Below are 56287 nucleotides of genomic sequence, written 5' to 3'. Positions count from 1 at the left end.
CCGCCGGGAAGCGGGGCAGGCGGGGTGGATCGCGCCCCTCTGCCCGCCGGGAAATCGCGGCTCCCTACCCGCCGGGAAGCGGGATGGGCGAGGTGGATCGCGAAGGCCGCACCGAGGATCGGTCAGACGGCGGGGACGGCGACGGAGCGGTCGACGCTGCCGGGGGCGAGCACGTGCTCGATGACCATGACGGCGGCGCCGATCACCCCCGCGCGGTCGCCCAGCTCGCTGGCGGTGATCGTCAGGTGCTGGGTGGCGAGGGGCAGCGATCGGCTGTAGATGACCTCGCGAAGCCCGGCGAGCACCTGCTCACCGGCCTCGGAGATGTCGCCGCCGACCACGATCACCGAGGGGTTGAAGAAGTTGACGATCGAGGCGAGCACGTCGCCGACCTCGCGGCCCGCCTGCCGGATGAGCTGCACGGCGTCGGTGTTGCCCGCGCGTACGAGGCGGACCACGTCGCGGCTGTCGTCGGCCTCCACCCCGTCCGCGGACAGCTTGGCGGCCATGGCGGCGCCGCTGGCGACGGCTTCCAGGCAGCCGATGTTGCCGCAGCGGCAGACGGTGTCCAGGGCCGAGGCCACCCGGATGTGCCCGATGTCGCCGGCCGCGCCCTGGGCGCCCCGGTGCAGACGGCGGTCGCTGATGATGCCGCAGCCGATGCCGGTGCCGATCTTGACGAAGATGAGGTGGTCGGCGCTGGGGCGGGCGGCCCAGTGCTCGCCCAACGCCATGATGTTCACGTCGTTGTCGACGAGGACGGGGGCGCCGAGGCGCGAGCCGAGCCACTCGGGAACGGGGAAACCATCCCAGCCGGGCATTATCGGCGGATTGACCGGGCGTCCCGAGCTGTGCTCGACCGGGCCGGGGAGGCCGACGCCGATGCCGCAGATCTCCTCCGGGCGGTGGCCGATCTCGGCGAGCATCTCCTCGAAGGTGCGCTGGAGCCAGCCGAGTGTCTCCTCGGGCCCGCGGTCTATCGGCACCTCGGCCGCGCGCTCGGCGAGGACCGTGGTGCCGAGGTCGGTGACCGCCACCCGGGCGTGGGTGGCGCCGAGGTCGGCGGAGAGGACGACGCGGGCGGTGCGGTTGAACGTGAAGGCGATGGCGGGGCGGCCCCCCGAGGAGATGGCCTCCTCGGTCGGGATGATCCACTGCTGGCTCAGCAACGCGTCGAGACGCTGGGCCAGGGTGGACCTGGCCAGCCCGGTGAGCTGGACCAGTTCGGCCCTCGTTCTGGCCTGACCGTCGCGCAGGATGTTGAGAAGCGCCCCCGCACCGGCGATCGAACCGTTCGCTTCGCTGAACATGCACACAGTCAACACCCCTTGTTTCCGCTGCGTCAAAGCGACTTAGGCGCTCGGCCTGCCTCATTATGCCAAATGGTGACATCCTTTTGCTTGACCATCGCCATAAGAGCGCTTTAGCATCCGGACACATGAAGGAAATCGGCCGGTTACCGACGAATCGATTACCATCCGGTGACGTCGGGACCGGATTTTCGGATGTGTTAGCCCTATCCCTGATATCCCAGGTGTCCCTGGCACCTAAGACGCGTTTTCCCGCCGCCGTATCTCGCGCGGGGACGGTAGCCTCATGATCCTGAGAATGCGTGGCATCGCCAAGAGTTTTCTCGGAGTCCGCGTACTGAGCGGGGTCGATCTGGAGGTCGCCGCCGGAGAGGTGCACGCGGTCGTCGGAGAGAACGGCGCGGGAAAGTCCACGCTGATGAAGGTTCTCGCCGGGGTGCACGCCCCTGACGAGGGCAGCGTCGAGATCGACGGCACCGAGGTCTCCTTCGCCCACCCCGTCGAGGCGCAGCGCGCCGGGGTGGCGATCATCTACCAGGAGTTCAACCTGCTGCCCGAGCGCAGCGTCGCCGAGAACGTCTTCCTGGGCCGCGAGCCCGTCCGGCGGGGGCTGGTCGACAGGGAGGCGATGGAGACAGCCACCGCCCGGCTGCTCCAGGAACTCGGTGAGACCTCCTTCACCCCCCGTGACCTGGTCCGTCACCTCTCCATCGCCCAGCAGCAGGTCGTGGAGATCGTCAAGGCGCTCTCCCAGGACGCCCGGATCATCGTGATGGACGAGCCCACGGCGGCACTCGCGGATCATGAGGTGGAACTGCTCTACCGGCTGGTGGCCCGCCTGCGGGAGCGGAAGATCGCCGTCCTCTACATCTCCCACCGGCTGCGGGAGGTCTTCGACCTGTCCAACCGGGTGACGGTGCTGAAGGACGGCACGCTGGTCAGGACCGCGGACACCGCCGAGATCACCTCCGACGAGCTGGTCCGGCTGATGGTCGGCCGCGACCTCGGCACCTACTTCCCCGACCGGGGCACGGAACCGGGAGAGGTACGGCTCAGCGTGCGCGGCGGAGGCAACGCCGTGCTCGACGGAATCGACCTCGAACTGCGCGAACGCGAGATCCTCGGCGTGGCCGGCCTGCAGGGGTCGGGCCGCACCGAACTGGCCAAGGCCCTGTTCGGCGCCGAGCCGTTCACGCGCGGCACGATGAGCCCGCTGCGGCCGGCGTCGGTGCGGCAGGCCGTGGCCGCCGGGATCGGCCTGGTGAACGAGGACCGCAAGGCCGAAGGGCTCGCGCTGCGCCAGTCCGTACGGGACAACGCCCTGCTGGTCTCCCGCTCGGTGCGCAGGATCGGCAACGGCGGCAGGATCGGCGGGACCGGCGGGACCGGTGTCCTCGAACTCCTGGAGGCGGTACGGCTCCACCCGCCCCGCCCCGAGCAGGAGGTCCGCTACCTGTCCGGCGGCAACCAGCAGAAGGTCGTGCTGGCCAAGTGGATGACCGTGGCGCCGAAGGTCCTGATCTTCGACGAGCCCACGCGCGGGGTCGACGTGGGTGCCAAGGCCGCCATCCACGACCTGATGCGCGGCCTGGCCGAGGACGGAATGGCGATCATGATGATCTCGTCCGAGCTTCCCGAGCTGATCGGCATGAGCGACCGCGTCGTCGTGATGCGCGACGGCCGCATCGCCGGTTCGCTGCCCGCCGGATCCTCGGAGGAGGCCGTGATGCGCCTGGCCGCCGGTGAGGTGACGTCGTGACCGGCCCTGGCAGGCCCGCGGCGGCGACCGGCACCGCCGCGCCCGCCGCCCCCGTCCCGCAGGAAGGGGAGAGAAGGCGCGCCCTGGCGGGCCGCATCGGCTCGACCCAGGTCATCTACCTCGCCCTGGCCGGGGTCATGCTCGTCGGATGGGTGCTGGTCGCCCTCGACGGGGGCGACTTCCTCACGCTGGAGACCATCGTCGGCATCCAGCAGCGCTCGGCCGCGCTGGGCATCGTCGCGGTGGGTCAGACGCTGGCGATCCTGGTCGGGTCGCTGGACCTGTCGGTGGCGTACCTGATCAGCCTCACCTCCCTCGTCGCGGCCGAGATCATGGCCGGGCAGGACGGCGGGATCGTCCCCGGCGTCGCGGCGGTGCTCGCGGTGAGCGCGCTGATCGGGCTGGTCAACGGCCTGGTCATCACCCGGCTGCACGTCCACGCCTTCATCGCGACCCTCGGCACGGCCCTCATCGTCAAGGGGATCGTGGACCACCTCTACGACGGTCCCGCGGGCAGCGTGCCCGAATCCTTCCAGCGGCTCGGCTACGACAGGATCGGACCGGTCCCCGTCTCCGCGCTGCTGTGGGCCGCCGTCGCGCTCGCCGTCTGGTTCCTGCTGCGCCGCACCAGGCTCGGGTACCGGATCTACGCGGTCGGCGGTGACGAGGAGGTGGCCAGGCTGTCCGGCGTACGGACCGGCAGGATCGTCGTCGCCGCGCACATCCTGTGCTCGGTCTGCGCGGGCGTCGCCGGGCTGCTGCTGGCGAGCAGGCTCGGCGCGGGCGCGCCCACGGTCGGCACCGACGGCGGCTACGACCTGGAGTCGATCGCCGCGGTGGTCCTCGGCGGTACGGCCCTGGCCGGAGGCAGGGGCGGGGTCGCCGGGACGGTCGGCGGGGTGTTGCTGCTCGCCGTGCTCGACAGCGTCTTCAACCAGCTGGAGGTCAACGCGTTCTTCAAGGACGTGGTCCGCGGCCTGGTGATCGTCGTCGCCGTGGCCGTCTACGCCCGCCGCGGCGCGAGGAGGCGATCCCGATGAGAGCCCTCAGGTCCATGGGGCCGATCCTCGCCGTGCTGGCGGTGCTGCTGGTGCTGATCGCGCTGGTGAACCCGTTCTTCCTGGAACCCGCCGGGTTCCTCGCCTTTCTCAAGAGAGCCGCACCGCTGGTCATCCTGGCCGCCGGGCAGTACTTCGTGATCGTCTCGGGGGAGTTCGACCTGTCGGTGGGGTCGCTCGTCACCGTGCAGGTCGTGGTGGCCGCCCGGCTGATCGACGGGCAGGAGCAGGCGACCTGGCCGGTGCTGGCCCTGCTGATCGTGATCGGGCTGCTGGTCGGGCTCGCCAACGGGGCCATCACCACCAAGCTGAGGGTGCCGTCGTTCATCACCACGCTCGGCATGATGCTCGTGCTGTCCGGCGCGGTGTTCCTGTGGACCGGTGGCGCCCCGCGCGGCGCGCTGTCGGAGACGTTCCGGATGTTCGGTCGCAGGGACCTCGGCCCGGTGCCCTGGTCGGTGTTCATTCTTCTCGTCGCGGGCGCCGCGGCGATCCTCCTCATGCGCTCCGACTTCGGCAAGCGGCTCATCGCCACCGGCGACAACGAACGCGCGGCAGGACTGTCCGGGGTGAGGGTCGACCGGACCAGGATCGCCGCCTTCGTCATCTCCGGCCTGGCCGCGGCCGTCGCGGGCATCCTGCTCGGCGGCTTCGCGGGTGTCTCGGCCCAGGTCGGGCAGGGCCTGGAGTTCCAGGCCATCACGGCCGTCGTCCTCGGTGGCGTCGCGCTCGGTGGCGGGCGCGGCTCCGTGGTCGCCGCGATGGCCGGGGCATTCACCCTCGAAGCGCTGTTCACCCTGCTCAACCTGTACGGGATCTCGGGGGCCCTGGAGTTCGCGGTCCAGGGCGTGATCATCATCGCCGCCGTCGCGGCGAGTTCCGTACGGCTTCCGTTCAGGCGCGCCCTACGCGTCTGAACGCCCCCCAGAGAAACAAGGAGAGCCTTCTTTGAACAGATCGATCACGGTGCTCGTCGCGGGTGTCTCCGCGATGTTGCTCGCCGCGGGATGCGCCAGTGACAAGCCGGTGACCTCAAGCGCGGCGCCGGAGAGCTCGGCGGCCGCCCCTTCCACCGCCGCGTCCTCCAACACCGGAGAGCAGTCGAAGTTCTTCGTCCAGGCCGACTACGACGCCCAGCTCGCCATGCGGGCCCAGAGCGCGGAGGGGCCAGCGGACAAGCCGTGGGAGCAGGCCATCGCCCCGGAGATGGTGGACACGGCCAAGTACAAGAAGGACGGTCCCTACAACCTGTGCTTCTCCAACGCGGCGGTGAACAACCCGTGGCGGCAGGTGGGCTGGAAGACCATGCAGGCCGAGGTGGCGCTGCACAAGGAGATCAAGAAGTTCACCGCCCTCGACGCGGAGGGCAAGGACGACAAGCAGATCTCCGACATCGCCGAGCTGGTCGGCAAGGGATGTGACGCTCTGATCGTCTCGCCCAACACCACCGCGACGCTCACCCCCGCGGTGACGGGCGCCTGCCCCAAGGTCCCGGTGATCGTCTTCGACCGAGGCGTGGAGACCGACTGCCCGGTGACGTTCATCAACCCCATCGGCGGTTACGCCTTCGGCGCCGACGGCGCCGAGTTCCTGGTGGAGAAGGTGCCGGCCGGAGGCAAGGTCCTCGCGCTGCGGATCCTGCCGGGCGTCGACGTGCTGGAGACCCGCTGGTCGGCGGCGAAGGTCACCTTCGACCAGAGCCAGCTCGACGTGGTCGGGGTGGAGTTCACCGACGGCGACGCGGCCAAGACCAAGAGCATCGTGAGCGACTACATCCAGCGGCACGGCAAGATCGACGGGGTGTGGATGGACGCGGGCGCGACCGCCGTGGCGGCCGTCGAGGCGTTCGAGGACGCCGGGGTCCCGGTGCCGGCGATCGTCGGCGAGGACCAGCAGGACTTCCTGCAGAAGTGGAAGAGCGGTGGCCTCACGGCCGTCGCACCGACCTACCCCACCTACCAGTGGCGCACCCCGATCATCGCCGCCCTGAAGATCCTCAAGGGTGAGGAGGTGCCCAAGACCTGGAAGCTGCCCCAGCCCAAGATCACTTCCGAGAACCTGGACACCTACCTGCAGCCCAACATGCCGCCGCTGCACTACGCGCTCTGCGGTTGCGAGAAGCTGCCGGACTTCCCCGCCGCCTGGGGCGGTAAGTAAGGCCGATCTCCCCGCGGGCCGGGCGATCCCCCGGCCAGGGCGGTGAGCAAGGCGGATCCACCGGGCTCCGGGCACCGTCTCGCGGTGCCCGGAGCCCGGTGCCACGAGGCTCACGAAGGGCCCGCCAGACGAGTCCGCCGACGGGCTCGGAGACATCGAGTACGCGTTCAGCACGAAAAGGGGTTGCCGATGTTCCCCATCGGGGTCAACACGTGGGTATGGGTCTCGCCGCTGACGGACGAGGATCTCGCCCGGCTGGCGCCGAAGGTGGCCGACTGGGGGTTCGACGTGATCGAGCTACCGGTGGAGCAGGCCGGAGACTGGGATCCCGCGCGGGCGGCCGAACTGCTGGGAAGCCTCGGGCTGAAGGCCTCGGTGGTCCTCGTCATGCCACCGGGCAGGGAACTGGTCGGCGCCGACGCGGCGACGGTCGCCGACACCCAGGACTACCTGCGGCGATGCGTGGACGCCGCCGTGACGGTGGGCAGCCCGGTGATCGGCGGACCCGCCTACGCCTCGGTGGGGCGGACCTGGCGGATGTCGGAGGAGGAGCGCAAGAGCTGCTACGCCGAGCTGCGGGAGAACCTGACCCCGGTCGGCGCGTACGCGGCGGAACGCGGGGTGACGGTCGCCGTCGAACCGCTCAACCGCTACGAGACCAGCCTGGTCAACACCGTCGAGCAGGCCGTCGAGGCGGTCGGCGGGATCCCGGGAGTCGGCCTCGCGCTGGACGTCTATCACATGAACATCGAGGAGCGGGACCCGGCGGCGGCCGTACGGTTGGCCGGGGATCTCGTCGCGCACGTGCAGGTCTGCGCGAACGACCGGGGTGCGCCGGGGGCCGACCACATGGACTGGCCCGCCCTCGCCGACGCGTTGCGCGCCGTGGACTACCGGGGGCCGCTCTGCATCGAGTCGTTCACCGCGCACAACCGGACGATCGCCACGGCCGCCTCGATCTGGCGCCCCCTCGCCGACACGCAGGACGACCTCGCGACCACGGGCCTGGCCTTCCTGCGCACCCTTTGACGGGCTCAGACCCCGCCTATCCCGGAGCCGTTCAGCGGCCGGTATCGTCGTCCGTCACCGTGGAGTCCGCCGCCTCGGCCGCGTCCGTGCCGGGGGCGGCGGCGGGTGCCCGCCTGGGGCGCCTGAAGAAGGCGGCCACCGCGTAGGGGTCGACGGGGTCGGAGAGCAGGGCGAGCATCTCCTCCCCGCGTTCGGGATCGACCTTGAACGGGTGACCGAACACGTGCGGCCCCGTCCCGTCGCCCAGCACCCTGGTCAGCATCAGGTCGCCCGGTATCGCCTGCCCGGAGAGCAACTCGTCGACCAGCCTCACCCGCTCTCCGGTCCCGTCCCCGAGGGCGGCCACGGTGATCTCGTCCCCGGACACGTCGAGGACCTCCCACAGCCGCAGCGGTGTCCGCCGCCAGGACTCCAGCAGCTCCACCTCGTCGTCGCGCAGCCACTCGGCCCGCGCGTCCAGGAACTCGCCGACGACGTCGTTCTCGAACAGCGCCAGGTCCGCGAGGGCGGGCTCCGCCACCCGGACACTCAGCGCGATCAGATCCTCGATCAGCCGCCTGCGGGCCGGGCGGTAGGCGTACGTGAGCAGCTGCCGGAACAGGTGCGCGGCCCGCTCGGGCAGCGGAGCCCCGGGGGTGGTGCGGCACGCGGCGTACTCGGCCGCGTCGCGAACGGCCGGTGCCAGCTCGGGGGAGAGGGAGAGCACCTCGGAGATCAGCCCTGCAGCCTCGAACGAACGGCCCTCGCCCTCGGCAGACCTCGCGATCAGCAGCAGAGCGGCCGGCTCGGTGCGGGGCAGTGCCTCGACCAGTGCCGGGCCGAGCGGCTCGCGCTCCACCTCGTCGGCGACCCTCGCGAGCACCGCGTCCGACCGCGACAGGTAGGTGACGGCTTTGGAGAGGTCGGCGCCCTCCCCGTACGTGCGCAGCGCGCTGCGCACCAGGGCGAGCCTGATGATGTCCAACGGGGCCAGGTCGGCGACCGACGCCGTGTCCCACGGGGCGCCCACGATGCCCACCCGGCCCTCGCGCAGCTCCAGCGAGGCGTTGAGCAGCAGCGGGGACAGCGGCGGCAGCGGGTCGGCGAAGGTCTCGGGGGCCTTCATCAGCAGCTCCAGGACCACGACGTCGACCGGCACGCCGGGACTGGGCTCCAGCCCTTCCGCGAAGGCGCGCAGCGCGTCGAGCGCCTGCTCGCCGAACTCCTGGACGACCCGCATCACCCGTTCGGCGGGGACGTCGTCCAACTCGGTGACCGACAGTTCCAGGGTGCCGCCGCGCAACCGCAGCGCGATCACCTGCTCCGGCTCCACCCCGGCGAGCCAGCCGTCGGGTCCGGTCAGGACGGGCTCGCCGGTGTCGAGCGAGGTCCGCACCCGGCCGCCGCCCGCCAGGGGCACTCCCGCACCGTCGGCCAGCCGTGCCCACAGCCGCAGGTCGTCGGAGGCGGGCAGCACCCCGCTCGCCAGCTCGGCCCGGGTGGCGAGGTGCGTCAGCACCGCGCCCTCGCTCAGCGTCAGAAGGTCGCTCATCCCCCCATTGTTCTCGACGCCCGGACGTGGAGAGGCCGCCCTCCCCGCCAGGAGCTCGCACAAGCTCGTGGCGGGGAAGGGCGGCGGGGACGGCCGGGCCGCGGGGGCGGCGGACCGGCCTGGTCTCTGGAACCCCTCGGGTGGGGGTGTCGTCAACGTAACGGGGTGCGCCTGAGGCGCGCCTCTATCAGATGCCCCCTACCGTCACGTTATGGCGAGGTGCCCAGCCGGGGGTTCTCGGTCAGCCACGCCGCGTATCGTCTGCTCCGTCCGATCGCGTCGGAATGCGCGGCCTTCGCGTGTTCGAGGATCGATGCCGCGACCGTGGCGCTCGCGGCCTCCGGGTGCCAGCCGAGCAGCTGCCGCCAGCGCAGCGGGGCCCCGGCGAGCGGTACCAGCTTCAGCCCTTCGGCGGGCTGGAAGGTCGCCTGACACAGCGCGGCGGCGCGTCCGACCTTGGCCAGGTGCATGCAGGTGGCCACGTCGGTCTCGTAGATGGTCTTGGGGGTGAAGCCGGCACGGGCGCAGGCCGTGGCGAAGCAGTCGCCGAAGCAGCTGTCGCCCGGGGTCACCGTCCACTGTTCGTCGGCCAGCTCCGCGAGCTCCACCTCCTTCCTGTCCACCAGCGGATGATCCTCGTTGAGCAGTACGAAGACCGGGTCGGTCCCCACGGTCGACCACACCACCGGCCCCTCCACCGGCGGAGGGCTCTCTCCGCAGGCGCCGATGAACGCGAAGTCGATCCGGCCCAGCATCACCATGGCGGTGAGCTCCTTCGCGGACCAGGAGGTGTGGGTGCTCACCGGGGTGGACGGCCAGGCGGTGGCGAGGCGGTCCACCAGACCGCCGAGTATCGGGCCGTGGGTGGCGCCCAGCCGGTAGCTGGGAAGGTCGGCGTTCGCGTTGGCGAATCGAAGTGCCTCCTCCTGGAGTTCGCGGGCCGCGGGCAGCAGCACCAGTGCACGTGACAGGACCAGCTGCCCCAGGGGCGTGGGCCTGGCGCCGTTGTGGTCGCGTTCGAAAAGAGCTCCCCCGAGAACCCGCTCTATCCGTTTGAGCTGCGCCGTCAGCGCGGGTTGGGCCAATCCGAGGTGGGTGGCGGCCTTGGTGACGCTGCCGGCCTGTGCCACCGCGCGCACGATCTTGAGGTGTCGGAGCTCGAGATCCATACCGGGAACGTAAGGCCGGGGCGTTATACCTGCAATGCAAACTTGTCATGAAATATGACTCAATTTTGTCGAATCGTTCCAAAAACGTTTTAGGCGCCTTAATTTGGGTATTTATGGATGGCCGTTAGCCTCTTTCCGGGCGTCTCGCTTTGAGGACAGCCGCCCCCGCCGGCCGGAGTCTGACAGCGGTGTCCGACATCCGAGATTCCAGGGACCGGAGTTGCGCCGAAGTTTCGGCTGTCGCAGACACCGATATCCAGCATCCGTATCCCCGCCCGCGGCCGAGGAACGCTGGGCGGCGGACGGCGCCGAGGTTATGATCCGCCGATGGACGTAGCGGCGCTCACCCCGGCGCGGGCCCGGAGTCACTTCAGGGAGGGGTTGCGAGTGCCCACCGCGGGGTGGTGCCGGGGCTGGACCCAGGCCAACCTGCTCGCCGTGCCCCGCGAACTCGCCTACGACCTGCTCCTGTTCGCCCAGCGCAACCCCGTCGCCTGCCCGGTCCTGGACGTCGGCGATCCCGGTGCGGTGAGCACCGTCCTGTTCGGCGGCGACCTTCGCACCGACCTGCCCGCCTACCGCGTCTACCAGGACGGCAGGGCCGTGGCCGACGTCGGCGACGTGCGCGACCTCTGGCGGAACGACCTGGTCGCCTTCCTGCTCGGCTGCAGCTTCACCTTCGAGGACGCGTTGCTCAGGGCCGGGGTTCCGGTACGGCACATCGAGACGGGGACGAACGTGCCCATGTATCTCACCTCGATCGCCTGCCGTCCCGCGGGATCGCTGGGCGGCCCGCTGGTCGTCTCGATGCGCCCCGTCCCGGCCTCCCTGGTTCCGGCCGCCGTACGGGTGACCGCGAGATATCCGGCCGTGCACGGGGCGCCGATCCATGTCGGCGCCCCCGAGGAGATCGGGATCGCCGACCTCGGCGTCCCCGACTTCGGCGATCCCGTCGAGGTGCGGGCGGGGGAGACCCCGGTCTTCTGGGCCTGCGGGGTGACGCCACAGGCGGCCGTCATGGCGAGCGGGGTGTCCTTCGCCATCGGCCATCTCCCGGGCCACATGGCGATCACCGACGCCAGGGACGACCGCTTCCAGGTCCCCTGAACGCCGCGCCCCGCGCCGCCGGGCGTTCAGGCGCGGGCAGTGTCCTCGGTGTTCTCAGTGTTCTCAGTGTTCTCAGTGTTCTCAGTGTCCTCACCGCCCGCAGCGAGGCGGCGGGCGAGTCTTTCCAGCTGCGACGTGAGCGAGGGCGCGCCGGGGCGGTTGTCGATCTCGTCGTGGGGCACGACGGGTGGCTCGTCCACCCTGATCGCCCGCAGGTAGTCCTCGAAGCGGTCGAGCTTGCCCGCGTCCCTCGCGAGCCCTCTCGCCTCCAGCCGGGCCCGCAGCGCGGGGCCGTCCGAACGGATCCAGAGGAGACGCACGGGCGGGCCGCCCAGCCGCTCGACCCAGCGTTCCCACACCGTCGCGTCGTGCACCTGGGTGGTGAAGGGGCCCTCCAGCATCACCGGACAGCCGTGGGAACGGATCTGGCGGGCGACCTCTGTCAACCCCTCGTATTCATAACGCTTGATGTTCTGGTCGTACCAGCGGCCTTCGCGCTCCCCGTCGTCACGTCCGTGGGCGCGGAGGGTGGCCGCGACGAAACCGCCGTAGACGGTGTCCTTGTCGAGCAGCGCGGGAACCGGGTCGAGCAGCGCGAGCAGCGCCGCCGCCACGGTGGACTTCCCCGCCCCCGGTGGCCCGCTCACCACCCACAGCGGCGCCACCCCGCTCACCTTCCCTCCGCGGTGAATCCCACCGGGGGCACCGAGAGGGTCGCCGCACGTTCCGTCGCAGCCCTCGGTGGACCCCCGTGCACCCCGCGAGAGAACCTGTCGTAGGTCCGCCTCCGGCCGGTCACGATCTCAGTCCTTCCAGGCCCTGGCCACGCTCTCCTGGGCGGCGAGCGCCTGGGCGAGGCCGGCCTGGAAGGCGGGGCGCCACAGGGCCGGGTCGAGGACGTTGGCGCCGAACACGGCGACCGACGCCTCGTCGGGGACGACGTGGGCGACGGTGGCCTCACCCAGTTCGGCGAGCTCGGCTTCGAGGCGGGACCTCGGTGAGACGTGCGCCAGCGGTTCCAGGAGGACCACGGCGGAGCTGCCCGCCGCCAGGTCGGCGTTCGTCGCCGAGCGGACCCCGCCGTCCATGTAGCGGCGCCCTCCGATCTCCACCGGAGGGAACACGCACGGGACCGCGCAGCTGGAGGCGACCGCCGCCACCAGTGGAGCCCCCGATTCGCGCTCCCAGACCACGAACTCGCCGGTCCCCGTGTCGACGGCGGTGATCAGCAGGCGGCGCTCCGGCCACTCCTTGACGGGCAGCCGGTTGCCGATCGTCTCGATCCTGGCGCCGGTGTCCCGCATCGCGAGGGCCATCTCGCCGACCCGGCGCCGGGCCTCCAGGGGCTCCAGGGACGGGTCGTAGAGCACGCCGAAGGCGGCCATCACCGCCTCCATGTCGACGGCGGAGGCGGTCGAGACGTTCGAGACCTCCGTGTCCGCCTGGACGCCGACCGCGCTCTCCAGGTCGGCCTCGGTGGCGACGAGCGTCCCGACCACCGATCCGGCGGAGGTGCCGATGATCAGGTCCGCCTCTCCCAGCTCGATGCCGGCCCGGCGCAGACCGGTGACGATCCCCGCCTCCCAGGCGATGCCCGCCACGCCTCCGCCACCCAGCACCAGTGTTCTCGTCATGCGCCATTCATACCTGATGGCTCTTCCCCGCAGAAGAAGCGCCCGAGGACGCGGAGTCAGACGTCACGGCCCCTCATGCCCTCCTGGGTGGGGTCGACGCCCCAGGAGATGATCCGCCGGGGATGGATGCGGATGATCTCCCGGCTCAGGTACGGGGAGGGCGGTTCGTGGTCCTCGACGGCCTCGGCCTCACCCCGGATCTCCACGCCCCGCACCCGCCAGGGGTCGGTGGAGGCGACGTCGTCGACCACGAAGGCCACCCGCGGATTCGTCCGGACGTTATGGAATTTCCTGGTGGTGCCCATCGCGCGGCCGTAGATGTCGACGACGCCGGTCTCGGTGTCGACGCGGAAACCGGTCGGGCTGTTCTGCAGGGAACCGTCGGGGCCCGTGGTGGCCAGGCGGCCCAGGCGCTGCCCTTCGAGATAGGCGAGCTCCGCCTCCGTGAATGTCATGTACTCACTCTGTAACCTCAATGTTGATTGAGGTCAAGTTAGACTGGCGCATGCCCAACAATCCGGAGATGAGTGTCGGCCAGCTCTCCGCGCGCAGCGGGGTCGCGGTCTCCGCCCTGCACTTCTACGAGGCCAAGGGGCTGATCCGCAGCCGTCGCACCGCGGGTAACCAGCGCCGTTTCCCCCGTGACACGCTCCGCAGGATCGCCTTCATCAGGGTCTCCCAGCGCGTCGGGATCCCGCTCAGGACGATCCAGCAGGCGCTGTCGGCGCTTCCCGACGAGCGCACCCCCACCAGGGAGGACTGGGCGAGGCTCTCGACGGTGTGGCAGGACGAGCTCGACGACCGCATCAGGCAGCTCGAACGGCTCCGCCACGGTCTGACCGACTGCATCGCCTGCGGGTGCCTCTCCCTGGACCGCTGCGCGCTCGCCAACCCCGACGACGTGGCCGCCGCGAGAGGACCGGGCTCGCGCCTGATGCTCCCGCCCCGCCAGAGCTGCGCTCCCTGCGAGGTGTGACGAGGTCCGTCCCGTCGGCCGGGGCCGACGCCCCGTGTCGCTCCCGCACGCGGCTCCGGTGTCGCGTTCTCGCACCGATCCCGCACCTCGGGCAAGGGGCGGCGGCGACGGGCGACAGGGCGCGCCCCGGCGGGAGCGCCGATGTCTCCCCGGGGGATTCGCCGTGGGTTTGTTAGTTGTCTAGTCAAACTATTGACGATCCGGGGTCCGGCATGTGAACCTCTGGGCGTTCATGCACGCGCATCATGGCGGTCGACGGTCAGGGTCCCGTCACCTGATCGTGCATGGCGGTTTGTCCGTTGCATTGCGAAGGGAAGCCGTACATGCGAAGAAGGCTGTTCAGCATGCTCGCCGCCGTGGCGGTGGCGTGCGCGTCGGTCGGCGCGGCCGTCGGGGGCGCCCAGGCGTCCGCGTCGGGGGCCGCGGTGAAGGCCGCGACAAAGACGGTGGCGACCGGGACCGGTTCCGCGGCCGCCGCGGAGACGTACCAGTGGAAGAACGTGAGGATCGACGGCGGCGGGTTCGTGCCGGGGATCATCTTCAACCAGACCGAGAAAAACCTGATCTACGCCCGCACCGACATCGGCGGCGCGTACCGCTGGGAACAGGCGAGCAAGAGCTGGACCCCGCTGCTCGACTGGGTGGGCTGGGACAAGTGGGGCTACAACGGTGTGGTCAGCCTCGCCACCGACCCGGTGGAGACCAACCGTGTCTACGTCGCCGCCGGGATGTACACCAACAGCTGGGACCCCAACAACGGGGCCATCCTGCGCTCCGCAGACAAGGGCGAGACCTGGCAGGCCACACCGCTGCCCTTCAAACTCGGCGGCAACATGCCGGGCCGGGGGATGGGGGAGCGGCTCGCCGTCGACCCCAACAGGAACAGCGTCGTCTACCTCGGCGCGCCCGACGGCAACGGCCTGTGGCGCAGCACCGACAAGGGGGTGACCTGGGCCAAGGTCACGAGCTTCCCCAACGCGGGGAACTACGCCCAGGACCCCTCCGATCCCAACGGCTACCTCAGCCACCGTCCCGGCGTGGTCTGGGTGACCTTCGACCCGACCTCGGGAACCGCGGGGAACACGACACAGAAGATCTACGTGGGCGTCGCGGACAAGGCGAACACCGTCTACAGCTCCTCGGACGGCGGGACCACCTGGAGCAGGGTCGCCGGACAGCCCACCGGCTACATGGCGCACAAGGGCGTGTTCGATCACGTCAGCCGCACGCTCTACATCGCCACCAGTGACACCGGCGGCCCGTACGACGGCTCCAAGGGCGACGTGTGGAAGCTCAACACCACCACCGGGGCCTGGACCCAGATCAGCCCGATCCCCTCCAGCTCGTCCGACAACTACTTCGGCTACAGCGGCCTCACGATCGACCGGCAGAACCCCGGCACGATCATGGTCGCGACCCAGATCTCCTGGTGGCCGGACGTGATCTTCTTCAGGTCCACCGACTCCGGCGCGACCTGGACGCGGGTCTGGGACTTCACCTCCTACCCGGACCGCAGCCTCCGCTACACGATGGACATCTCCTCCTCGCCGTGGCTGACCTTCGGGACCAACCCGCAGCCGCCGGAGACGACCCCCAAGCTCGGCTGGATGACGGAGTCGCTGGAGATCGACCCGTTCGACGGCAACCGGATGATGTACGGCACCGGTGCCACGGTGTACGGCACCGAGGACCTCAAGAAGTGGGACACCGGCGGCAAGTTCACCATCAAGCCCATGGTCAAGGGGCTTGAGGAGACCGCAGTCCTCGACCTGATCAGCCCGCCGACCGGCGCCCCGCTGGTCAGTGCCCTGGGTGACCTGGGAGGCTTCCGGCACACCAACCTCGACGCCGTACCGCCCATGCTGTTCACCTCGCCGGTCTTCACCTCGACGACCAGCCTCGACTACGCCGAGACCAACCCGTCGATCATGGTCCGCGCGGGCAACTTCACCGACGCCGACCGGCCGAACGACAGTCACGCCGCGTTCTCCACCGACGGTGGCGCCAACTGGTTCCAGGGCACCGAACCCGGTGGCATCAACGAGGGCGGCACGATCGCCGCGGCGGCGAACGGCTCCCGGTTCGTCTGGGCGCCCAAGGGTGTGGGCGTGCACTACTCGGTCGGCTACGGCAACACCTGGACCCCCTCCACCGGACTCCCGACGGGAGCCGTCGTCGAGTCCGACCGGGTGAACTCCAACAGGTTCTACGGCTTCAGCGGCGGAAAGTTCTACGCCAGCACCAACGGCGGCGTCTCCTTCACGGCCACCGCCGCGACCGGACTGCCCGCCGAGGGCAACGTCAAGTTCAAGGCCGTACCCGGCCGCGAGGGCGACATCTGGCTGACCGGACCCGCGAACAGCGCGGGCGCCGCCTCGGGCATCTGGCGCTCCACCAACGGCGGCGCGTCGTTCACCAAGTTGTCCGGCGTCACCGACGCCGTCAACATCGGCTTCGGTAAATCCGCCACCGCCGGTGGCTACCAGGCGCTGTACACCGTCGCCACGATCGGCGGCGTGACCGGCGTCTTCCGCTCCGACGACACCGGCGCGAGCTGGGTGCGGATCAACGACGACAAGCACCAGTACGGCAACGCGGGCGAGGCGATCACCGGCGACCCGCGCGTCTACGGCCGCGTCTACCTGGGCACCAACGGCCGGGGCATCCTGTACGCCGACAACGACGGGACCGTCCCGCCCCCCGACACCGTCCCGCCGACCAAGCCCGGTACTCCGGTGGCTTCGGCGATCACGTCGTCGGGTGCGACGTTGACCTGGGCGGCTTCGACGGATGCCGTCGGGGTGAGTGGTTACGACGTCTACCGTGAGGCGGGGGCGACGGACGTGAAGGTGGGGTCGCCGACCTCGCCGTCGTTCGCGCTCACCGGGTTGACCGCCGACACGTCGTACACCTTCTACGTGATCGCCCGTGACGCGGCGGGCAACAGCTCGGACGCCTCCACCCCGGTGACCTTCAAGACCCTCGCCGGGCAGGTCGGCGGCGGCTGCACCGCGACCTACACGGTGTCCAACTCCTGGCCCGGTGGTTTCCAGGGCGAGGTGACCGTAAAGAACACCGGCACCTCGGCGACCACCGGCTGGACCGTGAAGTGGTCGTTCCCGAACGGTCAGACGATCACCCAGCTCTGGAGCGGCACCCACACCCAGACCGGTGCGGCCGTCACCGTGAAGAACGTGAGCTGGAACGGCGTCCTGGCCCCCGGGGCCTCCACCTCGTTCGGTTTCGGCGCCTCCTGGACCGGTACCAACGGGGTCCCCTCCACCGTCACCTGTACCGCCCCCTGACCGCCTCCCGCCCGCTCTCTCACCGTTTTTCCCGCAGAGGGCGGGCGGGGCCCACCCGGGAGGCGACCGAATGCCATCAGGTCGCCCCTCTCGCCCTTAAAAGGGCGAGAGGGGCGACCGTGGCGATCTCGGGACTCCCCCCTGAGGCCCCCCGGCCCTCCCCCCTGAGGATGATCTGAGGACGTCGGCGGGGCCGGGTCGCCCAGCAGAGCCTATTGTGGAAGAAACCGACTGTGCTGGGGAGAACATGACGATCTCAGATGGGGTGCGCGAGCCTCACGGCGCGACCGGGCAGCCGTCTGAGACCGGCACCGGCGGCGGCGTACACGGAGAGACCGGACTCGGTGGCGTCCAGGGCGAGACCGCCATCGGCGGCGCCGGGAGTGACCGCCGGGTCGAGCTGGGCGACGCCGACGCGCTGAAAGACGCGGCGGCCGGGCGGTCCGGCATCCACGGCTGGCTCGACGGCGTCAGGTCCACCAGCGCGGGCCGTCTCACCCTGAAGATCGTCATCGGCGTGATCGGCACCGTACTGGTGGTCGGCGGACTGATCATGGTGCCCTTCCCCGGCCCCGGCTGGCTGGTCGTCTTCGCGGGGCTCGCGGTGCTGGCCACCGAGTTCCACTGGGCACACCGGCTGCTGGAGTTCGGCAAGCGGACCCTGTCGGCCTGGACGGCCTGGCTGGGCCGCCAGGGCTGGAGCGTCAAGATCCTGGTCGTCGCCGTCGCGGCGGTGACCGCCACCGCGATCGTCTACTACGGCCTCAAGCTCAGCCTCCACATCGACCTGATCGTCGAGGCCCAGAAGTTCCTCATCCGATAGCCGCCCTCGCTCCCGCCCGGCCCTTGCTCCGTTTCTTCTGGGCCCGCCGCGACGACGGCGTCCTGTCCGGCCCGCAGAGCTTTCCCCGGAATGTCCCGCCTCCGTGCCGTCACCCACGGCAACGGCGCCGGCGGCACTCTGACCGCCTATGACGCACGCTGTCCGGGAAACGGGACCGGCGCTCCCCGGAGTTTTACCCAGGCCCTTCCACCTCGTTATCTTTCGCGGATGTGACTCTTCGTAGTGTCTCCACGTCCGATCCGCAGAGACGAGTAAGGAGAGTGACGTTCGATGCGCGCCCTGTCCTCGATGTTGGTCCTGGCGGCCGCCGGAGCCGTCGCACTGACCGGCACCCCCGCCCACGCCGACGACGTCAACCTGGCCGCGAGGGTCCAGCCGGGCGAGGAGGTGTTCCTCACGCCCGAACTCGTCCCCGGAGCCCGGTACGGCGGAAACGTTCTGGTCAAGCTCGACGAGAACAGCGTGCCCGTCAAGGTGAAGATCGGTAACTGCCGCGGCAAATACGTCGGGTCGGTGCCGATCGCCGCGAACGACCACGCCGCGTACGTCGCCGCCACCACCACCCCGCCCGCCCAGTGCATCCGCTATCGGGTGAAGAACATGGGCAACCAGCCGGCGGCCATCACGGGCACCGGTTACTACTAAACCGGCCCTCCGGGGTGTGCGGGACGGAAACGGCGACCAAGGCCCTTCCCGTCCCGCACACCCCGCTTTTTCTGTTTCCGGCACCGACCCCCGCCCGCGACCGGCGCAGGGCGGCGAACCGATCGTCGGCTCTCGCCTCCACGACCGGCGCGGGGACGCGCTCGCGGTGTGCCGCCACGATCGCCACCCGGGTCCCGAAGGAAAGCGGGGAACGGTCTGAGGGGACGGCGTCCGTTCTCCTGTGACGGATCGTCCACGGGGCACTCCTCGGGATCCGGGTTCATGAGCGATTCCGGCCCGCGATCAGGGCGGCGATTCCGGCCAGGATGCGGTCAAGGCCGAAGGTGAGGGCGTGTGCGGGGTCGGAGATCGCCTGGTGGGCTTCGCCCGCGGCCTGGCCGACCCGGGAGGCGACCGGGAAGCGGGTGCCGTCCATGGTCTTGTCGAGCAGCGGGGCGTTGGACACCCACCACTCGACGTCGGTCATCCCGCTCTCCTCCTGGACCCGTGCCTGGTTGGCGGCCGTTCTGGCGGTGCTCTGCACGTGGCTGAGGACCAGGGCCAGGACGGAGTCCATCTCGACGTCCGTCAGGCCGACGCCGTCCAGCGGGCGTAGCTCGGCCTCGTACTTGAGCGAGGCGTTCGGTCCCAGGGTGGAGCGGGCGTCGATGACCTGCAGCATCCACGGGTTGCGCCGGTAGAGGTCCCAGTTGCGGGCGGCGACGAACTCCAGCGCGCCCCGCCACCCGCCCGGTTGCCGGGACGGGGCGTCCACGTCGTCGTAGAGCTCCCCGTACGCGGTGTCGACCATGAGGTCGACCAGCTCGCCCTTGCCGGGGACGTGGGTGTAGAGGGACATGGTCCCGACCCCCAGCCGCTCGGCGACCTGGCGCATCGAGACCGCTTCGAGCCCTTCGGCGTTGGCCAGCTCGACGGCCGCCAGGACGATCGAACGCACCGTCAGCCCCGAGCGCCCCGGCTTGCTGTGCGAGCCCCACAGCAGCGCCAGGCTGCGTGCCGGGTCGGCGTCGGAAGCTTTCTTCGCACTCACGGGAACAGTCTCCAGATTCTCGGCGTTGGGACCACCGTAGCCGAGCCGTACGGTGTACGGTACGGTCTACGTTCAAGGAGCGCGCAGATGTGGGGCGAACTGCCGGTGAGTGCCGGACGGGAAGACGGGTGCGAAGAGTGAAACCAGCAGACGCGAGGGCGGCCGGACGGGACGCGGCGGCGATCGCCGCCTACGACCTGCGAAAGAACTACGCGGGTGCCGCCGAGGGCACGGGTCTCAACGGATTCGACCTGGAGGTGGCGGCCGGAACGGTCTGCGGCCTGCTCGGTCCCAACGGCGCGGGCAAGACCACGGCGATCAGAATCCTGTCCACGCTGCTGCGCCCGGACTCGGGCCGGGCGAGCGTCGCGGGATTCGACGTCCGTACGCAGGCGCGGCAGGTGCGCGAGCGGATCGGGCTGGTCGGGCAGTACGCGGCGGTCGACGAGATCCTCAGCGGGCGGCAGAACCTCGTGATGTTCGGCAGGCTGAACCATCTGCCCGCGGCCGGGGCGCGGAGGCGGGCCGACGAGTTGCTGGAGCGGTTCTCACTGGCCGACACCGGGGCCAAGCCGGTCGGTGAGTATTCCGGCGGCATGCGCAGGCGGCTCGACCTGGCGGCGAGCCTCATCGTCTCGCCCCGGGTGCTGTTCGTGGACGAGCCCACCACCGGCCTCGACCCGGCCGCCCGCCAGGAGGTGTGGTCGGCCATCCGCGACCTGGTCGGCTCCGGCACGACCGTGCTGCTCACCACCCAGTATCTGGAGGAGGCGGACCGGCTGGCCGACCGGATCACCATGCTCGGCGCGGGCCGGGTCGTGACCGAGGGCACCCCGGAGGAGCTGAAGTCCGCCATCGGCGGCGACTGGCTCGACATCGTCCTCACCGACCCGGCGGACGTGGCCGCGACCGAGGCCCTCGCGGCGCGAGTCGCCTCCGGTGAGATCCACGTGGACGCCGAGTCGCGCCGGGTCAGCATCCCGGTCGCCGAGCGCACCCGGGCGCTCGTCACCATGGCCACCGCGCTCGGTGACGCCGGGATCGAGCCGGTCGACGTCACACTGCGCCGCCCCACGCTCGACGAGGTCTTCCTGCACCTCACGGGTGGCGCCGAGAGCACGACCGCCCACGCCGGGGCGTCCGCGTGAGCACCGTGACCCCGCTCTCCCGCGAAAGGGACCGGACGGACATCGCCGCCGTGCGCCCCGGCGCGGGCGGTCACCGTTCCCGGTGGGCCCCCGCCGAGTACGACGATCCCGATGCGGAGGCATCCGCGTGAGTACCACGATTCCGACCCCCGATGCGGAGGCATCCACGTGAGCACGACGACCCCGACCACGCCCGCCGCCTCCCCGCTCGCCCGGTTCGGCTGGGCGCTGGCCGACTCCTGGACCATCACCCTGCGCGACCTGAGCCACTGGGGCCGTCGCCCGGGAACGGTCGCCGTCGGATGGCTCTTCCCGGTCCTGATGGTGCTGATGTTCGGCGGCCTGTTCGGCGGCGCTATCGGCGTCCCCGGCGGGGGCGGCTACTTCGACTTCCTGATCCCCGGCATGTTCGCGATGACGATGCTCTTCGGCCTGGAGAGCACGATGACGGCGGTCACCACCGACGCGGCCAAGGGCGTGACCGACAGGTTCCGTTCGATGCCGATGAGCGCCTCGGCGGTCGTGATGGGCCGCGGGATCGCCGACATGCTCAACTCGGTCGTCGGGCTGGCCGTCATGATCGGGGCCGGGCTGCTGCTCGGCTGGCGCGCCGGGGGAGGGGTGCCCGACGCGCTGGGCGCCGTGGGACTGCTCCTGCTGCTGCGCTTCGCCCTGATCTGGGTGGGCATCTACATCGGCCTCGTCGCGGGAGGACCGGAGGTGGTGACGTCGGTGCAGATCCTGGTCTGGCCGGTCGGCTTCCTGTCCAGCGTGTTCGTCGACCCCGCCACCATGCCCGGCTGGCTCGGCGCGATCGCGGAGTGGAACCCGCTCTCGGCCACCGCGACGGCCGCGAGACGGCTCTTCGACAACCCCGGCTGGGCGGGGGAGTCGTGGATCGTGCAGAACGCCACGCTCATGGCGGTGGTCTGGCCGCTGCTGCTGATCGCCGTCTTCCTGCCGTTGTCGGCGCGCAGGTTCCGCCGGCTCGGCGGCTGACGGGGCCGGCATCCGAGGCTGTCAGGTCTTTCGGCCGGGGAAAGTCCTGTTTCTTTATGGATCACAACATTTGCCGCCGAGAGAAGATGCTCCGCGTTTTACATCGCCGCTCCGCGTTTTACATCACGGTGACGGAATCCGTCGAGGACTGTAACTGACCGTAGTGAACCTGAGGGCATGAGTGAGACGGAACGGGAACGATCCGCCTCGGGGTGGACGCTCAACAGGGAACTGCTCAACGTCGGCGCGATCATCGTCGCCGCCGGTATAGCCCACCTCGTCATGGGGCTGATAGGGCACGAGAAGTACGGACCGTTCATGCTCGTGCTGCTCGGCGGGGTGCTCGTCGCGGCAGGGCTCGGTCATCGGTTCTACGAGCACCGGCGCCATCACGTTCCCGCGGTCATGGAGGTTCCCATGGTCATGGAGATGGAGTGCGTGAGGTGCGGGGAGGCGCCGGGCGGAGGGGCCTGACGCGGCGAAAGGCGATCCTGGGAAGGCGGAGGGAGACGAAGGCCTCCGCCTGGAGCGCCGACAGGCCGATCCGCGGAAGGTCCCGCGCCGAGGGATAGACGAGGAAGCGGGGTTTCCACAGCGGCTGGAACTTCGCGTTGAACCTGTACAGCGACTCGATCTGGAACCACCTGGACAGGAAGACCAGGACGCCGTACCAGAGACGGAGGATCGGGCCCGCACCCAGTCGCTCGCCCCTGGCGAGCGCGGCGCGGAACATCGCGAAATTGAGCGAGACCACGCTCACACCGAGGGCCGGGGCCGCCTGCAGGGCCTTGACGATGAGCAGGTCGTTGAGGCCCGGGTCGGCGTCGTGGTCACGGCGCATCAGGTCGAGGGAGATGCCGCGCTCGCCCCAGGGAACGAAGTGCAGGACGGCGCGGATGTCCTCACCCGGCTCTCTCCCGTCCTTCGCGGCACCCTTACCGTGCGCGCCGCCCGCGCCGGTCATGCGGCTCGCGCCGCCTTTGCCGCCCGCGCCGGTGGTGCCGCTCGCACCGTTCACGTCGCCCTGGCCGCCCCTGTCGCCGTCTCCGGCCTCCGCGCCGCCTGTGCCGTCCGTTCCGCCCTCGCCGTACTCGCGATCCCCGGAATCCCCGGAATCCCCGGAATCACTGCTCTTCGCGGTGTTTCCTGAGCCCTCGGTGCCATCGGGGGGCCTGTGCGCCGTGACGACGACGCATTCGGCGTCGGCGGGGTCACCGAACCGTCCGAGGGCCATGGAGAAGCCCCGCTCGGTGTCCGTGCCGCGCCAGAAGTCGGCGGCGTGCCGGATCCGGTCCTTCTCCGCCTCGGTGAGGTCCCCGACCCGCCGTACGAGACAGGTGTAGCCCGCGCGCTCCACCCGCTTCACCATCTGCCGGACGTTGCGCATCGCCCTGCCCTCGAGGGTGAAGCCGGCGACGTCGACGATCGCCTCGTCACCGATCTCCAGGGCGGACAGGCGGCCCTCTCTCGTCCAGACCTCGCCGCCCGTCTCGCTGCAACCGATCACGGCGGGCACCCAGGCGTGCCGTTCCGCCTCCTCCATGAACCGCCTGATCGCGCCCGGCCACGCCTCGACGTCCCCGATGGGATCGCCGCTGGCGAGCATGACCCCCGAGACCACCCGGTAGGCGATCACCGCCTTGCCCGTCGGGGAGAACACGACGCTCTTGTCGCGGCGCAGCGCGAAGTAGCCCAGCGAGTCGCGGGCGCCGTGTCCGGCGAGCAGCGCACGGACCGCGGCCTCCTGCTCGGGGCTCAGCTCGGCGACGGGCCTCTCGGGCCGCAGCGCGAGGTAGAGGGTCGTCACCGCGGTGAGCGCGCCGAGACCGAGGAGTGAGAAGTAGACCAGGTCGGCGGTCCGCTCCGAGGAGTATCCGACCGGGCCCTCCACCCCGACGAGGCCGAGCAGCACGTGCTGGAGTCGCTCTCCGGCGCTGGGATCACCGATGATCGTCCGGGGGTGGGCGTTGACCACGACCCAGCCGATGACGATGTCCAGGGCGCCCAGGGCGAGGAGGTTCCACAGCGCCCGCCGGCGGGTCCGGGGGTCGGAGAGGGCGTAGAACTCGCGCTGTCTGACCACGAGCAGGGCGACGACCAGCGTGCTGAGGAGGGCGGTGAAGGGGCGGTGCGAGTGCAGGAACTCGGTGAGGACGCTCAGTGGCAGGAGCACCATCACCGCCTGCCAGGCCCTTCTCTTCCTGCGCCGGAGGCCGTGGGCGAGCATGACGATGAGGATGCCCAGGACGAGCGAGGCGGCCTGGGCGAGCGAGGTGAACGTCCCCGGCAGGAGTCCGGTGAGCTCGCCGACCCGGCTTCTCCTGAACGAGGGCAGCACGGCCCTGAGGATGTCCAGGACGCCGATCGCCATCGCCGCGTAACCGGCCGCGGTGGGCACCCAGGAGCGGGGCGCACATGACCGATCCCTCATGGGAGGACATTAATCGGCGATACGGCTGCTAACTCCATGACAGGGCTCATCGTGGCCGAATCCAGCCCACTTCGTCCGGGCGACTTTGCGTTGCCCGCTCGCGTTCCCGGTTCGTCGCTCGCGCGTGTCCTCGATTTTCCGTCTCACGCGCTTCCAGTGTCTCCTCACCCCGCTCACCCTCTCCCACACCTCTTCTAACCGATTCGTTCTAGATCACGATCTTGAGGGCTTTCCGGCTTAGGATGCCGCCGTGTCCGTGACTCCTGGGATTTACAGAGTGGTTGGAAGCCTGGCGCTTCTGGTCTCGGTGCTCGTGCCGGTTCCGGCGGCCGCACACGCCGCCGAGCCGGCCGCCGCCGCACCCGCCGCCGTGCCTCTCGCTGGGCCTCTCGCCGCGCCCGTCGACATCGTGCTGCCCGGCACCCGGGTCACCGTCAGGGAGGATTCCAAGGACGCGCTCAGAGTGACCTCCTACTCCTTCGGCAAGATGACCTACCTGCGAAGGGGCGCCGGATTCACCCGGCAGGCCGCCTACCAGGAGATCACGGTCGCGCCGAAGGCGACCAAGGCCCTCGCGGTGCCCGCCTCCTACCAGGAGGGCTACGACTCGGTCGTCCTGCTCGACCTCGCGGCCTCCAAGAGCACCAGGATCCGCACGGTGAAGAAGCCGCTCGTCGCGCACTACGTCCACTGGAACCGCAGGGGCGACAAGGCGGTGCTGACCGTCGAGAGAAAGAGCGGATCCGCGTGGGTGACCTCCGGCTTCGTGGTCGTCGACACGGTGGCGAAGACCGCCAAGAGCGTGACCGTGGCCAATGTCGACAAGGCCGCGAGGTTCCGCTGGAGCTCCGACGGTCTCGATGTCGTGGCCGAGTACGCGGGGGGCACCCGCTTCTACGGGCAGGACGGCGCGATCCGCCGCACCTTGGCCAAGACCGGCAGGCCCGCCGGTGGGGAGGACGCTTTCACCCCTTCGGGGCGGAGCCTGATGACCTGGTGCCCCTCCAGTTACACCGAGCACGTCTGCGTCTGGGACCGCACCTCGGGCAAGCTCGTGAACAAGGTGCCGGGCATCAAGCCGAAGGCCCTGTGGGGCTGGTGGGACGAGACGCACTTCATCGCGGTCGTCCCCTCCTCGGGCCACTACCAGGTGGTCCTGTCCACGCTGAAGGGCAAGGTGACGCGGGTCCTGGCGGCCTTCTCCGCCGACGACTGGTCCAACAAGCTCTATCTCGGCTACACCCGGCGGTGACCGGCGGCGTGTGAGACGCCCGCGCACGGGTGCGGTGCGGGCGGTACCGCCGGAGGCGCGGGCCGTGTCATCGGGGTCACCGGAGCCCCCGGAGGGCCGGGGAGGCGGGTGCCGTCGACGGCGCGGGCCGGTGTCGCCGGAGACGGCCGTCAGAGATACAGGCCGGTGCCGTTGTCGGTCTGCGGGGTGGCGATGGCGTGCAGGTCGCGCTCGCGCATCACCAGGTAGACCTGGCCGTGGACCTCGACCTCGTACTGCTCCTCGGGGTTGAACAGGACCTTGTCGCCGACCTTCACCGCGCGGACGTTCTGGCCCGCGCCGCAGACCTCACCCCAGACGAGGCGGTTGGCCATCTTCACCGTCGCGGGGATGACGATTCCGGCCGTGCTGCGGCGTTCCTCGGACTCCTGCTCGATCTTGACCATGACACGGTCGTGGAGCATCTGGATCTCGAATTTCGGGTCACCCACGAGACGAGTTTATGGGAATCGCGGGGGCGTGCTCGCTCGTCCGCGAACTCCGGTCCACCCGAGGCCCACATGTCCGGGTGATTCCGGCCGTGGGAGAAGCGGGAGAACCGGCGGGCGGCAAGACCGGTGACGAGATCATCGGGCCCAGTAGGATCCGGCGTTATGACGTCTCCTGAGCTCGTGAGCGGCTTTCTCGACTGGTATCTGGCGGCGAATCCCTCCTACGCCGCCCTCGCGGGCGCGCAGGGGTACGACAGGACTCTCGGTGACTTCACCGAGTCCGGCATCCTCGCCAGGGAGCGTGAGACGCGTCGATGGCTGGAGCGCCTCCAGCGGGTCCAGGCTCCCGAGAGCCCCGGAGGTCCCGCGGGCCCGGAGAGGCCGGAAAGGTCCGAGAGCTTCGAGGACGAGATCGACCGGGAGCTGGTCATGTCCATGCTGCGCGGCGAGATCGCGTACGAGACGTGGCCCCTCTGGCGGCGCGATCCTTCCGCCTACGTGGGGCCGATCTTCTCCTCGATGTTCGGGCCGTTCCTGCAGCGGCTGTCCCCCGAGGCCGAACTGGTGGACGCGGCCGTCGCGCGGCTGGCCGAGGTGCCGGACGTCATCGCCGCCTGCCGGGCGAATCTCGATCCCGCCCTGGCGGCTCCGCTGCTGGTCCAGCGAGGGCTGGGCCAGTCGCGGACCGCCCGGCGCTTCCTCACCGAGACGGTCCCCGGCCAGGTCGCCGACGAGGCCCTGCGCGCCCGGCTGGCCGCCGCGGCCGAACCCGCGGCGGCGGCCTTCGACGAGCTGGTGGGGTTCCTCGAAGGTTTCCGGGCGACCGGCACCTGGCGGATGGGGGAGGAGCTCTACTCCACCCTGCTGCGGGAGCGGGAGATGCTCGGCTACGGCGCCGGCGAGCTGCGCGACTGGGGACAGGCCGCCTACGACGAGCTGGACGCGCGGATGCGCGAGGTCGCGGCGAGGCTGGACGGCGGTTCCGGTGACTGGCACGCGGTCATCGCCGAACTCCAGGACGACCACGCGCCGACGCTGGAGGACATGCGGGCCGAGTACGAGGCCGAGACGGAGCGGGCCAGGAGGTTCGTCCGCGAGCGCGGCCTGGTGACCTTCGCGCGGGGCGAGGAGTGCAGGGTCGTCCCGTCGCCGGAGTTCCAGCGGCCCATCGTCGCCGTCGCCTCCTACATGTCGCCCCCGCCCCTGTCGACCTCCAGGATCGGGCACTTCTTCGTCCCGTACACCCCCGCGTCCTTCACCGAGGACCAGATCCGCCAGCGGCTCCGTACCAACGCCAGGGCGCAGATGCCCTCCATCGCCGTCCACGAGGCATATCCCGGCCACCATTGGCACCTGTCGTGGGTGGCGGACAACCCCCGGCGAGCCCGCAGGCTGTTTCGCACCCCGTACTTCGCCGAGGGCTGGGGCCTGTACGTCGAGAAGCTCATGCACGAGCAGGGGTACTTCACCACCCCGGCCCAGGAGCTCGCCCACCTCGACTTCAGGCTCTTCCGCGCGGCCCGCATCGTCGTCGACACCTCGCTGCACTGCGGCGACATGACGATCGAGCAGGCGGAGGAGTACATGACCACGAGATCGTCGCTCACCCCCGGCACGGCGAAGGGGGAGGTCGACCGCTACTGCGCGTGGCCCACCCAGGCGCCCTCCTACCTCACCGGCGCCCTGGAGATCGACCGCATCCGCGACGACTACCTGGCCGCGGGCCGCGGCGACCTGCGCGCCTTCCACGACACGCTGGCCGGTTCGGGCGGGCTCCCCCTCGGACTGGCCCGCCGGGTCGCGCTGGAGGGCTGAGCGGCGGGATCGTTCCCAGTGGACGTCTCCTGACCCTGACCGGGTTTTCCTGGGCCGAGACGGTTGTTCCCCGCCGAGGGTTTCCCGGTCAACGTTCGGTGCGGGGCCATTAGGTACGGGCGGGGGCGCGGCGGCGGGTCTCGGGGACGATCAGCGGGGTGCCGCTCTGCGGATCCTCGATGATCTCGCAGCGCAGTTCGAAGACCTGCTCCACCAGCGCGGCCGTGATGATCGAGGAGGGGTCGCCCTCGGCGACGATCCGGCCGTCGCGCATCACGATCAGGTGGGTGGCGTAGCGGCAGGCCTGGTTCAGGTCGTGCAGTACGGCGACGAGGGTCCTGCCCCGCTCGTGCAGGTCGGCGCAGAGGTCGAGCACCTCGATCTGGTGGGCGATGTCCAGGAAGGTCGTCGGCTCGTCGAGCAGCAGGATCGGCGTCTCCTGGGCGAGCGCCATCGCGAGCCAGACCCGCTGGCGCTGGCCGCCGGAGAGCTCGTCCACGCAGCGCTCCGCCAGTTCGGTCACGTCGGTGGACTCCATCGCCGCCGCCACCGCGACCTCGTCCTCGCGGGACCACTGCCGCATCAGCCGCTGGTGCGGGTAGCGGCCCCTGCCCACCAGGTCGGCGACCGTGATGCCGTCGGGCACGATCGAGCTCTGCGGCAGCAGGCCCAGCCTGCGCGCCACCTCCTTGGACGGCAGCGAGGTGATCGCGGCCCCGTCCAGGTGGACCGTCCCCGCGCGGGGTTTGAGCATGCGGGCCAGGGCGCGCAGCATGGTGGACTTGCCGCACGCGTTGGGGCCGATGATCACGGTGAACGACCCGTCGGGGATCGTGACGTTCAGGTCGCTGGCCACCACGCGCTTGTCGTAGGAGAGCGTCAGGTCGGTGCCGTACAGTCTCAACGTCGTTCCCTCCGGAGTAGAAACACCAGGTATATCCCGCCGATCGCGGCGGTCATGATCCCGACCGGTAGCTGCACCGGTGCGAAGACGCGCTGTGCGGCCAGGTCGGCGCCGACCAGCAGGGTGGCGCCGGTCAGCGCCGAGGTGAGCAGGGTGACGCCGGGGGAGCGGGTGATCCGGCGGGCCAGTTGCGGCGCGGCCATCGCCACGAAGATCACGGGTCCGGCGGCGGCGACGGCGACCCCGCACAGCAGCACCGCGACGGCGATCGCCGTCGCGCGTACCGGCTCGACGCGGATGCCCGCGGCCTTGGCCGCGTCGTCGCCCATCTCCATCATCCGCAGCGGGCGAGACAGCCAGGCGCAGACGGGCAGGAGCACCGCCAGCGCGTACGCGACCGGGATCGCGTGCTCCCAGCCGCGTCCGCTGAGGCTGCCGGTGATCCACGCTCCCGCGGTGGCGGCGTCGTTGATGTCGGCGCGGGTGAGCATGTACCAGTCGGCGGAGACCAGCAGCGCGCCGATCCCGATGCCGACCAGGATCAGCCGGTAGCCCTGCACCCCGCGCCGGTAGGCGAGGGCGTAGACCACCAGTGCGGACAGGACGCACCCGGCGAGGGAGGCTCCGGCGATCTGCCAGGCGGTGCCGCCCAGGATGACGGCGGCGATGCCCCCGGTGGAGGCTCCGGCGGTGAAGCCGATGAAGTCGGGGCTGCCGAGCGGGTTGCGGGTGAGGCTCTGCAGGATGGCGCCGCTCAGCCCGAACGCGGCGCCGACCAGCAGGCCGGTCACCACGCGCGGCGCCCGCAGGCGGCTCACGATGAGTTCGGCGACCGGAGGCCCCTCACCGAACAGCGCGGCCACGATGTCGGGGATGGGAACGGTGAACTCGCCGGTGGACAGCGCGACGAGGCTGACGGCCAGTCCCAGGAGGGTGACGGCGGCCCCGGCGGCGAGGCCGCGCGGTGGGAGCCGCAGCGACCAGGAACCCAGGCGCAGGGCGGCGGGTGTCCGCGGTGAGCCGTTCGCGAGGTGGGAGGTCTCCGTGGCGGGTGCCGTCCGTGAGGTGACTCTCAGGAGAGGGTTCGTGCGGCGGGCCTTCGGGGTGTCCGTCCGCCGTGAGGTGATCTTCATAGCGCGGCGAGCCTCCGGCGGCGGGCGAGCAGGATGAACACCGGGGCGCCGACGACCGCGCACATGATGCCCACCTGCACCTCGCCGGGGGCGGCGACGACCCGGCCGAGGATGTCGGAGCCGAGCAGCACCACGGGGGCGAGCACGAGGGTGTAGGGCAGGACCCAGCGTTGGTCGGGGCCGGTGAGGGCGCGCACCGCGTGCGGCACGGCCAGGCCCACGAACCAGAGCGGTCCGGCGGCGGCGGTGGCGGCTCCGCACAGCAGGGTGACGGCGATCGCGGTGAGCCCGCGCGTGCGGGTCATGTTCACGCCGAGCGCGCGTCCCGCCTCGTCGCCGAGCGCGAGGGCGTTGAGCGGTTTGGCGAGCAGCAGTCCGAGCACCAGCCCGGCCGCGAGGAACGGGGCGAGCCGTATCGCGACGTCGCCGCTCACCCCGGCCAGCGAGCCGGTGAGCCAGAACCGCATCCGGTCGAAGGTCGCGTTGTCGCTCCGCAGGATCGCCGACGCGGCCGCGTTGAAGACCATGCCCAGTGCGACACCGGCGAGTGTGAGCCGTACCGGCCCGCCCCCCGAGCGCCCGGCGGAGCCGAGCGCGTAGGCGAGTGCGGCGGCGGCGGCCGCACCGGCGAACGCGAACCAGACGTAGAGGGAGGGGTCGCCCACCCCGAGCAGTCCGATCGCGACCGTCACCCCGAACATGGCGCCCTGGTTGACGCCGAGCAGTCCGGGGTCGGCGAGCGGGTTGCGGGTGAGGCTCTGCATCAGCGCCCCGGCCAGGCCGAGTGCCGCGCCCACGCCGATGCCGATCAGGGTCCTCGGTACGCGAAGTTCCCTGATGACCGTGTGGTCCGGGGACCCGTCGGGCGCGAGCAGCGCGTCCAGGACCGTGGACAGCGGGACCGAGCGCGATCCCACCGCGATACCGACCATCGCGAGCAGCACCAGCACGGCCAGTCCTGCGAGCAGCCCGGCCACGAGCGTCACCGGGCGCCTGCTCGGCCCTCCCGCTCGCCCGGGACGCGGCCCGTCCGGTTTCCCGGGCGTCTCGGACGCGGCCGTGGTCACACCGGCCCTGCTCACCAGGTACCCCTCTTCTTCGGTAATGCTTAGGCAAGGCTAATCTAACGTAGGAGTCAATTTAGGTAAGCCTATCCATTGGAGTGAGAAATGTCCCGACCTGTCCTGCCTCGGCGGGGGTTCATGGCCGCGGGCCTCGGTCTCGTGTTCGTCCTGGCCGCCTGCGGGAGCGGAACGGAGACGACCGCGGCGACGGGCGGCCCGTCGGCCGCGACCTCCCCCTCGGCGGGTCCCTGGACCTTCACCGACGACCGAGGCAAGAAGATCGATGTGCCCAGCCGCCCGGCCCGGGTCGTCGCCCAGGTCGGCGCCGCCGCGGCGCTGTGGGACTTCGGCGTCCGGCCGATCGCCGTCTTCGGGCCGCACCGGCTCAAGGACGGCACGAAGGATCCCCAGGTCGGTGCCGTCGACATCACCAAGGTCGAGTCCCTCGGCAACGTGTGGGACGAGTTCAACGTCGAGAAGTACATCTCCCTGCAGCCGGACCTGCTGGTCAGCGGCATGTACGCCAAGGACGCCCTCTGGTACGTGCCGGAGAAGTCCGCCGCCACCATCGAGCAGGTCGCCCCCACCCTCGGCGTCAGCCAGATGGACATGTCGGTACCCAAGATCATTGAGAGGTACGGGCAGGTCGCCGCCGCCCTCGGCGCGGATCTCGACGCCCCCGAGGTGGCCGAGGCCAAGGCCAGGTTCGACGCCGCCTCCGCCGCGATCGTCACCCCGGAGAACAAGGGCCTGAAGATCATGGTCATGGCGGGCGGGCCGGAGGCGATGTGGGTGGCCAACCCCGAGGCGCACGCGGACGTGCGCTACTTCAAGGAGCTCGGCCTGGACGTCGTGGTGCCGGAGAAGGTAGACGAAGGCGGCTACTGGCAGACCCTGAGCTGGGAGAACGCCGACACCTACCGGGCGGACGTGATCCTGGTGGACGCCCGCTCCCAGTCGATGCGGCCCGAGGAGATGAAGAAGAAGCCGACCTTCGCCGGGCTGCCCGCGGTCAAGGCGGGACAGGTCTACCAGTGGCACGCCGAGGAGCGCTACAGCTACCAGGGCTACGCCGACGTGCTGGAGCGGCTCAACGCCGACCTCGCCAAGGCGAAGAAGCTGTAGTCGGCACGCCCTCGCGAACCGACTCGTTCGGATCAGGCGTAGGTGCCGCGAACCTCCACGATGTCGGCCAGCGGGAACTCCAGGTAGTCGCCCGCCTCCTCGCACCACGCGTCGAGCACGCCGCTGCGCAGCTCGCCGTGGCTGATGGTGGCGGTCAGGCCGTCGGTCAGCGTGATCGCCGCCCGTACGCCACGGTCGACGACGAAGCCGAGCAGCGACTGCTGGGCGGTCGGCAGCCGGGAGGCCATGCGGCCGATGACCGCCCACGTCCTGCCGGCGGACTGGGACGCCTCGCCCTCGGCGACGAGCAGGCGCTGGGCGTGCTCGCGCGGATCGGGAGGCGGTTCCACCAGCGGGTACGAAGGCTGCTCCAACTCGGCCACCCTGCCCCCGGGAAGCAGGATGAGCCGCCCGTTCCGCGGCTCCTCGACGCGGGCCCTGCGGATGGTGATCTCACCGGTGTCCTCGATCGGCACCGGCGCGTAACCGTTCTCCCTCAGCGCCGCGAGGGTCTTGTCGGCGGGCTGCGAGCTGGCCAGCACGGTCGGGGCGAGCAGTCGCAGGCCCAACCGGCCCAGCCGCCGGTGCCCGGCGATCTCGGCGAGCAGCACCGGATCGGAGGCCTGCACGATGCAGGCGACCGTGGTCACGGTGACCTCGCCGTGCCGCCTGGCCACGTCGTGGACGAGGTAGTCGAGGGGCTGCGGCACCGCGCCCACCTCCGCCAGGTCCGCCAGCAGGCCCTCGGCGGTGTAACCGGAGTCCATGGCCCGGCGCACGCTGGCCGGGGTGAACCGCCACACCGAGGCCGCGCCTCGCGACTCGCGTTCGGCGGCCCGGTCGAGCAGTTCGGCGAGCTCACCGGCGGGCGGGCCGGTCACCACGGCGGTGAGATCAGCACCGAAGAGGGCGCTGCGCCGCACACTGGCGAGCGCCCTGGTGGAGCACTCGACCAGTACGGGGTCGTTCTCCACGATGGGCGCCGAGTCGTCGATCTCGTCGCCGGGAAAGGCGTCGAGGCCGGCCATCGCCCGGCCGAGATCGGTGATCGTGTCGAGGGCGACCAGCCCGAGCACGCGGGCCTCCTCCAGCACGGCGGGGGCGCACTCGGCGAGCAGTGCCCGGTCCAGCAGCGGCGCGTGCCAGTGCGCGGACCTGACCAGCCCCGACAGGTCGGTGCAGGCGGTGTTGGCGGGCAGCCGGGCCAGCACGCCGAGCAGCGCCCGCCGGGCGCGGGCGACCATGGCCCCCGCCGGGTCGTCGCCGAGCACCGTGCCGTACTTGCCGTCGATCTTCCGCAGCGACGAACGCTCCATCCGCCACCACGCCGACAGCAGCACCCTGAGCCTGGCGGCGGCGTCGTCCAGCCGCCAGCGGTCGAACTTCTCCGTGGGCACCAGCCCTCCGGCGGGCTCGTCCCAGGCGAGCAGCCGGGCCACCGCGCACACCTCGAGCAGCAACCGGGTCTCGTCCTCGTCGCAGCCGGTGTCCTTGGCCACCCGCCGGACCTCGCGCACCCCGACCCCGCCCGCCTTGAGCAGCGGCAGCGGGAACTTCGCGGTGTTCTCCAACATGGCGGCACAGCGCTCCACCACGTGCGGTGCGGCGAGCGTCATCAGGTGGTCGACGGCCTCGGGGTCGACGGGGATGGTGGCGAGGTCGGGCGGGAGGGGGGTGAAGGGAGGGTGATAGTCGGGGCCGCGCAGCGCGAGCGCCACCTCACGAGGCATCTCGGCCATGTTCCAGCTGGGCCGGAAGAGCAGGCCGTGGTCGGCCGCCCACTTCTCGGGAGATCCGGGCACCACGAACCTGCCGCCGTCCACGTCGCGGACCGGACCGTCCCAGGCGAACTCCTCCAGCAGCCCTCTCGTGCCGTCCGGGGCCTTCTCCAGCAGTGCGATCACCCGCTCCGGATCGGAGAGGATCTCGGTCACCCTGGTGACCGTGCGCCGCTTGGGACCCTGCGGAAGGCCGAGGGCCCTGGCCAGTCCGCGCAACGCGTCGGCGCTGACCGTCCAGGAGTTCAGGTAGTGGGGAATCGGGTCGCCGAGCCCGCAGGGCGCCGTCCACCACCGGGCGACCCCCTCGGCCACGCGGATGCGGCCCTCGGCGTCCGGCCACGCCAACGCGTGGTCGAACAGCAGGTCGAGCCAGGGGGCCACCTCGGCCTCGGGCACGCCCATGAACCGGGCCACCGTGTCAGGCCCGGCCTGCTCGCCGAGGGCGAGCGAGGCCTGCGCCACCTCCAGCGAGGGCAGCGGCAGGCCGCGCATGACCTCCATCACCGCGAAACCGTTGCCCAGCCGCTGCGCCAGGGTGTCCAGGCGGCGTGGCCACGGTGGGGCGATGGCGTCCAGCCGGTTGGCCAGAACTCGGGCGAGCCGTTCTTCGTCGAGGGTTTTCAACCAGCCGAGCAGGTGATCGTCCATCTCGCAGCTCTCTCAGGAATCTCGCGCGGGGACTCTCCGTGAGCCATAAACATCCACGGTAATGCAGAGGGCATCTCTGACGGCATCTACCGCGCAGAATGCGATGCGTTATAAAACTCTCCGCCCGGATCTGACCGGTCCCGGGGCCGCGAGACGGGAGAGGTGGCGGCCCCGGGACCGGTCGGCGCCTGTGAGAAGGGAAGAGGCGGCGCCGTCCGGGAGGGTCGGTAGAGGCTCGGGGGAGCGGAGAAGGTCGTCGGAGCCCCGGGAGAACCTCGGGCCCGGGGTGATCGGACCCGAGGGCGTTCGAGGGGCCCTCCGGGGAGAAGGGAGGAAAAAGGGGACTACGGGCGGTCGAAGGGATCCGGCTCTTCGCACGGGCCCGTCCGGAGGACGGCCCACACGATCTTGCCGTACGGAGCGAGCGGTGCCCAGCCCCATCGGAGACTCAGCGACTCGACGATGTGCAGTCCGAGGCCGCCGACGTCGAGGGGGCAGGGGTCACGGAGGGCGGGAAAGCCGGCCCCCGGGTCGTTGAGCGTGCAGGCGACCAGCCCGCCTCGCCGGAGCAGGGAGAGCCGGATCGGCTCCCTGGCGCGTGACTCGGCCAGCCTCAGGCCGTGCCTGAAGGCGTTGGTCGCCAGCTCCGAGACCACCAGCTCCATGTTCTCGCCCAGTTCGGCGAGGTTCCAGCCGGTGAGGGTGCCTGTCGCGAAGCTGCGGGCGGAGTGGACGGACTCGGCCTGTGGCGGGAGGACGAATGTGGCGCTGGCCATGGCTACCGGGGACCTGGGAAGAAGATCACGCGCGGAATCGGGCCACCAGCCGGCGGGGGGCCACCAGTCGAGAGCCGTCCATGACGTTGACGCTCGGGGGGGCGCGGTTTGGGCGGACTGCACAGCCGTCATCATGGTGCAAACTCCCGTGCAGGTGCAAGAGCGAATGCACGTGCATAAGACCTGTGCAACCGCTACCGTTACCCCTGATTGGGTGATTACGGACGAAAGGGGATCTTGGTCATGGCCGAGGATTCTTTGGCCATGAAGTGACAGACTGTCGATCAGGAAAGCGAGCGAGGAGCACCACGTGTCCATGGATCCGCCCGGTACCGGTTCCACCGTTCGGCGAATCATGCTCGGCGCGAGCCTGCGCCGGTTGCGTGAGGAGAAGGGACTTGCCCGAGAGGTCGCGGGATTTCACATCCGTGCCTCGGAGTCCAAGATCAGCCGCATGGAGCTCGGCCGCGTCGGTTTCAAGACACGTGACGTGGAAGACCTGCTCACCCTGTACGGCGTGCTCGACGACGCAGAACGGCGCGGCCTGCTGGAGATGGTCCGCGAGGCGAACACCCCGGGCTGGTGGCACAAGTACGGCGACCTGTTGCCGAACTGGTTCACCACCTACGTGGGGCTGGAGGAGGCGACGAACATGATCCGCACCTACGAGGTGCAGTTCGTTCCCGGCCTGCTGCAGACGTCCGCCTACGCGCGCACCGTGATCCGGTTGGGCTACCCGGACGTGCCGGAGGCGGAGATCGAGCGTCGTGTGCATATGCGCATGCAGCGGCAGGATCGCCTGACGAGAAAAGACGGCCCCCGGTTGTGGGCGGTCATCGACGAGGCGGCCCTGAAGCGGCCCATCGGAGGTAAGGAGATCATGCGTGAACAACTCCAGCACCTGCTGGAAGTGTCCGCGCTTCCCAACATCACCCTTCAGGTGATGCCCTTCCGATTCGGCATGCACGCGGCCGAGGGTGGTGCGTTCAGCATCTTGCGGTTTCCCGAGTCCGACCTGTCGGACGTCGTCTATGTCGAGCAGCTCTGGGGTGCCCTCTACCTGGACAAACGTGAGGACATCGATCCATACCTCACGGCCATGGAGCAGTTGTGCGTGGAAAGCACCACGCCCGGGGGCACCGCCGAGATCCTCGGCGACCTTCTCAGAGAGATGTAAATGAAGCAGACCTACAACGGCATGCCCGCCACTGACCTTGCCGGGGCCAGCTGGCGCAAGAGCCGCTACAGCAACTCGACGGGTAACTGCGTCGAGCTGGCCGAACTGACGGATGGCAGCATCGCGGTCCGCAACTCGCGTTTTCCCGAGGGGCCTGCCCTGATCTACACACGGGACGAGATTCGCGCCCTGGTGCTCGGGGTGAAGGATGGGGAGTTCGACGGCTTAACGGTGTAACACCGTTTTTACATCGGGGCAGCCGGGTTAACCGCGACGCGCCGATGATGTAACCGGGGGAGTGGATCGGCACGGAAGAGTTTGAGATCACAGTGATTGGGGGCTCAAACCGTGCTCGACCAGATGACCTTGTATCCGGTGGCCGACGACGTGCTGTTCGCGCCAGGCGGGCGCGTCGTGATCCGCACTTACGGCGTCGCCTCGGCGGCCACAGGGGAAGGTGCGTCCACTCCGGTGTCCTACCGCACATGGGTCACCGGAGTGCGCGACCAGCCACGTTACTGGCGCTGGGGTCATTTCGAGGACGCCTGCCACGGTCATCGCAAGGTCCTCGAATGGCTGACCGGCCGCGGTCCCCAGCCCGTCGCCGCCGCCGCCTGACCGAGCCCTCCGTCTCCCGTACGACGTGACGGCGCCCGGCCCGGCGGTTTTTCGAGGTCAGACGGGGGCGTTCCAGGCGAGGATCACCGGCTCGCCGTGCTCGAAGCCGAGCCGGGAGTAGGTCCCGGTGTCCAGCCGGAAGAGCCGCCCGTCCTGCGGGGACAGCCTGAGCCAGCGGGCGCACAGCACCCGCAGGAAGTGCCCGTGGGCGACGAGGACCACGTCGCCCTCCACGGTCCCGGCGCGGGCGATCACCCGGTCGGCGCGGGCGCCCACCTGCTCCGCGCTCTCGCCGGGATGGCCGGCGTCGCCGGGAACGACGCCGTCACGCCACAGATACCAGCCGGGGCGGCCCTCACGGATCTTCGGGGTGGTGATGCCCTCGTAGCCGCCGTAGTCCCATTCCCACAGATCGGGCTCGATCTCGTACTCCTTGATCCCGGCCAGTTCGGCGGTGTTCCTCGCACGACCGGCCGGGCTCACCAGGGCCAGGTCGAATGTCAGGCCCGCGATCAGCGGGGCGAGCGCCCGCGCCTGGTCCTCGCCCTTGGGGGTCAACGGCATGTCGGTGAGTCCGGTGTGCCGGCCGTCCCGGCTCCATTCGGTCTCGCCGTGTCGCAACAGAGTCATCTGATTCATGGTGCCCACCATCATGCCGGTACGGCCGATGCCGGTCGTCGGCGGCTCATGAACGGCTCACGGACGGCTCATGGACGGCTCATGGACTGAGTACGGACTGAGCACGGCATACCCCCGGAGCACGCGATGAGGGGGGAGAGAGCATGCGAAACTGGATTAGTGACGTTATCTGTAGGTCTGGTCGGCGCCGGACCATGGGCCGAGATGGTGCACGCACCGATGCTGGCGGCTGGTCCGAACACGCGTCTGGCGGGTGTGTGGGCCCGTCGCCCCGAGGCCGCGGCGAGGTTCGGCGCCCCGGTCTTCGAACGCATCGAGGAACTCTTCGACAACTGCGAGGCGGTCGCGTTCTCGGTGCCGCCCGCCGTACAGGCGGAGCTGGGAGTACGCGCCGCCAAGGCGGGCAAGGCGCTGCTGCTGGAGAAACCGCTCGCCGCCGACCTGGACGGGGCCCGGCGGCTGGCCGAGGCGGTCGCCGAGGCGGGAGTGGCCTCGCAGATGGTTCTCACCTGGCGTTACTCACCCGCCACCCGCGCCTTCCTTGCCAGGGTGTCGGCGATCGAGCCGTTCGGCGGGCGGGCGGCCAACGTCTCGGGGGCGATGCTCGGCGGGGCCTTCGCCACCTCCTGGCGTCTGGAGCGCGGCGCGATCCTCGACGTCGGGCCGCACATGATCGACATGCTGGACGCGGCGCTCGGCAGGGTCGTCGGGGTCCGGGCGCACGGCAACCCGCTGGGCTGGGTCGGCCTGCTGCTCGAGCACGAGACCGGCGCGGTGAGCGAGGCGTCGCTGTGCATGAGCGTGCCGGGTGAGAACCCGCCCTCCGAGGTGGAGATCTACGGGCGCCTCGGCAGGGAGTCCCTCGACGGCACCCGGCTGGGCTCCGACATCTTCTCCCTGATGCTCACCGAGTTCACGCGTACCGTACGGCGCGGCGGTGGTCACCCCCTGGACGCCGCGCACGGCCTGCGCCTGCAGGAGATCATCGCCGCCGCCGAGGAGCAGTTCGGCTGAGGGACGGCGGCGGTGAGTGGTTCGGCCGAGGTGGGACTCGGCTGAGGGTGGTTCGCCGAAGAGGCGAGGAACGGTTTGTCGCAGGGCGCGCGACGGAGAGGTTCGCCGGAGAACGGCTCGCCCGGAGGACGCGTGTCGGAGAGGTTCGCCGGAGAGCGGTGCGCCGGAGGACGGGTGTCGAGGGCCTCGACACCCGGGGACCTTCGAAGGACGTTCTGGGGAATTGATACCGTTCGTCTGACGCGCAGCGTGAGCGAAGTCCGGTGTGAGTCCGGCGCTGTCCCGCAACTGTCATGACCCCGAGGGGTCGAGCCAGGTCGCCTCCGCCGCGTCGACGCAGACCCTCGTGGAAAAGGGTGACCCGTCTCTCCTGGGTCTCTCGGTTCCGGCAACTGAAAGGACCTCGTGTGAGGCCCGTACGCAGCGCCCTCGCCGGTGCCCTGTTCGCAGCACTGACCCTGGCCGGATGCGGCCAGAGCTCCCCGGCCCCGTCCCCGACCCTGTCCCCGACCGCCCCCGCGGCGGCCACTCCCTCGGCGGGCTTCCCCGTCACCGTCGAGGCGGGCAACGGCCCCGTCGTCGTCGCCAAGAGGCCCGAGCGGATCGTCTCGCTGTCGCCGAGCGCGACCGAGAGCCTGTTCGCGATCGGCGCCGGACCGCAGGTCGTGGCGGTGGACGACCAGTCCACCTATCCCGCCGAGGCGCCGAAGAGCGACCTGTCCGGTTTCAAGCCGAACGTGGAGGCGATCATCGCCAGGAAACCCGACCTCGTCGTGGTCGCCAACGACATCGGCGGCGTGGTGGCCGCGCTGGGCAAGGTCGGTGTCCCCGTCCTGCTGGAGCCCGCCGCGACCAAGTTCGACGAGGCATACGACCAGATCACCGACCTGGGGGACGCCACCGGCAACGGCGACAGGGCCGCCGAACTCGTCGCCGGGATGAGAAAGCGGCTCGACGAGATCACCGCCGCCGCACCGAAGGACGCGAAGCTCACCTACTACCACGAGCTGGACACCACCCCCTATTCAGTTACCTCCGACACCTTCCTCGGCCAGATCTACGGGCTGTTCGGCATGACGAACATCGCCGACAAGGCTCCCGACCCGGCCGGCGGCTACCCCAAGCTCTCCGCCGAGTTCGTCGCCCAGGCCGACCCCGATCTCGTCTTCCTGGCCGACACCAAGTGCTGTGCCCAGTCCAAGGAAACCCTCGCCAAGCGTCCCGGCTGGTCCAGGCTCTCCGCCATCAAGAACGACCGGGTCATCCCCCTCGACGACGACATCGCCTCCCGCTGGGGGCCGCGCGTCGTCGACCTCGCCGAGCAGATCGGCGACGCCGTTCAGAAGGTGTCGGCGGGCTGATCGGTGTCAGGAAGAAACGGCAGATGTCTCCTCCCCGCCTCGAAGGACGAGGGCCGCACCCCGGACCGTCGGTGAGTCCCGGCGACGCGACCTCCGGATCGTCGCCTTCAGCCGACACGGACCCCGGCGTCGAGGCGAACGCGGGCGCGGACGCCGGCATCGGTACAGCCACCGAGGCGAACGCCGACACCGACACCGGCATCGGTACAGCCACCGAGACGAACACGAACGCCGGCACCGGCACGGACGCCGGCGCCGACGCGGTTCGGAAGGCCGATGCCCGGGGGAGGCAGGCGGCCAGGCTGCGCCCGCCGGTGGCGCTCGCGGCCGTGGCGGTGCTTCTGGTGAGCATGCTCGCCGGGCTGCTGGTCGGCGCGGCGGACATCGCGCCGACCAGCGTGATGCTCCAGCTGCTCGACTGGCTGCCGTTCGTCTCGGCGGACTCGGGACTCGCCCCGGTCGAGCTGGGCCTGCTGACCGAACTGCGGCTGCCCCGGGTCCTGCTCGCCGCGATCGTCGGCGGCCTGCTGGCCGTCGCGGGAGCCGGATACCAGGGCGTCTTCCGTAACCCGCTCGCCGATCCCTACCTGCTGGGGGCCGCGGCGGGCGCCGGTCTCACCACCACGGCGGCGATCGTCTTCACCGGTGGCGACGTCGAGGCGATCGGCATCCCCGCCGCGGCCTTCACCGGGGCCGTCGGCGGCGTGCTGCTCGCCTACGCGCTGGGCAGCGCGGCGGGCCGGGGCGGCGGCACCGCGACGCTGGTACTCGCGGGCGTCGCGGTCACCTCCTTCCTCACCGCCGTCCAGACGTTCCTGCAGCAGCTCAAGGTGGAGGAGCTCCAGCGCATCTACGCCTGGATCCTCGGCGACGTCGGCGGCGGCTGGGGCCAGGTCACCCTCGTCGTCCCGTACGCCGCCGTCTCCGTGGTGGTCATGCTGCTTCACGGCAGGCTTCTCGACGTTCTCTCGGTCGGCGACGACGAGGCGGTCACCCTCGGCCTGAACGCGACCCGCGTCCGCCTCGTCGTGCTGCTCGCCGCCTCCCTCGCCACCGCGGCGGCCGTCGCGGTGAGCGGGCTGATCGGCTTCGTCGGCATCGTCGTGCCGCACGTGGTCCGTCGCCTCGCCGGGTCGTCGTACCGGATCGTGCTGCCGATCTCGCTCATCGGCGGGGCCGCCTTCCTCGTCCTCGCCGACCTGATCGCCAGGACCGTACTCGCCCCCGCCGAGCTGCCCATCGGGGTGGTGACCGCGTTCGTCGGCGCACCGTTCTTCGTGGCCGTGCTGCGCGTGACCCGCAGGGTCGAGACATGAGGCGGCGCGTGCCCTGCGGGGGCGAGACCATGAGGCGCGTGCCCGGAACCGGGCCCATGGAGCCGTACGTGGTCCGGAAGAAGAAGGCGCGGCTCCGCCCGGACGGTGGGTGCGCGGCCGTGACCCGCGCGCCGCGCGAAGGGGAGACGCGGTGAGTCACCTGGTGGTGCGGGACCTGTCGGTGGTGCTGGATCGGCACCCGGTGCTGTCCGGCGTCGGGCTCGACGTACGGACCGGCGGATGGCTGGCCGTCATCGGGGCCAACGGCGCGGGCAAGTCCACTTTGCTGCGGGCCCTGGCGGGGGTGCTGCCCTTCGAGGGGGATGCGCTCGTCGACGACGTGCCGCTGCGGCGGCTCAAGGCCAGGGAGCGGGCCGGGCTGCTCGCCTACGCCCCGCAGTCCCCGGCGCTGCCGGCCGACATGACCGTGTTCGACTACGCCCTGCTCGGCCGCACCCCGTACATCCCCTACCTGGGCCGCGAGAGCCGGCACGACCGCGAGGTGACCGTCTCGGTGCTGGAGCGGCTGGACCTGTCGCCCCTCGCCGCCCGCCCGCTCGCCCGCCTGTCCGGTGGCGAGCGTCAGCGCGTCGTGCTCGCCAGGGCGCTGGTCCAGCAGGCCCGGGTGCTCCTGCTCGACGAGCCCACCACGGCCCTCGATCTGGGACACCAGCAGCAGGTGCTGGAACTCGTGGACCGGCTCAGGCTGGCCGACGGGCTCACCGTCGTCACGACGCTCCACGACCTGAGCCTGGCGGGTCAGTACGCCGACTCGATGATGCTGCTCTCCGGCGGACGGGTGGCCGCCTCGGGTGCCCCGGCCGAGGTGCTGACGGGCGAGCTGATCGGTGAGCACTTCGACGCCCGTGTGCGTGTCGCGGCGGGTCCCGGCGGCAGGCCCGAGGTCCATCTGGAGCGTCCTTGAGCGAGATGGGAAATCGTCCGGAGGCGTTCGTGAGCGGCTACGAGGTCCGGCCGGAGGTCCCGGAGCGGATCCGAGGTTCACGCGAAGCATCACCGGGACCCTCGCCGACACACGGAGCGTCTTCGGGACCCTTCCCGACACATGGAGCATCTCCGAGACAGTCGCCGACACATGGAGCGTCCCCGAGACTGAGCCATCGCGACGAGGACGGCGCGCGGCTCGCCTCGTTGCTGTGGGAGTTCGGGCCAGGATGGCGGGCGATCTCCTCGGCGATGGTCGGCGGCGGCATCGGCCCGGTCGCCTGGGTGCTCAACGCGCAGGTGGTCGCCGGATACTCGCGGATGGACCCGGTGGACCACCTCCTGGAGCTCGCTCCGCCCGGCCCCGGGGTCGGCATGCTCACCGCGGCCTCGGTCGAGCACTTCACCCGGGCCCACGACGGGGGAGCGGAGGTGGTGGCGACCGTCGGCCTGCGCGTCCCCACCTGGGCCGCCGCCCCCGAGGGCGCCGCCGACCCCGAACTGGCCCCCATGCTGCTGCCGGGAACGATCAACATCGTCGTCGCCGTCCCGGTCGCGATGAGCGACGCCGCCCTGGTCAACACGGTCATGACGGTGACCGAGGCGAAGACCCAGGCACTACTGGAGGCCGGTTTCCCCTGCACCGGCACCGCCTCCGACGCCGTCTGCGTGGTCGCCCCCGAGCGCGTTCCCGGTGGTCCTGAGGAGCTCTTCGGTGGTCCCCGCTCCACCTGGGGCGCCCGCGTAGCCCGCGCCGTCCACACCGCCGTCCGACAGGGCGCCCGCCGATGGGCGAACCGTGATGCGCCGGCTACTTAAAGTAGGAGAATCGCGGGAAGTGGCATGTGGGCGAGGGCGAGACTCCCGATACTGAGCGGGTGACCGCGATGGCGCCGAAAGGGCCGGGCCGCTTTGGGTGATCTTCGATCGGTATACGTTGTCGCGCCGGAGGGGCCGCCGGGATTAGACTTTGCGTAACTGTCCGCGACGGGGCGTGGGCGTGACGATAGGCCGTAAGACGGGATGGGCGAAGCGGGGTGGCGATGCCCTGCTCATGGCCTTTTACTGGTGATGGCGGAAAGAAAGTCAAGTCCTACGGGCCTGGACGGTTCACTTATTCACCCCCGTTTGCGACCCTGGTCCTATCCCCTGTAGGGAGTGGCGATGCGGCGGTTCGGTTCGGCGCTGGCGGTGCTCGGAGGGCTCTGTCTGGCGATCGCCGGGGTGGCTCCCGCCCTGGCTCATGAGCATCCCAGCGGGATCACCGACCTGGTGACCCCCGCGGTGGTCAGGATCGAGGCGACGGCGCGGGTCGACATCACGCTGCTCGACCACATCGGTGAGCTGGTCCACGTGGAGCGTTCCTACGAGGTGCCGATCGGCAGCGGCACCGGCACCGTGATCAACCCCGACGGGGGCATGGTCACCCTCACCCGGGTGGTCAAGACCGACCGCGACGTCCGGATCTACGCGGCCAACAAGATCTTCGCCGCGCACCACAAGGTCAAGATCCCCGAGGACTTCGAGCGGCACAGGCTCAAGGACGACCAGCTCGACCACCACCTGCAGGAGTGTTACCCGCCCAAGCAGCCCACCGCCACCTGCATCATCGACGTCACCACCGAGATCACGGTCTTCCCCAACATCTCTCCCCCCGACAAGGAGGGGTTCAAGGCGGAGATCGTCCGTGTCGGTGACAAGCCGGACAGTCCCGCGGTGCTGAGCCCCGTCGGCCGCGCGGACGGGAGCGCGGGCCTGCCCACCGCCCCGCTCGCCGCCGTGGTGCCCGCCAAGGAGGGCTCGCCGGTGGCGGTCGCGGGGTTCACCGGGCGGCCCGCAGTGAACCTGCCGGAGACCGTCGACATCGCCCACCTGCGGGCGGGCGGCGCGGGGGAGAGCGGCCGGCAGTTCAAGGACCCGGAGAACAAGGTCAACGAGCCGGAGAAGCTGGGAGCCCTGATCGACAAGGGCCTGCTCGGTGGTCCGGTGATCGAGGACAAGAAGGGCGAGGTCGTCGGACTGCTGATCGGCGGCGGCAAGGACGCCCGGATGATCGGCATCCGTGAGATCACCAAGGCCCTCGCCGAGGCGGACGTCACGCCCGCCCGGGGCTCGATCGACGCCGCCTTCGAGCAGGCGCTGACCCGCTTCCACACCCATTACTACGGCGACGCCGTCCCCGCCTTCCAGCGCGTGCTCGAGCTCTACCCCGGCCACATCGTGGCGGCGGCGCACCTGAAGACGTCGCAGGCCAAGCGGGGCACGGCGGAGGACGAGGCGACCAAGAGGGCGGCCGCCTCCACCGATCTGCCCAAGAGCACGCCCCTGTGGCCGTTCCTGGTCGGCGGTGGCCTGCTGGTGCTCGTCGTGCTGGTCATCGCGATCCTGCTCTGGCGCCGTGGGTCGCAGGATCCCGACCCCGAGCCCGAGCCGAGCCCGGCCGCCAAGACCGGGCCCACGGTCCCGGCCTCGCCACCGATACCGATACCGCCGCGACCGGCCTTCGACGAGCAGGCCGACTCCACGGTCGTCGTCGGCCGGTCCTTCCCGGCGCTGCCCAAGATCTCCTCCACCCCCGGTCAGCCGGTGCTGGTGGCACGCGATCCCGGCCACAACACGGCCCCGGGCTCCGGCACGGCACCGGGCACGAAACCCGGAGAGACGATGGTGCAGAAATACTGCACGGGTTGCGGAATGCGACTGGGCCCCGCCCACAGCTTCTGCGGCTACTGCGGCCAGCCGACCAAGACGTGATGTCCATGAACGACAGGGCGCTGATCGGCCGGGAAGTGGCCGGCTACCAGGTCGAGGACATCATCGGCAAGGGCGGCATGGCCGTGGTCTATCTCGCGATCGACCCCAGGCTCAACCGCAGGGTGGCACTGAAGATCCTCAATCCGCTTCTCGGTGAGGACGACAGGTTCCGCCAGCGCTTCGTGCTGGAGTCGCGCACGGTCGCGAGCATCGACCACCCCAACATCATCCCGATCTACGAGGCCGACAGCGCCGAGGACGGCACCCTCTACATCGCGATGCGTTACGTCGACGGCCCCGACCTGCGCAAGCTCTTCTACGACCGGGGGCCGATGCCGGTCAGCCAGGTCAGCCGGATCTTCGCCCAGGTGGCCGCCGCGCTCGACACCGCGCACGCCCACGACCTGGTCCACCGCGACGTCAAGCCCGCCAACATCCTGATCGCCGGTCACGCCGACGGCGACCACGCCTACCTCACCGACTTCGGCATCACCAAGCACCGCACCTCGATCTCCGGGCTGACCCAGACCAACCAGTTCATCGGCACCCCCCGCTACATGTCGCCCGAGCAGATCAACAAGGAGCACATCGACGGCCGCTGCGACCAGTACGGCCTGGCCTGCGTGGTCTACGAGGCCCTGTCGGGGCGGCTGCCCTTCCAACGCGACAACGAGATCGCCCTGCTGTGGGCGCATCTCGCCGAGACGCCCACGCCGCTCACCACGCTCCGCCCCGAGCTGCCGCTCGAAGTCGACGGTGTGATGATGCGGGCCCTGGCCAAGGCGCCCGAGCAGCGCTACGACACCTGCGGCCAGTTCGTCGCCGAGCTGCGTGACGCGATCAGCGGCGCCGGGCAGCCGTACCAGCTCGCGCAGGCTCCCTCGGCGTCGTCGGCGGTGTCGCCGACAGTATCTCCGGCGGTGTCGTCGGCGGTGTCCGAGACGACCGAGGTGTCCGGGAAACGAAAAGGGCCCAAGGGACGCCCGTCCGGGGGGAAGGGCATCCTCATCGGCGCGGCCGTGGCGATCACGGCGATCGTCGCGCTGGTGGCGGTGCTCGCCACGTTCCTGCGCGGCGGCGACACCTGGGTGGCGTACCCGGGCTCCTCCGCGGTGCCGGTCGCCTTCCAGCACCCCGGGACCTGGACCCTTGAGCCGCACGCCGACGTGTTCGTGGTGGCCTCCCCGAAGGTGGAGCAGTTCCGCGCGCTGTTCGCCACACCCGTCACCGCCGACTGGGCCGCGGCGAACGAGATCATCAAGGACGCCCCGCAGGACGCCACCGGCCTGTACGCGCAGACCCTCGACACCCTCGACCCGCTCGGCGGCGCCAAGCAGCTGCAGGAGACCCTGCAGTCCTCGCTTCCCGGAACGGTCAGCGTCTTCTCCCAGGTCGTGCAGGTGAGCGTGGGTGGGCAGAACGCCGCGCGCCTGCAGGGGACGATCGCCGACCCGCAGCGCGGCGGTCAGCTCGAATTCACCGGCTGGGTCGTCGAACGGCATGACGAGCCCGCCATCCTGATCTACTTCTGCGCGTCCGGCAGGTGCGATGACGCGGTCGCCAACAGGTTCGTGCGGAGTGTCTCGTTCCCGGCGTTCTGACCCGTTGACTTGTGTCCGACTTGTGAGCGGCTTGACCGGGCGTTTTGTCCTATGGGCAAGACGGTCGCCAGGCTTTAGTCTCCCCGCAGGGCGGCTCTCCTTCCCCTTCGGTACCGGTGCGTACGGGCCGTTCGATCGCTCGGCCCCGGAACGAGGTGTCCAGCCGCCCGCAAGGAGGAGAAGTGAACATCCGCGTCGTGATCGCCGACGACCAGGCGATGGTTCGCGCCGGGCTGAAGCTCGTCGTGGAGAGCGAGGTCGGGCTCGAGGTGGTCGGTGAGGCCGCCGACGGGATCGAGGCCCTCGCCGTGGCCCGCCGTACCAGGCCCGACATCGTGCTGATGGACATCTCGATGCCGCGCATGGACGGCATCACCGCCGCGAGGCAGTTGCTGGGCCAGCAGGACCCGCCGAAGGTCGTCATACTGACGACCTTCGACACCGACGAGAACCTCTACGCCGCGCTTCGGGCCGGGACGAGCGGGTTTCTGCTCAAGGTCTCGCCGCCCGAGCAGCTCGTGGAGGCGATCCGCGTCGTCGTCGCCGGGGACGCCCTGCTCGACCCGGCCGTCACCACCCGCGTCATCGCCTCCTTCGCCGGGCGCCACGACCCCGCGCCTCCGCCGCAGCTGGCCGACCTCACCCCGCGCGAGCTGGAGGTGCTGCGCTTCCTGGCGCGCGGCCTGACCAACGCCGAGATCGCGGGGGAGCTCTTCGTCGGCGAGGCCACGGTCAAGACGCACGTGGCGCGGGTGCTGATGAAGCTTCACCTGCGCGACCGGGCTCAGGCGGTGGTGTTCGCGTACGAGTCGGGTGTGGTCCGGCCGGGGGCGGCGGTCGGGTAGTAGGAGATCCACTCCTCGCGGCTCATCCGGAGCATCTTGACGCCGAGATGCCCCAGCGCGACCGCGGGGGCGATCCACATCGGGATGGTCGCCGGACCGTACGGGACGACCAGCGAGGCGCCGTAGCCGATCAGGACGACGAGCGGCACCCACCAGTGCGCGAATCCGGCTCGCCAGACGCCGATCAGCAGGACGGGCAGGCCGAAGAGGGCGAAGAACAGCCAGGGCATCTGGAATCCGAAGACGACGCCGGGCAGGTTCAACATCTCGTCGAGGATCCGCTGCGTCTGCTCGGGGGTGTTGCGCTGCCCGAGCCACCACTCCACCGGGTCGGTCAGGAGCAGGCCCGACAGGCTGATGTAGCCGATGACGGTGAGCGGGCCGACGATGTGGCCGAAGACCACCGCGCGGCGGCGCATCACGTGCAGCAGGCCGAGGGCCGCGACGGCCATCAGCAGGTAGGACCAGTGGTACATCACCGACTGGACCTGGGCGAGGGCGGGGTTGTCCCCGAAGCTGACGGACTCGCGATCGTCCCCCCAGGTGCCGGGGTCGACGATGACGGCGATCGCCTGGAGCAGCGGGGCGACGATCAGCAGCACGCCTGAGGAGATGCGCCGGAAGTCGGCTGAGTCACGAAACATGGGCTTTTCCTGCCTGTGCGGGGCTTCTCTCACTCAGGAAGGTAGGAGGCCGATACGTGCCGGGGCGTCCCTCACCAGGCTGATCCGGGGTCCCTCTCGTGGGGTATTCAGCGGGTAATAAGGTCTCACAGTGGGGCGGTGGGAGTTGTGAGAACCGCCTCTCCCAAGGTCTGGCCCACAGTGCACGGACTTGCGACCAGAAAGATGAAGCGATGTTGCACGAGAAGCTTGAATCGATTTACGACAGCGTCCTGCGTCGCAACCCGGGGGAGATCGAGTTCCACCAGGCCGTTCGTGAGGTGCTGGAGAGCATCGGCCCGGTTCTCGGCAAGCACCCCGAATACGCCGAATCCAAGATCATTGAGCGGATCTGCGAGCCGGAACGGCAGATCATCTTCCGGGTGCCCTGGGAGGACGACCAGGGCGAGGTGCACATCAACCGCGGTTTCCGGGTCGAGTTCAACAGCGCGCTCGGCCCCTACAAGGGCGGCCTGCGCTTCCACCCCTCGGTCTACCTCGGCATCGTCAAGTTCCTCGGCTTCGAGCAGATCTTCAAGAACGGACTGACCGGCCTGCCGATCGGCGGCGGCAAGGGCGGCTCGGACTTCGACCCCAAGGGCCGCTCCCAGCGCGAGATCATGCGCTTCTGCCAGAGCTTCATGACCGAGCTCTACCGGCACATCGGCGAGTACACCGATGTCCCGGCAGGGGACATCGGCGTCGGTCAGCGCGAGGTCGGTTACCTGTTCGGTCAGTACAAGCGCATCACCAACCGGTACGAGTCCGCGGTGATCACCGGCAAGGGGCTCAGCTACGGCGGCGCGCAGGTCCGCACCGAGGCGACCGGGTACGGTTGCGCCTTCTTCGTCGAGGAGATGCTCAAGGCCCGCGGCACGTCCTTCGACGGCAAGCGCGTCGTCGTCTCCGGCTCCGGCAACGTCGCCGTCTACGCGATCGAGAAGGTACGGCAGCTCGGCGGCACGGTGGTCGCCTGTTCCGACTCCTCGGGGTACGTCATCGACGAGAAGGGCATCGACCTCGACCTGCTCAAGCAGGTCAAGCAGATCGAGCACCTGCGGATGGACGCCTACGCCCGGCGGCGCGGCGGCGGAGTGTCCTTCGTGGCGGGACGGAGTGTCTGGGAGGTGCCGTGCGAGGTGGCGATGCCGTCGGCCACCCAGAACGAGATCACCGGCAAGGACGCCGAGGTGCTGGTGCGCGGCGGCTGTATCGCGATCGGCGAGGGCGCCAACATGCCCACCACGCCGGAGGGCATCCGGATCTTCCAGGAGGCCGGTGTCTCCTTCGGCCCCGGCAAGGCCGCCAACGCCGGCGGTGTGGCCACCAGCGCACTGGAGATGCAGCAGAACGCCAGCCGCGACTCGTGGACCTTCGAGTTCTCCGAGCGCCGCCTTCAGGAGATCATGCAGGACATCCACGGCCGCTGCCTGAAGACCGCCGAGGAGTACGGCATGCCGGGCAACTACGTGGCCGGTGCCAACATCGACGGCTTCAAGCGCGTCGCCGACGCGATGCTCGCCCTCGGCCTGATCTGAGGTCCGAGCCGGGACGTCTGCCGGCGACCGCCAAAGGCGTCGGTCACCGGCACACCGCTGCCGCCTCCCCTCGCGCTCCCGGGCGCCGAGCCCGCCTCCCCTGTCCGGGGACGCTCATCCGGCGAAGCCGTGAAGGGGGCGTCTAGGAGGCGAAGAGCCACTCCAGAGCGGTGAGGGACTTACCGGCGTACGCGTCCCGACCGGTTTCGAGGCCGTACGCCAGGTCCTCGAAGACGCTGCATCTGCCGTAGAAGACGGCGCGCTCACGCAGGGCGGCGGTGTCACCGGACCGGTAGCGGCCGAGGGCGGCGTCCAGGGCGGCGGGGCCGAGGTCGCGGTACAACAGGCCGAAGTCGTAGGCCGGGTCGACGATCGCGGCGTCGCTCCAGTCGATGACGCCGGTCACCGCGCCCGTGGCGGGGTCGACGAGAACGTGCTCGATCCCCAGGTCGTTGTGCGAGAAGACCGGGTCGCGGCCTGGGGCCGGAGGAGGGGTCTTCAGGAAGTCCCGCACCGCCCGGTGGTGGGCCTCGGGGATCTCCTCGGCGATCGCGGGATGGATCTCCGTCGCCTCGTCCAGCCATTCGGACGGCGGTGGGGCGTCCACCTCCACCAGCCCGGCCAGCCGATCCGCCGGAACGGCGTGCGCGGCGGCGAGCAGGCCGCCGAGCGTGGCGGCGACCGACGGGCCGTGGGCCAGCCGCTCCGGCAGGGGCAGGTCGAGCAGCGGCCGGCCGGGGAGCCTGCGGTAGGCGAGGCAGCCCCGTTCCGCGACCGTGAACTCCGGCTCGGGGACGGGCACCGGTGAGAGGCCGGCGACGGCGGCGAGCAGGCGGGCCTCACGCGCCACGAGTACAGCCCGCCGCGCCGGATCCGGCTCCTTGCTGAAACGTACGATCAACTCGCCGTTGACCTGGTACGCGACGTTGTCCTCGCCCTCGCCGAACGGTGTGACGGTCTCGACGCGGTAGCCGGGCAGGTGCTCGGCCACCGTGTCACGGACGTCGTCGGCGCGGTCGTGGTTCTGGCTCCCCATACCGCGACCCTACCGATCACACCGGAGGGCCGAGACGCCCGCTGATCACGTCCTCGACTCGCGCCGGAACACCTCAGGTGAACACGGCGGTCGTCAAGCCGGCTGATCCGGCGCTCGCAGGGAGCGTGGATCAGCCGGTCGACATGACGAGCGGGACACCTGTCAGGGGGTGGGCAGGCCGCTCTCCAGTCGGCACCCGTCGGTGGTCCGCGTGTTGTCACAGCGGTTGAGTTGGAGGCTGTCCACCACGTAGGCGAAGGACTGGCCGTTCGGGCTCACCACCGAGAGTTGCACGGTGGCCGCGCCGGCCGGTGCGATCGCCGAGACGTTGTGCTCCGCCCAGTCGGGTGTCAGGGCGTGGAGCGAGCTGTCACTGTTCGAGATCAGCGTGTTCGACGCGTTGTACCAGGAGAGCCGTAGCTTGACGCCGCCGGAGGTGGCGGTCGTCAGCCGGACGAAGAACTTGTACCGTTGCCCCGGCGTCACCTGGGGCCTGCGGGTGACCGACAGGATCCCCTCGGCCCACGACTGGACGTTCACGGTCAAGGACCGCCGGCCGTCGTAGTAGCGGGCCGACACCTGCTGGTCCGCTCCAGGTGGAGTGACCTGCATCCATCCGCCGCCGGAGACGGTGAAGCCCGTCGGGTACCCATGGGGCGCGTCCGCCTCGATCGTGCGTTCCTGCGCGGTCAGCAGGTCGTTGCTGTACCCGATGTCGCAGCAGAGCGGCGGGGTGAGCATCGACCAGGTGGCGAGGTTGGCCTTGCGAGGGTGCGGATAGGCGCTCGTGTAGAACGTGGCCGTGGTCTCGCTCGGGTCGTAGTAGTTGTTGAACTCCTGGTCCACCTGCCAGGTGTGCCACTGGGTGGACATGACGTCGGTGTCCTCGTGGAGGACCGTCTCGGTGACCTTGGCGTGGTCGACGTCGAACAGGTGGATGAACTCGTGCAGCATGGTCGCGCTGTCCCACTCGTCGGTCGCCGCGACGCACAGGAGTTCGCAGAAGGCCTGCGCCGTCCCGTCGAAGTCCTCGAACACCATGTAGGTACGGTTGGCGTGGTCGTAGCCCGCCGCCGCCAGGTCGTCCTCGACGACGTCCGCGGCGGTCTCGCCGCCGATCACGCCGTTCTCGATCTTCTCCGGCACCACGAGGGCGCGCGCGTAGTCCGCGTAGCTGCCGGTGCCGTAGCCGGTCCGGCAGCTCAGATTGACATGCTGGTCGTAGTTCGTGGACTCGTCCAGTGACCAGTCCACCCGGTCGACGATCTTGGCGATCCTCTCGACGAAGTCGTCGTAGCGGTTCCCGGACTCCTCGTGCCAGGCGTAGATCACCTGGACCGCGGGGATGCTCCCCGCGGCGTTCCTGGGGTCGGACAGCGTGGTGGCGCAGCCTCGCCGGGGAATGTCCGCGTCCGCCGGTTGGACGTAGGGAACATAAGGTTCGGAGCCGATGGGACTGAAATCGGCGTGTGCCGTATCCGCCATCAGGACGACAAGCGCGACTACGACCAGCGCGGACGTGAATCGCTTGAACCGTGCCAACAAAGGATTTCCCTCCAGGGGTTTACCGTGCCGTGAACCCGTAAACGCGAATGGCGGGTTCCCGAGAATTCCGGATGTGTTCTCGGTGGTATATCGGTAAGCGTTTTTCGGTCGGCGGCGCCGACCTCGAACGTGACCCTTCCGACTGGGCCGTGAAACGCGGCCGGGAACGGATCTCGCCGAGTTCGGGTTCCGCTCGATGTGATAGCAGCTCTGTGAGCAGCGGTGATGACAGGGGAAGGGGTGGGGTCACCGGTCCGGCCGTCGAGCCCTCGGCTCGGCGACGAGGGTCGAGTGGGTCGGGTTCAGAGTTCGCTCATGTGACCGGTGGCCGGGTGCCGTCGGCCTTCACGAGCCTGGAATCCCATTCCGAAGAAATGTTTCCTGAATGTATGCGGTCGATGACCGCCTCACCTCTTCACCTTGGAATCATCGGACCAGGCAAAGGTAAACAGCACCTGTTTCGGCTCGATTTCACAATGACTCCCTGTTCTGTTACTGCTGGGCGTCATGGCGTCGGTTTCCGAAGTTGAAAAGGCGAAGGGTCGCGAAGGGGTGCGGTTACCGGCGGCGCGTTCGCCGTTGCTCACCCCGTCGCACGCGCGATCTCGCCGAGCCGGGGGCGGTGAGGATACGGGGCGCCGGGGCGGGGAGTTGTGCCGCCGATCGCCGCGCTCGCCGACCGGCCCTCGGCCGGGCGCTCACCGGCTGCCGCAGGGGGGATCCGTCGCGTTCACTGTCGGCGGCGACCGGATGCCGGGTTCGGGAAAGCCGTCCGCGCGAGGGTGGTGCCGTCCGCGGGAGGTGGTGCCGTTCGCCGGAGGGTCGGCGGTGCGCCGGCCGGGGCAGGCCCTGTGTCCCAGGACCTGCCCCGGCCGGATGTGCGCTCAGCCCGCGCCGGGGACGACGGCGGTCCTCTCCTTGAAGTCGTAGCCGTGCTGGGTGGCGTTCTGTCGCAGGTTGTTGAAGGAGTCCTTGCCGGCCTGGAGGTCGGCCTCGGTGGCGGTGCCGTTCTTCAGCTTGGTGGTCAGGGCGCTGAAGCTGTCGGTGACCGCCTTGACCCCCTTGCACAGGGTCGGGTTGGCCAGGGCGAAGCGCCGGGCCACCTTCAGTTCGTGAAGAGTGAAGAGACCGGCGACGGCGGCCTTGGCGAAGGTCCGCTTCCGCTTCTCCGCTCCGGCCTTGAAGCCGCCGCTCTGCAGTGGTCGGTAGATGTAGCGGTAGAAGGCGCCCAGCGCGAGGCCCGCGTGCAGCGCGAAGCGGGTCTTGGCGAACCTCTTGGCGTTGACGCCGGTCGGGCACTCCTCCGCGGTGTACTCCTGGGCGCTGTCCTCCCCGGAGAGGTCGGCGGCGGGCGGGGCGCCCGCGGCGGGTGGAACGGCCGCGGATGTCGTGGCCACGGCGGTTTCCGGTTTCACGGCGGTGGACTGACCGCCGCCGCAGCCGCCGACGAGCAGTGTCACGGCCAGCAGTGCCGCTGCCGGAACGGCAACGGATCGGGCACTCCGTACAGGCATCTTCCCCCCCGGATGACGGTTACGGCGTCGCCTTTCACCCCCTTTGTACCCTTTGTAGCTGCTTAAACGCTTTCCGTAAGGCGATCGGCTCCTGTCGCGCCTCGGTGGCTCGGCTCCGGGCGGCCCTCCGGCGGCCTCCTTGGGGTCGGGGGTGACGTGGAGTCGCGCCTCGCTTTCGGGCGGGTGTCCCGATCGCAAGTAATCACCTGTTTACTTGTGGTCGTTTTGGACGCGAAAAAACAGGGTGCAAATTCGCTTTCTTCGGCTAAGGTCGCCAATGCCTTTATGTCGCCTTTAATGCGGACATCGTCCCCTGGTGCTCCGTAGGCGGCACCTCGGTATCCCCTCGTACGAAAGGTGACCGGTGCGTTACCGTCTTGCGCCCATCGCGGTGGCTGCTGCTTTTTCCCTCCCGTTCATTTCCTTTTCTCCTTCCGTACAGGCCCAGGTCAAGCCGTGCCACGGCAATGGCACGGACGGCGCGGTCCAGAGTCCCATTGAGATCGACCGTTCGGTGGCGTGCCCGGGTGTCGGTCCCGCGATCGCCGTTCACTACCCGCACAGCGTCGACGGGACGCTCCTGTTCCAGGACAAGCCCCCGCTGGAGGAGGCGAGCGAGCACGACGACGTCAGGTTCGTCATCGGCGCCGGCGGTACCCAGCCGTACATCACCTACGGCGGCCAGCGCTACAACCTGAACAACGTGCACTTCCACGGCCACGCCGAGCACAAGTTCGCCGGTCAGCCCTTCGCCCCGCTTGAGGCCCACTTCGTCCACGAGCGGGCGACCGGGCCGAAGGGGTACGTGGTCTTCTCGGTCCTCGTCGACGCCGGGACCTTCCACGGCCTGTCCCAGCACGATCGCCTGATCGCGTCGCCTCCCGCCCTCGGCGAGTCCAGGAGCCTGCACGGTGTCGACCTGAAGGCCATGCTGCCCGAGAGCCACGCCACCTACCGCTACACCGGCTCCCTCACGACGCCGGACGAGACCGGCACCTACTTCCAGCCGGTCAACTGGGTCGTCTTCAACCAGCACGCGAAGGCGCACCAGAACAACATCCAGTCGTACAGGTCCCTGTGGGGTCCGGAAGGCAATCACCGGGAAGTCCAGGAGAACACTCCGAAGCCCAACATCTACTCGTACCACTGACACCACGCCATTCCGGTGACCGTGACGACCACGTCGGCCGAGGCACTCCTCGGCCGGCGTGGTCGTTTCACATGCTTGGCGGGGGGCGTACGCGAGGGTGATGGTTTGCAGTTCCCACCTGAAAGTTATTCGTCGAACTGATCGAGTCGGCTGATGATGGCGTCGATGACTTCGGGGATCAGGTGTTCGGCGAGGAGGCGCTGGAACTCGGCCTCGCCGAGGGCCTCGCGCTGCTGTGCGAGCCAGTGCAGGTCGGTACGGATCTCGGGGGTCTGGAGTTCGGCGCGGATGAGCAGGCTGCGCACGGTGAGGGCCACCGCCTCGGCGGCCCGGCCCGTCTGGGTGTACAGCACGCCGATCTGGCTGTAGCTGCTGGCCATGCCTGCACGGTTGCCGGTGTCTTCGTTGATGGTCAGGGAGCGGTGGTAGTGCTCCAGCGCCTGCTCATACTCTCCCCGCAGCTCGGCGATCCTGCCGAGCTGGTGGTAGCTGCTGGCCATGCCTGCACGGTTGCCGGTGTCTTCGTTGATGGTCAGGGAGCGGTGGTAGTGCTCCAGCGCCTGCTCATACTCTCCCCGCTGCTGGGCGATCCTGCCGAGCTGGTGGTAGCTGCTGGCCATGCCCGCACGGTTGCCGAGGTCTTCGTTGATGGTCAGGGAGCGGTGGTAGTGCTCCAGCGCCTGCTCATACTCCCCCCGCAGCTCGGCGATCCTGCCGAGCTGGTGGTAGCCGATGGCCATGCCCGCACGGTTGCCGAGGTCTTCGTTGATGGTCAGGGAGCGGTGGTAGTGCTCCAGCGCCTGCTCATACTCCCCCCGCAGCTCGGCGATCCTGCCGAGCTGGTGGTAGCTGCCGGCCATGCCCGCACGGTTGCCGAGCTCCTCTTCGATGGCCAAGGAGCGGTGATAGTGCTCCAGCGCCTGCTCATACTCCCCCCGCTGCTGGGCGATCATGCCGAGCTGGTGGTAGGAGCTGGCCATGCCCGCACGGTTGCCGAGCTCCTCTTTGATGGCCAGGGAGCGGTGGTAGTGCTCCAGCGCCCGCTCATACTCCCCCCGCAGCTCGGCGATCCTGCCGAGCTGGTGGTAGCCGATGGCCATGCCCGCACGGTCGCCGAGGTCTTCGTTGATGGTCAGGGAGCGGTGGTAGTGCTCCAGCGCCCGCTCATACTCCCCCCGCTGCTGGGCGATGATGCCGAGCTGGTGCAGGTAGACAGCCTGGGCCCGGCTGCCGTCGGCGGCCCATGACAACGTCTCGTGGCACAACTGCTCCTCCCACCCCCACGCCCCCCAGGTATGCAGCCGCTCACACACCCCATCCGTCACGGCCAGAGCGGCGTCGACATCACCCGCGGCACGGTGATGGAAGCGCGCCTCCAGCAGCTCCGCCAGATCCTGCTGCGCGCTCTGCGGCCGGGTCTGGACCCGCCAGCGCCAAAACCGCGCCGCCGC

General features: G+C 70.0%; 50 protein-coding genes. 30 read left to right on the top strand and 20 right to left on the bottom strand.

The window, feature by feature from the left end:
- Nucleotides 1-122: 122 nt before the first annotated feature.
- Nucleotides 123-1310 (bottom strand): ROK family protein, encoded by a 1188-nt coding sequence (locus AB0B96_RS25845; protein WP_362902546.1) that lies wholly within the window; start codon nucleotides 1308-1310, stop codon nucleotides 123-125.
- Between the two features lie 286 nt (nucleotides 1311-1596).
- Here AB0B96_RS25845 and AB0B96_RS25840 point away from each other — a divergent pair, with 286 nt between their 5' ends.
- The 5 genes from AB0B96_RS25840 to AB0B96_RS25820 all read left to right on the top strand — a co-directional run bounded on the left by AB0B96_RS25840 (nucleotide 1597) and on the right by AB0B96_RS25820 (nucleotide 7313).
- On the top strand, nucleotides 1597-3069 hold the full coding sequence (locus AB0B96_RS25840; RefSeq protein WP_362902544.1) for a sugar ABC transporter ATP-binding protein: 1473 nt from the start codon (nucleotides 1597-1599) through the stop codon (nucleotides 3067-3069).
- The gene (locus AB0B96_RS25835) at nucleotides 3066-4109 is read left to right on the top strand and encodes an ABC transporter permease (protein WP_362902542.1); all 1044 of its coding nucleotides are present in this window, start codon (nucleotides 3066-3068) and stop codon (nucleotides 4107-4109) included. Before AB0B96_RS25840 ends, AB0B96_RS25835 begins: the two co-directional genes overlap by 4 nt.
- On the top strand, nucleotides 4106-5044 hold the full coding sequence (locus AB0B96_RS25830; protein ID WP_362902540.1) for an ABC transporter permease: 939 nt from the start codon (nucleotides 4106-4108) through the stop codon (nucleotides 5042-5044). The genes AB0B96_RS25835 and AB0B96_RS25830 overlap by 4 nt, the downstream gene beginning before the upstream one ends.
- 31 nt (nucleotides 5045-5075) lie before the next feature.
- A complete protein-coding gene (locus AB0B96_RS25825; RefSeq protein ID WP_362902538.1) occupies nucleotides 5076-6284 on the top strand; it encodes a substrate-binding domain-containing protein in 1209 nt (402 codons plus the stop codon).
- Between the two features lie 189 nt (nucleotides 6285-6473).
- A complete protein-coding gene (locus tag AB0B96_RS25820) occupies nucleotides 6474-7313 on the top strand; it encodes a sugar phosphate isomerase/epimerase family protein (RefSeq protein ID WP_350947348.1) in 840 nt (279 codons plus the stop codon).
- Nucleotides 7314-7344: 31 nt separating this feature from the next.
- Here the strand turns inward: AB0B96_RS25820 and AB0B96_RS25815 are convergent, their stop codons facing one another.
- Together AB0B96_RS25815 and AB0B96_RS25810 are read right to left on the bottom strand one after the other, a co-directional pair.
- A complete protein-coding gene (locus tag AB0B96_RS25815) occupies nucleotides 7345-8844 on the bottom strand; it encodes a hypothetical protein (RefSeq protein WP_362902536.1) in 1500 nt (499 codons plus the stop codon).
- 209 nt (nucleotides 8845-9053) lie between these two features.
- The gene (locus AB0B96_RS25810; protein WP_362902534.1) at nucleotides 9054-10013 is read right to left on the bottom strand and encodes a LysR family transcriptional regulator; all 960 of its coding nucleotides are present in this window, start codon (nucleotides 10011-10013) and stop codon (nucleotides 9054-9056) included.
- A 327-nt stretch (nucleotides 10014-10340) separates the two neighbouring features.
- Here AB0B96_RS25810 and AB0B96_RS25805 point away from each other — a divergent pair, with 327 nt between their 5' ends.
- Complete coding sequence (locus AB0B96_RS25805) at nucleotides 10341-11120, top strand: putative hydro-lyase (protein WP_350947351.1); 780 nt, start codon at nucleotides 10341-10343, stop codon at nucleotides 11118-11120.
- Between the two features lie 26 nt (nucleotides 11121-11146).
- Here the strand turns inward: AB0B96_RS25805 and AB0B96_RS25800 are convergent, their stop codons facing one another.
- The 3 genes from AB0B96_RS25800 to AB0B96_RS25790 form a co-directional block, all read right to left on the bottom strand.
- Nucleotides 11147-11794 (bottom strand): AAA family ATPase, encoded by a 648-nt coding sequence (locus AB0B96_RS25800; RefSeq protein ID WP_362902532.1) that lies wholly within the window; start codon nucleotides 11792-11794, stop codon nucleotides 11147-11149.
- A gap of 129 nt (nucleotides 11795-11923) precedes the next feature.
- Nucleotides 11924-12754 carry a patatin-like phospholipase family protein gene (locus AB0B96_RS25795; RefSeq protein WP_362902530.1) on the bottom strand — a complete coding sequence of 277 codons (831 nt, stop codon included), beginning with the start codon at nucleotides 12752-12754 and terminating at the stop codon, nucleotides 11924-11926.
- Nucleotides 12755-12810: 56 nt separating this feature from the next.
- Complete coding sequence (locus AB0B96_RS25790; RefSeq protein ID WP_350947355.1) at nucleotides 12811-13209, bottom strand: PPOX class F420-dependent oxidoreductase; 399 nt, start codon at nucleotides 13207-13209, stop codon at nucleotides 12811-12813.
- A gap of 50 nt (nucleotides 13210-13259) precedes the next feature.
- Between AB0B96_RS25790 and soxR the strand changes: the two genes are divergently transcribed.
- The 4 genes from soxR (at nucleotide 13260) to AB0B96_RS25770 (ending at nucleotide 18524) form a co-directional block, all read left to right on the top strand.
- Entirely contained in the window at nucleotides 13260-13730 is a 471-nt protein-coding gene (soxR, locus tag AB0B96_RS25785; RefSeq protein ID WP_362902528.1) for a redox-sensitive transcriptional activator SoxR, read from the top strand.
- A 323-nt stretch (nucleotides 13731-14053) separates the two neighbouring features.
- Entirely contained in the window at nucleotides 14054-17035 is a 2982-nt protein-coding gene (locus AB0B96_RS25780) for a cellulose binding domain-containing protein (protein ID WP_362902526.1), read from the top strand.
- 247 nt (nucleotides 17036-17282) lie between these two features.
- Nucleotides 17283-17858 carry a TIGR02611 family protein gene (locus tag AB0B96_RS25775; protein WP_362902524.1) on the top strand — a complete coding sequence of 192 codons (576 nt, stop codon included), beginning with the start codon at nucleotides 17283-17285 and terminating at the stop codon, nucleotides 17856-17858.
- A gap of 291 nt (nucleotides 17859-18149) precedes the next feature.
- Nucleotides 18150-18524: a hypothetical protein gene (locus AB0B96_RS25770; protein ID WP_362902522.1), complete on the top strand. Its 375-nt coding sequence runs from the start codon at nucleotides 18150-18152 to the stop codon at nucleotides 18522-18524.
- Between the two features lie 280 nt (nucleotides 18525-18804).
- Here the strand turns inward: AB0B96_RS25770 and AB0B96_RS25765 are convergent, their stop codons facing one another.
- Nucleotides 18805-19575, bottom strand: coding sequence for a TetR/AcrR family transcriptional regulator (locus AB0B96_RS25765; RefSeq protein WP_362902520.1), 771 nt, complete (start codon nucleotides 19573-19575; stop codon nucleotides 18805-18807).
- A gap of 197 nt (nucleotides 19576-19772) precedes the next feature.
- Between AB0B96_RS25765 and AB0B96_RS25760 the strand changes: the two genes are divergently transcribed.
- The 4 genes from AB0B96_RS25760 to AB0B96_RS25745 all read left to right on the top strand — a co-directional run bounded on the left by AB0B96_RS25760 (nucleotide 19773) and on the right by AB0B96_RS25745 (nucleotide 22196).
- The gene (locus AB0B96_RS25760) at nucleotides 19773-20723 is read left to right on the top strand and encodes an ATP-binding cassette domain-containing protein (RefSeq protein WP_362902783.1); all 951 of its coding nucleotides are present in this window, start codon (nucleotides 19773-19775) and stop codon (nucleotides 20721-20723) included.
- A complete protein-coding gene (locus tag AB0B96_RS25755) occupies nucleotides 20720-20854 on the top strand; it encodes a hypothetical protein (protein WP_362902518.1) in 135 nt (44 codons plus the stop codon). Before AB0B96_RS25760 ends, AB0B96_RS25755 begins: the two co-directional genes overlap by 4 nt.
- 37 nt (nucleotides 20855-20891) lie before the next feature.
- Nucleotides 20892-21722, top strand: coding sequence for an ABC transporter permease (locus AB0B96_RS25750; protein WP_362902516.1), 831 nt, complete (start codon nucleotides 20892-20894; stop codon nucleotides 21720-21722).
- Between the two features lie 177 nt (nucleotides 21723-21899).
- Nucleotides 21900-22196 carry a hypothetical protein gene (locus AB0B96_RS25745; RefSeq protein ID WP_350947364.1) on the top strand — a complete coding sequence of 99 codons (297 nt, stop codon included), beginning with the start codon at nucleotides 21900-21902 and terminating at the stop codon, nucleotides 22194-22196.
- Here the strand turns inward: AB0B96_RS25745 and AB0B96_RS25740 are convergent.
- Nucleotides 22144-24153: a phosphatidylglycerol lysyltransferase domain-containing protein gene (locus AB0B96_RS25740; protein WP_362902514.1), complete on the bottom strand. Its 2010-nt coding sequence runs from the start codon at nucleotides 24151-24153 to the stop codon at nucleotides 22144-22146. The two genes, AB0B96_RS25745 and AB0B96_RS25740, sit on opposite strands and share 53 nt — an antisense overlap.
- Nucleotides 24154-24430: 277 nt before the next feature.
- Here AB0B96_RS25740 and AB0B96_RS25735 point away from each other — a divergent pair, with 277 nt between their 5' ends.
- Nucleotides 24431-25405: a hypothetical protein gene (locus tag AB0B96_RS25735; RefSeq protein WP_362902512.1), complete on the top strand. Its 975-nt coding sequence runs from the start codon at nucleotides 24431-24433 to the stop codon at nucleotides 25403-25405.
- A 149-nt stretch (nucleotides 25406-25554) separates the two neighbouring features.
- Here the strand turns inward: AB0B96_RS25735 and AB0B96_RS25730 are convergent, their stop codons facing one another.
- The gene (locus AB0B96_RS25730; protein ID WP_350947367.1) at nucleotides 25555-25875 is read right to left on the bottom strand and encodes a co-chaperone GroES; all 321 of its coding nucleotides are present in this window, start codon (nucleotides 25873-25875) and stop codon (nucleotides 25555-25557) included.
- A gap of 162 nt (nucleotides 25876-26037) precedes the next feature.
- Here AB0B96_RS25730 and AB0B96_RS25725 point away from each other — a divergent pair, with 162 nt between their 5' ends.
- The gene (locus tag AB0B96_RS25725; RefSeq protein ID WP_362902510.1) at nucleotides 26038-27690 is read left to right on the top strand and encodes a DUF885 domain-containing protein; all 1653 of its coding nucleotides are present in this window, start codon (nucleotides 26038-26040) and stop codon (nucleotides 27688-27690) included.
- A gap of 109 nt (nucleotides 27691-27799) precedes the next feature.
- On the opposite strand, the gene AB0B96_RS25720 is transcribed toward AB0B96_RS25725, so the two are convergent.
- Genes AB0B96_RS25720 through AB0B96_RS25710 form a run of 3 tightly spaced genes read right to left on the bottom strand, consistent with a single transcriptional unit; the run spans nucleotide 27800 to nucleotide 30809 of the window.
- The gene (locus AB0B96_RS25720; protein WP_362902508.1) at nucleotides 27800-28594 is read right to left on the bottom strand and encodes an ABC transporter ATP-binding protein; all 795 of its coding nucleotides are present in this window, start codon (nucleotides 28592-28594) and stop codon (nucleotides 27800-27802) included.
- Nucleotides 28591-29727 carry an iron chelate uptake ABC transporter family permease subunit gene (locus tag AB0B96_RS25715; RefSeq protein WP_362902506.1) on the bottom strand — a complete coding sequence of 379 codons (1137 nt, stop codon included), beginning with the start codon at nucleotides 29725-29727 and terminating at the stop codon, nucleotides 28591-28593. The genes AB0B96_RS25720 and AB0B96_RS25715 overlap by 4 nt, the downstream gene beginning before the upstream one ends.
- Complete coding sequence (locus AB0B96_RS25710) at nucleotides 29724-30809, bottom strand: iron chelate uptake ABC transporter family permease subunit (protein ID WP_362902504.1); 1086 nt, start codon at nucleotides 30807-30809, stop codon at nucleotides 29724-29726. Before AB0B96_RS25710 ends, AB0B96_RS25715 begins: the two co-directional genes overlap by 4 nt.
- Before the next feature lie 87 nt (nucleotides 30810-30896).
- Between AB0B96_RS25710 and AB0B96_RS25705 the strand changes: the two genes are divergently transcribed.
- Nucleotides 30897-31916 (top strand): ABC transporter substrate-binding protein, encoded by a 1020-nt coding sequence (locus AB0B96_RS25705; RefSeq protein ID WP_362902502.1) that lies wholly within the window; start codon nucleotides 30897-30899, stop codon nucleotides 31914-31916.
- A gap of 32 nt (nucleotides 31917-31948) precedes the next feature.
- Here AB0B96_RS25705 and AB0B96_RS25700 read toward each other — a convergent pair whose 3' ends face one another.
- On the bottom strand, nucleotides 31949-34345 hold the full coding sequence (locus AB0B96_RS25700; RefSeq protein ID WP_362902500.1) for a helicase-associated domain-containing protein: 2397 nt from the start codon (nucleotides 34343-34345) through the stop codon (nucleotides 31949-31951).
- Between the two features lie 344 nt (nucleotides 34346-34689).
- Nucleotides 34690-35121, bottom strand: a complete 432-nt coding sequence (locus tag AB0B96_RS25695; RefSeq protein ID WP_362902499.1) for an ATP-binding protein — start codon at nucleotides 35119-35121, stop codon at nucleotides 34690-34692.
- Between the two features lie 355 nt (nucleotides 35122-35476).
- Between AB0B96_RS25695 and AB0B96_RS25690 the strand changes: the two genes are divergently transcribed.
- From AB0B96_RS25690 to AB0B96_RS25680, 3 genes are all read left to right on the top strand, one after another.
- Entirely contained in the window at nucleotides 35477-36298 is an 822-nt protein-coding gene (locus AB0B96_RS25690) for a helix-turn-helix transcriptional regulator (RefSeq protein WP_350947502.1), read from the top strand.
- Nucleotides 36299-36535 (top strand): DUF397 domain-containing protein, encoded by a 237-nt coding sequence (locus tag AB0B96_RS25685; protein WP_350947375.1) that lies wholly within the window; start codon nucleotides 36299-36301, stop codon nucleotides 36533-36535.
- A gap of 123 nt (nucleotides 36536-36658) precedes the next feature.
- Nucleotides 36659-36916 (top strand): hypothetical protein, encoded by a 258-nt coding sequence (locus AB0B96_RS25680; protein WP_362902497.1) that lies wholly within the window; start codon nucleotides 36659-36661, stop codon nucleotides 36914-36916.
- A gap of 57 nt (nucleotides 36917-36973) precedes the next feature.
- On the opposite strand, the gene AB0B96_RS25675 is transcribed toward AB0B96_RS25680, so the two are convergent.
- On the bottom strand, nucleotides 36974-37555 hold the full coding sequence (locus AB0B96_RS25675) for a histidine phosphatase family protein (protein WP_362902495.1): 582 nt from the start codon (nucleotides 37553-37555) through the stop codon (nucleotides 36974-36976).
- 126 nt (nucleotides 37556-37681) lie between these two features.
- Between AB0B96_RS25675 and AB0B96_RS25670 the strand changes: the two genes are divergently transcribed.
- From AB0B96_RS25670 to AB0B96_RS25635, 8 genes are all read left to right on the top strand, one after another.
- Nucleotides 37682-38569, top strand: a complete 888-nt coding sequence (locus AB0B96_RS25670) for a Gfo/Idh/MocA family oxidoreductase (protein WP_362902493.1) — start codon at nucleotides 37682-37684, stop codon at nucleotides 38567-38569.
- 407 nt (nucleotides 38570-38976) lie between these two features.
- Entirely contained in the window at nucleotides 38977-39930 is a 954-nt protein-coding gene (locus AB0B96_RS25665; protein ID WP_362902491.1) for an ABC transporter substrate-binding protein, read from the top strand.
- 23 nt (nucleotides 39931-39953) lie between these two features.
- Nucleotides 39954-41246 carry an iron ABC transporter permease gene (locus tag AB0B96_RS25660; protein ID WP_362902489.1) on the top strand — a complete coding sequence of 431 codons (1293 nt, stop codon included), beginning with the start codon at nucleotides 39954-39956 and terminating at the stop codon, nucleotides 41244-41246.
- A 151-nt stretch (nucleotides 41247-41397) separates the two neighbouring features.
- A complete protein-coding gene (locus AB0B96_RS25655; protein WP_362902487.1) occupies nucleotides 41398-42171 on the top strand; it encodes an ABC transporter ATP-binding protein in 774 nt (257 codons plus the stop codon).
- A 227-nt stretch (nucleotides 42172-42398) separates the two neighbouring features.
- A complete protein-coding gene (locus tag AB0B96_RS25650; RefSeq protein ID WP_362902485.1) occupies nucleotides 42399-43010 on the top strand; it encodes an adenosylcobinamide amidohydrolase in 612 nt (203 codons plus the stop codon).
- Between the two features lie 345 nt (nucleotides 43011-43355).
- Complete coding sequence (locus AB0B96_RS25645; protein WP_362902483.1) at nucleotides 43356-44945, top strand: hypothetical protein; 1590 nt, start codon at nucleotides 43356-43358, stop codon at nucleotides 44943-44945.
- Nucleotides 44945-46546, top strand: coding sequence for a serine/threonine-protein kinase (locus tag AB0B96_RS25640; RefSeq protein ID WP_362902481.1), 1602 nt, complete (start codon nucleotides 44945-44947; stop codon nucleotides 46544-46546). Before AB0B96_RS25645 ends, AB0B96_RS25640 begins: the two co-directional genes overlap by 1 nt.
- A gap of 182 nt (nucleotides 46547-46728) precedes the next feature.
- Nucleotides 46729-47391 carry a response regulator transcription factor gene (locus tag AB0B96_RS25635; protein WP_350947385.1) on the top strand — a complete coding sequence of 221 codons (663 nt, stop codon included), beginning with the start codon at nucleotides 46729-46731 and terminating at the stop codon, nucleotides 47389-47391.
- Here AB0B96_RS25635 and AB0B96_RS25630 read toward each other — a convergent pair.
- Nucleotides 47331-48035, bottom strand: a complete 705-nt coding sequence (locus tag AB0B96_RS25630; protein WP_362902478.1) for a hypothetical protein — start codon at nucleotides 48033-48035, stop codon at nucleotides 47331-47333. The genes AB0B96_RS25635 and AB0B96_RS25630 overlap by 61 nt on opposite strands.
- A gap of 212 nt (nucleotides 48036-48247) precedes the next feature.
- Between AB0B96_RS25630 and gdhA the strand changes: the two genes are divergently transcribed.
- Complete coding sequence (gene gdhA / locus AB0B96_RS25625; protein ID WP_350947387.1) at nucleotides 48248-49591, top strand: NADP-specific glutamate dehydrogenase; 1344 nt, start codon at nucleotides 48248-48250, stop codon at nucleotides 49589-49591.
- Nucleotides 49592-49733: 142 nt separating this feature from the next.
- Here the strand turns inward: gdhA and AB0B96_RS25620 are convergent, their stop codons facing one another.
- From AB0B96_RS25620 to AB0B96_RS25610, 3 genes are all read right to left on the bottom strand, one after another.
- Nucleotides 49734-50627: an aminoglycoside phosphotransferase family protein gene (locus AB0B96_RS25620; protein WP_362902476.1), complete on the bottom strand. Its 894-nt coding sequence runs from the start codon at nucleotides 50625-50627 to the stop codon at nucleotides 49734-49736.
- A gap of 162 nt (nucleotides 50628-50789) precedes the next feature.
- Entirely contained in the window at nucleotides 50790-52169 is a 1380-nt protein-coding gene (locus AB0B96_RS25615; RefSeq protein WP_362902474.1) for a hypothetical protein, read from the bottom strand.
- Nucleotides 52170-53056: 887 nt separating this feature from the next.
- Nucleotides 53057-53686, bottom strand: coding sequence for a hypothetical protein (locus AB0B96_RS25610; RefSeq protein ID WP_362902472.1), 630 nt, complete (start codon nucleotides 53684-53686; stop codon nucleotides 53057-53059).
- Nucleotides 53687-54050: 364 nt separating this feature from the next.
- Between AB0B96_RS25610 and AB0B96_RS25605 the strand changes: the two genes are divergently transcribed.
- Nucleotides 54051-54836, top strand: coding sequence for a carbonic anhydrase family protein (locus AB0B96_RS25605; RefSeq protein ID WP_362902470.1), 786 nt, complete (start codon nucleotides 54051-54053; stop codon nucleotides 54834-54836).
- A gap of 125 nt (nucleotides 54837-54961) precedes the next feature.
- Here the strand turns inward: AB0B96_RS25605 and AB0B96_RS25600 are convergent.
- Nucleotides 54962-56287 (bottom strand): tetratricopeptide repeat protein (locus AB0B96_RS25600; RefSeq protein ID WP_362902468.1); only part of this gene is annotated, 1326 nt, incomplete at its 5' end.

The sequence above is a fragment of the Streptosporangium sp. NPDC049046 genome (assembly GCF_040649155.1).
GTDB lineage: Bacteria > Actinomycetota > Actinomycetes > Streptosporangiales > Streptosporangiaceae > Streptosporangium.
The sequence above is the reverse complement of the archived record's forward strand: the minus strand, read 5'-3'. Positions and strand labels throughout refer to the sequence as shown.

What these genes read in the sequence shown, in the direction of transcription:
- AB0B96_RS25845 (WP_362902546.1), bottom strand. Translation starts at nt 1,310, where the DNA reads ATGTTCAGCGAAGCGAACGGTTCGATCGCCGGTGCGGGGGCGCTTCTC.
- AB0B96_RS25840 (WP_362902544.1), top strand. Translation starts at nt 1,597, where the DNA reads ATGATCCTGAGAATGCGTGGCATCGCCAAGAGTTTTCTCGGAGTCCGC.
- AB0B96_RS25830 (WP_362902540.1), top strand. Translation starts at nt 4,106, where the DNA reads ATGAGAGCCCTCAGGTCCATGGGGCCGATCCTCGCCGTGCTGGCGGTG.
- AB0B96_RS25820 (WP_350947348.1), top strand. Translation starts at nt 6,474, where the DNA reads ATGTTCCCCATCGGGGTCAACACGTGGGTATGGGTCTCGCCGCTGACG.
- AB0B96_RS25815 (WP_362902536.1), bottom strand. Translation starts at nt 8,844, where the DNA reads ATGAGCGACCTTCTGACGCTGAGCGAGGGCGCGGTGCTGACGCACCTC.
- AB0B96_RS25810 (WP_362902534.1), bottom strand. Translation starts at nt 10,013, where the DNA reads ATGGATCTCGAGCTCCGACACCTCAAGATCGTGCGCGCGGTGGCACAG.
- AB0B96_RS25805 (WP_350947351.1), top strand. Translation starts at nt 10,341, where the DNA reads ATGGACGTAGCGGCGCTCACCCCGGCGCGGGCCCGGAGTCACTTCAGG.
- AB0B96_RS25795 (WP_362902530.1), bottom strand. Translation starts at nt 12,754, where the DNA reads ATGACGAGAACACTGGTGCTGGGTGGCGGAGGCGTGGCGGGCATCGCC.
- AB0B96_RS25790 (WP_350947355.1), bottom strand. Translation starts at nt 13,209, where the DNA reads ATGACATTCACGGAGGCGGAGCTCGCCTATCTCGAAGGGCAGCGCCTG.
- soxR (WP_362902528.1), top strand. Translation starts at nt 13,260, where the DNA reads ATGCCCAACAATCCGGAGATGAGTGTCGGCCAGCTCTCCGCGCGCAGC.
- AB0B96_RS25780 (WP_362902526.1), top strand. Translation starts at nt 14,054, where the DNA reads ATGCGAAGAAGGCTGTTCAGCATGCTCGCCGCCGTGGCGGTGGCGTGC.
- AB0B96_RS25775 (WP_362902524.1), top strand. Translation starts at nt 17,283, where the DNA reads ATGACGATCTCAGATGGGGTGCGCGAGCCTCACGGCGCGACCGGGCAG.
- AB0B96_RS25770 (WP_362902522.1), top strand. Translation starts at nt 18,150, where the DNA reads ATGCGCGCCCTGTCCTCGATGTTGGTCCTGGCGGCCGCCGGAGCCGTC.
- AB0B96_RS25745 (WP_350947364.1), top strand. Translation starts at nt 21,900, where the DNA reads ATGAGTGAGACGGAACGGGAACGATCCGCCTCGGGGTGGACGCTCAAC.
- AB0B96_RS25740 (WP_362902514.1), bottom strand. Translation starts at nt 24,153, where the DNA reads ATGAGGGATCGGTCATGTGCGCCCCGCTCCTGGGTGCCCACCGCGGCC.
- AB0B96_RS25725 (WP_362902510.1), top strand. Translation starts at nt 26,038, where the DNA reads ATGACGTCTCCTGAGCTCGTGAGCGGCTTTCTCGACTGGTATCTGGCG.
- AB0B96_RS25715 (WP_362902506.1), bottom strand. Translation starts at nt 29,727, where the DNA reads ATGAAGATCACCTCACGGCGGACGGACACCCCGAAGGCCCGCCGCACG.
- AB0B96_RS25705 (WP_362902502.1), top strand. Translation starts at nt 30,897, where the DNA reads ATGTCCCGACCTGTCCTGCCTCGGCGGGGGTTCATGGCCGCGGGCCTC.
- AB0B96_RS25700 (WP_362902500.1), bottom strand. Translation starts at nt 34,345, where the DNA reads ATGGACGATCACCTGCTCGGCTGGTTGAAAACCCTCGACGAAGAACGG.
- AB0B96_RS25695 (WP_362902499.1), bottom strand. Translation starts at nt 35,121, where the DNA reads ATGGCCAGCGCCACATTCGTCCTCCCGCCACAGGCCGAGTCCGTCCAC.
- AB0B96_RS25690 (WP_350947502.1), top strand. Translation starts at nt 35,477, where the DNA reads ATGCTCGGCGCGAGCCTGCGCCGGTTGCGTGAGGAGAAGGGACTTGCC.
- AB0B96_RS25685 (WP_350947375.1), top strand. Translation starts at nt 36,299, where the DNA reads ATGAAGCAGACCTACAACGGCATGCCCGCCACTGACCTTGCCGGGGCC.
- AB0B96_RS25680 (WP_362902497.1), top strand. Translation starts at nt 36,659, where the DNA reads ATGACCTTGTATCCGGTGGCCGACGACGTGCTGTTCGCGCCAGGCGGG.
- AB0B96_RS25675 (WP_362902495.1), bottom strand. Translation starts at nt 37,555, where the DNA reads ATGAATCAGATGACTCTGTTGCGACACGGCGAGACCGAATGGAGCCGG.
- AB0B96_RS25670 (WP_362902493.1), top strand. Translation starts at nt 37,682, where the DNA reads ATGAGGGGGGAGAGAGCATGCGAAACTGGATTAGTGACGTTATCTGTA.
- AB0B96_RS25660 (WP_362902489.1), top strand. Translation starts at nt 39,954, where the DNA reads ATGTCTCCTCCCCGCCTCGAAGGACGAGGGCCGCACCCCGGACCGTCG.
- AB0B96_RS25645 (WP_362902483.1), top strand. Translation starts at nt 43,356, where the DNA reads ATGCGGCGGTTCGGTTCGGCGCTGGCGGTGCTCGGAGGGCTCTGTCTG.
- AB0B96_RS25640 (WP_362902481.1), top strand. Translation starts at nt 44,945, where the DNA reads ATGTCCATGAACGACAGGGCGCTGATCGGCCGGGAAGTGGCCGGCTAC.
- AB0B96_RS25630 (WP_362902478.1), bottom strand. Translation starts at nt 48,035, where the DNA reads ATGTTTCGTGACTCAGCCGACTTCCGGCGCATCTCCTCAGGCGTGCTG.
- gdhA (WP_350947387.1), top strand. Translation starts at nt 48,248, where the DNA reads ATGTTGCACGAGAAGCTTGAATCGATTTACGACAGCGTCCTGCGTCGC.
- AB0B96_RS25620 (WP_362902476.1), bottom strand. Translation starts at nt 50,627, where the DNA reads ATGGGGAGCCAGAACCACGACCGCGCCGACGACGTCCGTGACACGGTG.
- AB0B96_RS25610 (WP_362902472.1), bottom strand. Translation starts at nt 53,686, where the DNA reads ATGCCTGTACGGAGTGCCCGATCCGTTGCCGTTCCGGCAGCGGCACTG.